The organism is Marinobacter zhanjiangensis, assembly GCF_014651935.1.
Taxonomy (GTDB): domain Bacteria; phylum Pseudomonadota; class Gammaproteobacteria; order Pseudomonadales; family Oleiphilaceae; genus Marinobacter; species Marinobacter zhanjiangensis.
Genome location: NZ_BMXV01000001.1, coordinates 688,602 through 745,435, shown reverse-complemented (window position 1 = coordinate 745,435; position 56,834 = coordinate 688,602). Strand labels below are relative to the sequence as shown.

Sequence of the window (56,834 nt, the reverse complement as noted above, 5' to 3'; positions counted from 1 at the left end):
CGTACCGTCAGTGCTTTTCTCGGTTCCCACCTGCCCGGCAGCCTGGCAATCCCGGCCCCCATGATCCCCGCCTTCGCCGGTTGGTATATCGAACCCGGGCAACCGGTGGTGTTGGTGGCCGCTGATCCCGCCCAGGCCCGGGTTGCTTCACAACACCTGATCCGGATTGGCGTGGACAACCTGGAGGGGTTTCTTACCACCGACATGCCCGAATGGTCTGCCGGAGGGCTGCCCTTCCATTCACTTCCGGTCATGCACGTGGACGACATCCGGGAACGCTTCCGGAATCCTCCGGACGACTGGCAGATTCTGGATGTGCGGAGCATAAAGGAATACCGGCAAGAGTCCATTGAAGGCTCTGTTCATGCCTATGTGGGCGAGCTTCCTCAAACGCTGGATCAGCTCGACCGGAATCGGCATTACACGGTGATGTGCGCCAGTGGTGCCCGGGCAACCATTGCTGCCTCGGTACTGGAGAGGGCCGGATTCAGCCGGGTGGACGTCTTCCTTGGTTCCTTCGGGGCCTGGAAGGCCACTGACTGAGCCGTCCATCGGTGCGCTGCGGGCATAAGCCTGACCCGGAAAGCAGGAAAGTGCTAGAGTTCCCGGTAATAGTTTGTTTTTGAAGGGAAGCGTCTGGCCATGGTGACTGATCGTCCGGGTTGGGTATTCTATTGCTCGCTGGTGCTGTTGGGTGCATTCGTTGGCCTCGGCGTCTGGTATCCGGATTACCTGGCATCCGGCGCCGGCCAGGCCCTGACCTTTACCACTGAACACTTTGGCTGGCTGTACCTGTTCGTTACCACCGCCTTCCTGTTGTTCTGCATTGGTGTCGGGCTGTCTGACTACGGGCACATACGTCTGGGCGCCGATGGCGAAAGCCCCGAGTTCCCCTACCCGGCATGGCTGGGGATGATCTTTTCCGCCGGCATGGGCGTGGGCCTGGTGTTCTGGGGCGTTGCCGAACCGATGACCCATTACAACCTGCCTCCCCTGGGCCTGGCCACGCCACAGACACCTGAAGCCGCCAGCCTGGGCATGCGCTATTCGCTGTTTCACTGGGGTTTTCACCAGTGGGCCAACTTCGCCCTGGTGGGTCTGGCCATTGCCTACGTCCGTTTTCGTCAGCAGCGCCCCGGCCTGATCAGCGAGGCATTCCGGTCTACGATGGGGAACCGGGTGGATGGCGGCTTTGGTCACGCCATCAATATTCTGGCGGTGGTTTCCACCGTGTTTGGCGTTGCCACCACCCTCGGCCTGGGGATCATCCAGATCAACAGCGGCCTGGGCTCGGTAGCTGGAGTCGGGTTTGGCACCACCCAGCAGCTGACCATCCTGGGTGGCATCTCGGTCATCTTCCTGCTGTGCGCGCTGATGCCCCTGGAGAGCGGTGTACGCTATGTCAGTGACGCCAACATGCTGCTGGCGGCTGCCCTGCTCGGCTTTGTTTTCTTCGCCGGACCCACCGATTTTATTACCGCCTCCATGACCAATGCCATTGGCGAGTATTTCGGCAATGTCATTGGCATGAGCCTGGTCATGACACCCTATACCGGCGAGGACTGGGTGGAACGGTGGACCATCTTCTACTGGGCCTGGGGGCTTTCCTGGGCCCCGTTCGTGGGCAGCTTTATTGCCCGTATCTCCCGCGGCCGCACCATCCGCGAGTTCATCCTTGGCGTTATCGGCATGCCGGTTCTGCTGAGCATTGTGTGGTTTGCTACCTTTGGCGGCTCGGCGTTGTATTTCGAGCTGTTCGAACAAGGGGGCATTGCCGCTTCGGTCAGCCAGGAAATCAGTTCCGGCCTGTTCCATATGCTCGAGTTCCTGCCGTTCAACGGTATTGTCGGCCCTCTGGTGCTATTGCTGATCATCCTGTTCGTCATTACCTCCGCCAACTCCGCAACCTTTGTGCTGGGCATGTTCACCAGCCAGGGAACCCTGAGCCCGAAACGCTGGATGCGGGTGTTATGGGGCGTGATCCAGGTACTGGTGGCGGGGGTGCTGCTGATGAGCGGCGGGCTGGCGGCCTTGCAGACCATATCCATCGTGGCCGCATTTCCGTTCATGGTACTGATGGTTTTCATGGCGGCGGCCCTGCTCAAGTCCCTGCGTAACGAGCAACGCCAGGAAGAGCTCCACCAGGCACTGTTGCGTGAGCGGATCCAGCGCATGCTGGAAGAACACGAACACCGAAGGGGCCTGCAAGACGATGTGGACGACACCCGGTACTGAGACGCCGGGATCCCTCAGACGCTGGCCTTGGCCTGATCATCCACCGCGGGAAGTGGTTCCGCCCAGGCCTCCATCAGACGGCAGGCCACCAGATCGCCGGTAACGTTGATGGACGTCCGGCACATGTCCAGAATGCGGTCCACGCCCATGATCAGTGCGATGCCGCTGGCCGGAATACCCACCGTATCCAGCACCATGGCCAGGATCACAATACCGACCCCCGGCGTCGCCGGCGAACCGATGGATGCTCCCACCGCCATCGCCACCACCAGGGCCATGCTGGCAAGGCTCAGGTCAATGCCATAGACCTGGGCCAGAAACACCGTGGCAACCGCCTGATACAACGCCGTGCCATTCATGTTGATGGTCGCCCCCAGGGGGATAACGAACTGGGAAATGGAAGGGCGCACATGGAGCTTGGTTTCCGCGGTACGGATCGACAGGGGCATGACGGCGGCGGAACTGGAGGTGGAAAAGGCCAGCAGCAGGACATCGCGGGAATCGCGGAGAAATTCCCGGGGCCGAACCCCGCCAAAGGTGCGCAGCAACACCAGATAGACCACCAGCATCAGCAACAGGCCAATGATCACCGTAATCACATAGGAAGCCATGCCCAGCAAGGCGCCGAAGCCGATGGTGGTGGTCAGTTTGGCCATCAGCCCGAACACCGCATAGGGCGCCAGGCGCATGGCCCAGCGCACCACGGTCATACAGATCTGCTGCAGTGAATCCAGCAAATCCAGCATCGGCCGCGCCTGCGCCGGCGCCATGGTTACCAGGGCAATGCCGATAATCACCGAGAAGATGACGACCTGGAGCATCTGGCCCTGCACCATGGCCCCGAGCGGATTACCCGGCAGCAGGCCGATCAGCGTTTGCGGCCAGTCACCGACCGCCGGCAGTGCGGCAGCGCCCTGAGGCGCACCTGCCTCCGCCACCAGCATGCCTTCCATCAGCCGTCCGGGGTTGATCACGCCACCAATCCACAGCCCGATAGCGGCGGCCAGCGCCGTGGTCACCACAAAGAACAGCGTTACCCGCACGCCCAGTTTGCGCAGTTGCTCCAGGTTTTCACTGGCCGCCAGGCCCCGTACCACCGAGGCGACCACCAGCGGGATAACGATCATCTGAATGGTGGCAATAAACAATTGCCCCGGGAATGCCAGCCAGCTGCCGATGGTGGCGCCGGTTTCCGGCTCAACCAGACCGACCGAGGGCCCCAGAATGACCCCGGTGATCAGGCCAAGAAACATGCCGATCAGCACCTTGAGCCAGAGTCGCTCCTGTACCAGACCGTTGAGATAGCCACTCAGGTAGCGCAGCGGACGTGGGCTGAAGAGGCTGTCGGAATCGGGGTTCTGCTCAGGCATAACGGTTCCATTCCGTAGAGTATGTCTCATCCCTGATGTGCCGTTCTCGCCCGGCACTAACGGGAACACTGCTTTTCAGTATACAAAATACCGGGGTTGGTGCACGACTGGCGGAAAACCGGCCGGGAATCAGCTATCAAGAGGCAAGAGCAGGGACAGGCGGGAACAGAGAGGAATATCATGGGGGGCCGCTACCGGCGCCAGGTCCGGTAGCGGCAAGACAGATCAGTAAAGCTCGCCCAGGGATGCCTTGGCGAACGGCTTGAACTCACCGGTGCGGCCTTCCTTCACCTTGGTCAGCCATTCCGGGTCCTGTAGCAGGGCGCGGCCAACAGCGATCAGGTCAAACTCATCGTTGTTCATCCGCTCAACCAGCTCGTCGATGCCCGACTGGGAGACGGCTTCCTGCTTGCTGGCAAAGGTGCCGCTGATAAAGTCCTCGGTCAGACCGACACTACCCACGGACATGGTGGGTACACCGGTGAGTTTCTTGACCCAGCCCGCCAGGTTCAGGCTGGACCCCTCGAATTCCGGCTCCCAGAAACGGCGGGTGGAGGCATGGAAGATATCCACGCCGGCGTCGACCAGAGGCTTGAGGAAGGCATCCAGTTCTTCCGGGGTCTGGCACAACCTGGCGTCGAAATCCTGCATCTTCCACTGGGAGAAGCGCAGCATGACGGGAAAGTCCGGGCCGACACGTTCGCGGATGGCCTTGATGATCTCAATGGCAAAGCGCTCGCGGTTGGCCATGCTGCCGCCGTACTCGTCATCACGCTGGTTGGTGCCTTCCCAGAAGAACTGGTCGATCAGGTAACCATGGGCGCCATGCACTTCCACGCCGTCGCAGCCAATGGCCTTGGCGTCGGCAGCCGCATCGGCGAAAGCCTTGATGACGTCCTGGATGTCCTCCTTGGTCATCACGTGGCAGACCACCCTGCCCGGCTTGTTCATGCCGGAAGGCGCGTAGCCCGGCACGCTCGGGTCCGGCTCCATGCCTTCCTTGCGAACCGCGCCCACGTGCCACAGCTGTGGGAAGATCTTGCCGCCAGCTTCATGAACCGCATCCACCACTTTCTTCCAGCCCGCCAGGGCTTCTTCGCCGTGGAAGAAGGGTACGTTCTCGTAGCCGTTGGCGGCCGGATGGTTAACGGTCGTGCCCTCGGTAATCAACAGGCCAACGCCACCCTCGGCACGACGCTTGTAGTAGGCCACCACATCGTCGTTGGGTACATTGCCCGGAGAGAAGTTACGGGTCATGGGAGCCATGGCCACACGGTTGGCGAGTTTGAGGGACTTCATTGCAAACGGCTCGAAAATGGGGCCGAGATTCACGGACATCGGGGATTCTCCTGCTGGATTCGTATTAACGTCGGGCGGGCATGACGGCAGCGATAAATCACTGTCCTTTTTATCGGGGGTAACCTTGTTTTATCGGGGTAACCTTGTTGCCTGCCTTAATCTGGTTTCGTTATGCAACTCTATTGGATCCACTTTCCCGTTGCAAGAGATAACAGAGCAGACGCTCGCTCTTCCATGGACCCGCAAATTCTCTGCCCATGACGCCCTGATAACATTCCGCGTTTCCTAAAGTGGCCCCCGTTGGGTACACTTTGATCATGGCAAGAAAACGTTTTGATGATTCAAGTTGTTCCGTTGCCCGTGCCCTGAACGAAGTTGGTGACTGGTGGTCGCTGCTGATTGTGCTCCAGGCCATGTATGGCACCCGTCGCTTTGTCGACTTCCAGCAGGAGCTGGGTATTGCCCGTAATATCCTGGGTGATCGCCTCAATCGCCTGGTGGACAATGACGTATTACGCAAGGTGGACGTGGGCGAACATGGCCCCCGCTTCGAATACCGCCTGACCGACAAGGGCCGCGACCTGTTCCCGGTGGTGATAGCCCTGCGCCAGTGGGGCGACCGCTACAACCCCTGCCCGGATCAGCCTTCCCTGGATCTCCGCGACCGCCGCACCGGCCAGCCCATCCGCCAACTGGAAGTGCTGGATGCCGATGGCAACCCCGTTTCCGTCCGCGATGTGATGGTGCCCGAGGATTCGGAAAAGCAGGAGCCCGGAGCCACCCGCCGGGCCTGAATCCTGCTGGCCGGCCGGCTCATTCCAATTGGTCAGATTGGTACCTATTGAGTTGAATCAATCTTTCCTCAGCAACGCCGATTGCGGCGAAACACCCTTGTCATAGATCAATTCTCTGCGGCACCACCGGTGTAGCCTTGTCCCGTCAACAACTTATGGTCAAGGAGTCATTTCTATGTCCCGTAAACTCTCTCTGGGCATCCTGGCAGCCAGCATCCTCGCAGCAGGCTCCGCACAGGCCTATCAGGCCGGTGATATTATCGTCAGAGCAGGCGCTGTGACTGTCGATCCGAACGAATCCAGCAGCAATGTCAGCCTGAATATCGACCCGACGCTCGTTCAAGAAGAGTGGAAGGTTGGTGTGGACTCCGACACTCAGTTGGGCTTGTCCGGCACCTGGATGATGACCGATTCCTTAGGCCTCAGCCTGCTGGCGGCCACTCCGTTCGAGCATGACCTTTATGGGTCCGGAAGCCTGCCAAAATCAGCCGACCTGGGTAGCACCAAGCACCTGCCCCCCACACTGACCCTTCAGTACTACCCTCTGCACAGCAGCTCCATGATTCAGCCCTACGTGGGTGTGGGCGTGAACTATACGGTTTTCTTTGAGGAAAAGACGACAGAAACGCTCAATGGGGCACTTAACAATCACCTCAACACTACCGCGGTCCAATCCACTGACATGGATCTGGACGACAGCGTCGGACTTGCTGCCGAAGTCGGTGTGGACATCCGCCTGGATGAGCGCTTTGGCATCAACGCCGGTATCTGGTACGCCGACATCGACACCACGGCCGATATCGATGCTTTCGATGCCAACGGCGCCAAACTCGGCACCGCGAAAGTCGACGTGGAAATCGACCCCATGGTCTACATGGTCGGCTTTACCTACAACTTCTGAGACGACCGCATCCCGGCATCCCCGGACGGGTGGGTGCCAGACGCTTCCTCCCTTGCGGGGCCTTCGGGCCCCGTTTTTTGTCCCGCCCAGAACGAGAAAAGCCGCTTCCAATGAATCCGGAAGCGGCTTTTTCAGTTTTGCCGGGGCTGGCAGATCAGATCAGGCCGACTGGCGCTGACCTGAACGTCCCTGCCCGCGCCCACGTCCACGGCCACCCGCACCGGGGCTGGCCTGGCTGCGACCATCAGAGCGGCCCCCGCCGTTGCGGGCATTGCCGCCACCGCCGCCATTGCCAGCGTTACGACCACGGGCGCGGCTCGGGTCGGCCTTGGCTTTCGGCTTCAGGGGCAGGTTGTTGGACGGCTCGAAACCTTCCACCTCTTTGCGGGGCAGCTGCTTCTTGATCAGCTTCTCGATATCCGCCAGCATTTTGCCCTCATCGGCGCTGACCAGCGACATGGCATGGCCACTTTCGCCGGCACGACCGGTGCGGCCGATACGGTGAACATAGTCCTCTGCCACCTGCGGCAGTTCAAAGTTGACCACCTGGGGCAACTGCTTGATATCCAGCCCACGGGCGGCGATATCGGTGGCCACCAGCACACGGATGTCACCCTGCTTGAACTCCGCCAGGGCCCGGGTCCTGGCGCCCTGTGACTTGTTGCCGTGGATGGCGGCGGCGGTGATGCCGTCGCCTTCCAGCTTCTTGGTCAGGCGGTTGGCGCCGTGCTTGGTGCGGGTAAACACCAGCACCTGCTCCCAGTCATTGTCACGCACCAGCTTGCTGAGCAGGGCCGTTTTCTGGCTCTGGTCCACCGGGTAGACCGTCTGATCCACCCCTTCCGCCGTTTTATTGCGGGTCGCCACTTCCACCAGCACCGGGTTGTCCAGCAACCCCTGGGTCAGCTTGCGGATCTCGTTGGAGAAGGTCGCGGAAAACAGCAGGTTCTGACGCTTCGCCGGCAGCAATGCCAGAATCTTGCGGATGTCGCGGATAAAGCCCATGTCCAGCATGCGGTCGGCTTCATCCAGTACCAGAATCTCGATCTCGTTGAACTTCACCGCGCCCTGTTGATACAGATCCAGCAGCCGGCCCGGTGTTGCCACCAGCACGTCCAGACCTTTGCGGAGCTTCATCATCTGCGGGTTGATCTTGACGCCCCCGAAGACAACTGCTGCCTTGGTGGGGACATACTTGCTGTAAAGGTTCACGCTATCGTGCACCTGGGCCGCCAGTTCACGGGTCGGCGTCAGGATCAGCGCGCGTGGGCCCTTGCCCTCGCGGGGGTTTTCACCAAGGCGCTGCAGCAGCGGCAGGGTGAAGCCGGCGGTCTTGCCGGTGCCGGTCTGGGCGGCGGCCATGACGTCTCTGCCGGAGAGCACGGCCGGAATAGCCTGTGCCTGGATCGGGGACGGGGTGTCATAGCCCTGGTCGTTGGTTGCACGAACCAGTGCCTCGGAAAGGCCGAGTGAAGAAAAACTCATATTGGATAAACTCTTGATTGTGCTGCCTCCACGAAAGCCGGGGTTACCGGTAGTCAACGCGGGCAGATGCCATGACAGTGCATGGAAATAAGACGACTACAGTCGCTCACCGGTAACGGGAGGACGTCCTCTGGCGGGTCGTATGAAGTAGTTGCAAGACGGCTTCTGGGCCGGTAACTGCAGATCCTTAGAGGCAGGATGCGGCGAAGGTAACAGAGCCCCCGGCAAATAGCCATAAGTGTTTGGCACACACAATGCTATATTACCGGTTTGACAGGGTTACCTTAAATGGGGAGCCTACAAAGGCGCTTCAACGCCACCGGGATTCGTACATGACACCTAAACTGTCGATCAAGAACGTATTCAAGATTTTCGGGGACCACCCGGAAGATGCCTTCCGGCTTTTGGAAAAAGGCTTCGAAAAAGACACCATTTTCGAGAAAACCGGCCAGACCATCGGTGTTCACGACGCCTCTTTTGACATTCAGGAGGGCGAGATTTTCGTGATCATGGGGCTGTCCGGCTCGGGCAAGTCCACTATGGTGCGCCTGCTGAATCGACTGATCGAACCCACCTCTGGCCAGATTCTGTTTAATGGCAAGGACATTGCCAAGATGTCCCCTGAAGCCTTGCGAGAGGTGCGACGCAAACAGATCAGTATGGTGTTCCAGTCCTTTGCCCTGATGCCTCACATAACCGTACTGCAGAACGCGGCCTTCGGCCTGGAGCTGGCCGGCATGAACGTGGACGAGCGTGAAAAAAGGGCCAGAACCGCACTGGCCCAGGTGGGTCTGGAGCCGGTGGCCAACAGCTATCCGGACGAGCTCTCCGGCGGCATGCAGCAACGCGTTGGCTTGGCCCGGGCCTTGGCCAATGACCCGGAAGTGATGCTGATGGACGAAGCGTTCTCTGCCCTTGATCCGCTGATCCGTACCGAGATGCAGGACGAGCTGCTCAAGCTGCAGGAGGAGGCCAGGCGTACCGTGGTATTTATCTCCCACGATCTGGATGAAGCCATGCGCATCGGTGATCGAATAGCGATCATGGAGGGGGGCAAGGTGGTCCAGGTTGGTGCACCGGACGAGATCCTGAAGAACCCGGCCAATGACTATGTGCGCTCGTTCTTCCGCAACGTGGATATCACCGCCATCTATACCGCCGGCGACATCGCCCACAAGAAGACCGTCACCGTATTCGAGCGGGAAGGCGCTGGCGTCGCTTCAGCCCTGGAGCGCCTGCGAGGCAACGATCAGGACTACGGTTATGTGGTCACCTCCGACCAGCACTTCCGGGGCGTGGTGTCCATCGAGTCACTGTTGGCTGCCGAAAAACAGGGCGGCGGCATCGGCGATGCCTTTATCGAGGCAACGCCACTGAACGACAGCACACCGCTCAGCGAGCTGATCGGCCAGGTGGCCGCGTCCGGCTTCAGCCTGCCGGTAATCAATGACGATGGCCGTTACATGGGCGTGATCTCCCGCGCCATCCTTCTCAAGGCACTGGACAGGGACAAAGAGGCCGCATGACTGATTCATCCAATCCCTGGGCGAGCGATAATGCCCAGGAGAGCGAAGCAGAGAACGGCAACACCTTCGACCCACAGGGCAGCTCAGACAGTTCCGGGGCGCAGGGTGATGCCGGCAGCAGCCCCTGGGGTGACCGCTCACCGTCACCCGATGGCGCAGAAAACGGCAGCAGCTGGCTGCAGAGCAGTGAGCCGATTCCCGAGAAAAGCTTTGATATCCTGGAGCCTTTCGCTGATGCCTGGATACCACTGGGTAGCTGGGTCGAGACCGGGCTGAACTGGCTGGTAAGCAACTTCCGGCCCGCGTTCCAGGCTGTACGCGTACCGGTGGATGCCGTGCTCTCCAGCGTTGAGTCAACCCTGCTGGCGATACCGTCGCTGCTGGTCATCCTGATCTTCGGGCTGGTTGCCTGGCAGGTAGCCAGCCGCACGCTGGCCATCGGCACCATCATTTCGCTGTTCGTGGTAGGCGCCATAGGCGCCTGGGAAGAGGCCATGGTGACCCTGGCCCTGGTGCTCACCGCCGTCCTCTTCTGCATGCTTATTGGCCTGCCCACCGGGGTCTGGCTGGCGCGCAATGATCGCGTGGCCACTACCATGCGCCCGGTGCTGGACGCCATGCAGACCACCCCCGCCTTCGTCTACCTGGTGCCGATCGTCATGCTGTTCGGTATCGGTAACGTGCCTGGCGTGGTGGTTACCATTATCTTCGCGCTGCCGCCGCTGATCCGCCTGACCAACCTGGGCATCCGGCAGGTACCGTCCGACCTGGTGGAAGCCTCCCGCTCATTCGGGGCCAGCCCACGCCAGCTGCTGTTCAAGGTGCAACTGCCGCTGGCCATGCCCACCATCATGGCAGGCGTAAACCAGACCCTGATGCTGGCCCTGTCCATGGTGGTGATCGCGTCCATGATTGCCGTGGGCGGCCTCGGTCAGATGGTGCTTCGTGGTATCGGCCGCCTCGACATGGGGCTGGCCACTATCGGCGGGCTGGGTATTGTCCTGCTCGCCATCATTCTCGACCGCCTCACCCAGTCTCTGGGGCAGGATTCACGCAGTCGCGGGACCCGTCGCTGGTACGATCACGGGCCCGCAGCCCTCATAAGAAAACTCATCCCAAGGAGAACATCCCGATGAAAACCTCCCTTACCAAACGACTGGCAGTCGCCGTCGCCGCTACCTCCCTGACTGCGAGCTTTGCGCTCAACGCCCAGGAAAAGCCCGGCGAAGGCATTGATGTGCAACCCCTGAAAAGCTCCATTGCCGAGGAAACCTTCCAGACCCTGCTGGTGTCCCGGGCCCTGGAAGAGCTGGGCTATGACGTCAGCGAGATCAAGGAAATCGAGTACGCCTCCGCTCACGTGGCCATTGCCAACGGCGACGGCACCTTTATGGCGGACCACTGGGACCCGTTGCACACCAACTTTTACAACCGTGCCGGCGGCGACGAGGAAATCTACCGTGAAGGCGTCTATTCATCCGGTGCCCTGCAGGGTTACCTGATCGACAAGGAAACCGCCGAGGAATACAACATCACCAATATCGAACAGTTCCAGGATCCCGAGATCGCGGCGCTTTTCGACACCAATGACGACGGCAAGGCGGATCTGACCGGCTGCACACCGGGCTGGGGCTGCGAGGAAGTCATCGAGCATCACATGGATGCCTACGACCTGCGTGATACCGTCGTCCACAATCAGGGTTCCTATTCGGCCATTATCGCCGATACCATTGCCCGTTTCGAACAGGGCGAGCCGGTGTTCTACTACACCTGGACCCCTTACTGGGTCAGTGGCGTCATGGTGCCCAACGAAGACGTGGTATGGCTGGAAGTGCCCTTCTCATCCCTGCCGGGTGACCGGGAAGGCGTGGATACCGCGCTGGAAGATGGCACCAACTACGGCTTCCAGGCCAACGATCAGCGCATCATCGCCAACCAGGACTTTGCCGACAACAACCCGGCAGCCGCCAAACTGTTTGCCATCATGAAACTGTCCGCCAATGACATCAGCGCCCAGAACCTGGCCATGCGTGATGGCGAAGACAGCATGGAAGACATCCAGCGCCACACTGACCTGTGGATCAAAGCCAACCGCGACACCTTCGACAGCTGGCTCGAAGAAGCCCGCGCCGCTGCCGAATAAACCGCACGGTTTCCCACCCCGGCGCCCGCCGGGGTGGGAGTTCCTCTCACTCCGGGACTGATCCCTTCAGCCGGCCAGAGACCAGGTCAGCACCGCCGCCAGAATTCCCCCCGCCAGCAGACTGATCACCGAGTGGACAAGGTTCCAGCGATAGGAGGCCACCTTGGCGGAATAGCCGGTCACCCGCTCCATCAGCAACGAATTGGCGGAATAGGGCGTGCCCCCGGTGGTAATACCCCAGCCAGATACCATACCGATGCCCAGCCCCAGTACCGCCTCCAAGGGCCAGATCGGCCCCAGCACGCCCCCTGTCAGGGTACCGATCACGATCGGGTTGAGCCCCACCATGCCACCGGCAAAGAAAATCCATGGCACCAGGGCGGCCACCACCGGGTAACCCCAGCCCGGCAGACTGAAACCGGCGCCCAGCCATTTCAGGGCGAAGGCGCTGATCAATGCCCCCAGAAATGCCGAACCGCCCACAATGACCAGCTCGTTGCTCACCGACGCCATGGAAGGCAGGGCAGCACGCTCGCCGGCCGGTGAGTTGATCAGCCCGTGCATCCACAAGAAGCCCACCGCACCCAGGCAGCTGAGGGTCACCGCCTTGGAATAGCTCAGCTGCCCTGGCCCACTGAGCAGGAAGGCACCCAGGCAAATGACGCCGATAATAGCCATGAACCTGAGCCACGGCAGATACTTCTGCAGGCCGGTGGCCGTGACGTTGTCCCTGGCCGGCGCGTGGGATTCCCGCTCGGTGAAGATCAGCCCGCTGAGCAGGTACACCGTGGCCAGGGGCAGACTGAACGCAATCAGCTGCCAGCTGTGCAGCCCAGGCAGGAAGGTGACGGTCATGACCACCGAGATGGAAAGCGGCGAACAGGTGGGCGAGGCTCCAAACCCCCGCAGGGTGCCCCGGGAGGCATTTCGCGCCATGGCCGATTCACCCTGGCGGCGTACCTGCCCGGCAATCATCGAAGACACCACCCCCACCGAACCGAAGTTCAGGGGCACCGCCAGCACCAGGGTGCCAAAGGTCACGCTGAGGTACCGCACGGTGGGGCGACCGGCGAACAGGCTTGCGGAGATCCGCTCCAGATCGTTGGAGCGACCCAGCAGGGTCGACAGCAGCATGACCGTGAGAATCAGTGCGGTCAGCCGGGTCATGTTCACCGCCCCGTCCATCAGGGCGCCGGGCTCGTCCACCAGTGCCAGCAGTGACATGGCGACCAGCAGGCCGAAGATGATTCTGGCCACCAGGCGCAGGTCTCGCCAGCCCAGCAGGATGGCGAGCACAATGGCGGAGGCGCCCACCACTGCCATGCCGGGGATGAGCGAGAGTACACCGCAAAACAATGCCAGGTAGGCCAGCGCGGACCGCGTCAGGTCCAGCGGTCCGGCGGGAGATGTCTGTGTCATTGAAGGCTCTTTGGTGACCGGGGTGCTACTGACTATCTGCAGCAGACTCCGCCCGGGTCACGACATCGGTACGGATCAGGATTCCGGGGGCAGCAACGGTGCTCCGGTGACCGCCTGCACCTGTTCAAGGGTATTATCGCCAACCAGCTCCACCACTCGCAGGCCCGAGTCAGTCACATCGAGCACCGCCAGATCGGTATAGATCCGGTTCACCACACCCTTGCCGGTGAGTGGGTACTCACACTCGGGCAGGATCTTGGGTTCGCCATCACGGGTGCAGTGCTTCATCAGCACGCAGAGGCGCCGGGCGCCCACCGCCAGGTCCATGGCGCCGCCAACCGCGGGCGGCTCGCTGAGATCGTTGGTGGCCCAGCTGGCCAGGTCGCCACTGGCCGATACCTGAAACGCCCCCAGCACCGCGATGTCCAGGTGGCCGCCCCGCATCATGGCGAAGGAATCCGCGTTGTCGAAATAGCAGCCTCCGGGCAGCAGGGTCACAAACTGCTTGCCGGCATTGATCAGATCCGGGTTTTCCTCACCGGGTGCCGGCGCTGGCCCCACGCCGAGAATGCCATTCTCGCTATGGTATATAACATGCCGGTCGTCGGATACATAGTTTGCTACCTGCGTTGGCATGCCGATGCCCAGATTCACATAGGCGCCATCGGGAATATCCCGTGCAACCCGGCGGGCCATATCTTCTTTACTAAGCGCTTGCATCGAGCAACCCCTCCTGCAGAACCACGGTATCCACGAAAATCCCTGGCGTCACCACCGCCTCCGGGTCCAGATCGCCCACCTCGACGATCTGTTTTACTTCGGCAATGGTGGTCCTGGCAGCCGTGGCCATGGACGGATTGAAGTTACGACCGGCGGTGTTGTACGTCAGGTTGCCCCAGGCATCGCCCTTCTCGCCACGGATCAGCGCCACGTCGGCGTGCAGAGCCGTTTCCAGTACATAGCCTCTGCCGTTGAACTCGCGGGTTTCCTTGCCCTCGGCCAGCAGAGTGCCGTAGGCGGTGGGGGTATAGAAGGCGGCCAGACCGGCACCGGCGGCGCGGATCCGCTCCCCCAGTGTGCCCTGGGGTACCAGCTCAAACTCAATGGAGCCTTCCTTGTAACGCTTCTGCAGCCACACCGACCCCTTGGACCGGGGAAACGAACACATCATCTTGCGTACCAGTCCATCCCTCAGCAGGGAGGCAATGCCCTCTTCCGCCACGCCGGCGTTGTTGGAAATAATGGTCAGATCCTTCGGGGCATGACGGCGCAGGGCCTCGATCAGTTCCAGCGGTATGCCGGAACTGCCAAAGCCGCCGATCATGACGACATCGCCATCCTTGACCACGGAGACAGCCTCCGCCATGGAACTACCGATTTTGTTGATCACGATGACTCACCCCGTGCGTTGCGTCGGTTTTACCGGAATGCGGCCAACGGTTACCGCAGGAAAGTTCAGCAGCCGGCTGCTCAGGTAAATGGCGGCGACAAGACCAAAGCCGACCAGATCTGTCATCAGCTCCGGATAGATCAGCATGCCGCCGGCCACCAGCACCAGAATCCGGGCTGGCCATCCCAGGGCACCGATCTTGTAGAGGTAGCCTTCCATCGCCGCGGACAGCAGCCAGATAGCGGTAATGGCGGTAAAGGTGGACGTCAGGATTTTGCTCAACTCCCCCTGGAGGATCAGTGACGGATTGATCACGAACAGGAACGGCAGAATGAACAGAATGCCACCCAGGCGCATGGCGTAGAGACCGGTGCGACCCGCATTGGAACCGGCCACGCCGGCCGCCGTGATGGCCGCCAGGGAGACCGGTGGCGTGATATAGGACAGCATGCCCCAGTAAAGAATGAACAGGTGACTGGCCAGCGGGTTCAGGCCCGCATTCACCAGCGCGGGAGCCAGCAGGATCGACAGGAAGATATAACAGGCGCTGACCGTCATCCCCATGCCCAGCACGAAGCTGGTAATGGCGCCGGCAATCAGCATCAGTGGAACGCTGCCGTCGGCGTAAAGCAGCAGCTCACGGGAAAAAGCCCCCGCCACCCCGGTGTAGGAAAGGCCCCCGACCACCAGGCCGATGCCAGCCAGAATGGCCACCAGATTGGCGACACTGGTCGTCAGGTCCTGCAGGAACGCCAGCGCCCGTTTCAGGTTCAGCCGGTGATTGCGCTTGAACATGGAAATACCCAGCAGGACCACCGTGGCGTAGTAAGGCGCGTAGGCCTCCAGGCGCATCACGATCAGCATGTAGATAAGCATGCCCAGCGCCAGCAGATAGGGCCAGCCGTCCTTGAGGGTTTCCTTCAGGCTCGGGATTTCCTCCGGCGGCAACCCCTTCAGTCCCCGGCGGGCGGCGTAGATGTCCACCTGGAACAGCAGCGCCAGATAGAACAGCAATGCCGGCAGGAACGCCGCAATGACAATCTCGGCGTAGGGCACACCCAGAAACGACGCCATGATAAACGCCACCGCCCCCATCACCGGCGGCATCAGGGTACCCCCGGTCGAGGCACAGGCTTCCACGGCACCCGCGTAGTGGGGCGGGTAGCCGGTCTTTTTCATGGTGGGAATGGTGATAGGCCCGGTGGTCAGGATATTGGAAATCACACTGCCGGACAGGCTGCCCATGATGCCGCTGGACAGTACCGACACCTTGGCCGGACCACCCCGGCTTTTCCCCATCAGGGCCGTGGCGAAGTTCATGAAAAACTCACCGCCACCCGTGGCGGTCAGGGCCGCGCCAAAGACCACGAAACCGATGACCAGCTGGGCCACCACCTGCATGGGAATGCCGATGATGCTCTCCGCGCCGATGACGTGGGCCCGGATTATTTCCGGCAGGGTGTACTGGTTACCCCACAGGAAGCCGGGCATGGAATCGGCGTACAGCGGATAGGTCCCGAAAAACAGCGCCACGAACAGCAGTGGCCAGCCTCCGCAGCGGCGAACCCCTTCCAGGATCAATACCAGCAGTATGCCGGACAGCACGGTGGCTTCGGGGGGCGCTTCAAACTCCCAGCCAAAGTTGATCATTGTCAGGCCGTGGTAGCCGAGGTAACCGGCGCATACCATCGCCATGGCGGCCAGCGGCCAGTCATACCAGGGCACCCTGTTGGCGGCCCCTTTCCAGGCGGGAAACGCGATGAAAGCGGCCGCCAGGAAAATGCCAATCAGGTAATAGAGGTAGGCATTGCCCAGGGGTTTGAACCCGAGAATTTCCAGGTTGAAGGTCTGGTTGATCGCCATCAGCAAACCCAGGGTTCCCAGGACGATAACGGTCCAGTAACCAATGCCCTGCAGACGGCCTTCCCTCTGCTCAGGCCCGGTCGGTGCGGCACTCTCCGCAGCGGTGGAAACGCTCATGGGTGTGATACTCCAGGGCACATGGCGGTGTTATTCCGAAAATGAACAAGGGGCCCTGGCGGGCCCCGATCATAAGGTACTGTCGAGTCTCAGTTGACGGATTCCAGCGCCTGGGTGCGGTGCTTTTCCCAGATCTCTGCGAATTCCTCGTCACTCTTGCCTTCGGCGGCGTCCAGAGCTTCCGGCCAGGCGTCCAGCAACGCGTTCAGGCGGGCGGTACGCTGGTCGTTCCAGTCCTGATGCTCCTCGGTCCAGATGCCTTTTTCCTCCAGATAGCGGATGGCGCCGGCGTGGAAAGGCACATCAATGGCCGGCGTACCCGCCTCGTTCAGGTCCCAGCGGTGCATGACAGCGGTAGCATCCTTGTACATGTCATAGGTCTCGTCCAGAGCCTTGATGTAGTTGTAAACCGCTTCCTCATCCATATCGGCACGAACAGTCAGAACCGGATAGCGGTATGCCAGGATGTCCACCGGATTCTCTTCACTGATGCCGGCACCCACGGTTTCCGTGTAGGGCTGGAAGAAAGGCGCCACTTCCCGCAGGCGTTTCCAGCCTTCTTCATCGTCTTTCGGCACTTCCAGCCAGCGAATGCCCCGGGGCGATTCGGCCAGTTCGTAGACATGGCTCGGAGTTGTGGTGGTACAGGAGGCATCGGCCTCGCCACGGGCCAGTGAACTCATGGTGTTGGCATAGGTGGGAAACATGATGGCTTCCACGTCATCCCGGCTCAGCCCGGCAAAGGCCAGAAAAGCATCACATTTCACGTTGATGGACGGGTTGCCGGCGACATAGGCGAAACGGGTGCCCTTCAGGTCTTCCAGGGTTTCAATGTTGGCGTCCGCCGCCGTGAAGATACCGAACGATGACGGGCGGCCAGCCACGGCCCGGAGATCCTGCGGGCCCCAGCGACGGGTGGAAAAGTCATGAATGCCTTCAGCGGCAAAGAAAGTTTCCGTGGCCAGGAAGGCAAAGTCCGCACGTCCGCTGAGCAATGGCTGCAGCCGGCCAATGGCGGAACCCGAAGGCTGGATGCGGATCCGGGTGCCATATTCACGGCCAAAGGCATCGGCAATGGCGGAGGCTTCCGCGTATCCGGCAGAGCCGACGTCGTAGGACGACCAGGTCATGGTGTCAGGCAGCTCCTGGGCGGCGGCGGAGCCGGCAAAGAGGAGCGACGCACCAAGGGCGGTGGCGAACAGGGTTTTTGTCAGAAAGGTGTTGGCGTAGGGCATGAGATTCTCCGATAGCTTTTTATTGTTTGGTTCGTTTTTAAACATAGTTCACATTTCAGACCCGCAGAACAAATTAGCTCCTGCTCCATCCTCCGTCAAATTTTTCCCACCATGCTGAATATTATTCTCACATAGTGATAAAACTCCAGAGATCTCCTCATGGTCACGCCCTTTGTAGCGTCCAGTGCCGCACTTCCTCACGGACGATTTCAAGCACTTCCTGGCGCCGCTCCTGATTCATCCGGGAAGCCACCGAGGCCACGCTGATGGCGGCATGCTCGCCAGAGGCCGGCACCCGGAAGGCAAGACCGACGGCGGAAACCTCCGGCACGATACGACCTTCGTTCACCGAATAACCATGTTCCCGGGCCTGGTCCAGCCACTGCTCCACCTCATCACGGGTAATGCCCGAGTAGCGTGGATAACGGGGTGCATTGAGCTCCAGAATCCGCCGAGCCTCCTGCTCCGGCAAGGCTGCCAGCAGGGCCATGGCGGCGGCACCAATGCCCAGCGGCCGGCGGGCCCCGGCCTCCAGGGTGTTGGCGGTTACCGGGTAGGTCCCCTCCGCCACGTCGATGCAGACCGCGTCGCGGTTCGCACGGATACTCAGGTAGGTGTAATCTTCAGTACGAATGGCGATGCGGCCCAGTACCGGCTGCAGGGCGTGCCGCAACTTGAGATCCGGCGCCACCTCCTGGGCCGACTCCGCCATGCGCAGCAGGTCAAACCCCACATGATAGGTCTTGGCATAGGGATCGAAGGTGAGCAACCCCTCGCCGGCCAGTCCCGTCAGCAGGCGATGGGCGGTCGCGGTGTTCATCCCCACCTCGCGGGCAATGTGGGACAGACTGCCACCAGTGGGAAAAACGGTGGCCACCGCACGCAGCAGGGTGCAGGCCTTGGTGAGCGTGGTACTGCCGCCGGAGGACTTGCGGGATGGCACCGGAGTGCCTCCTGGGGTGGACATGGACTATTCCTCAGATTTCTTGACATGTATAAAAATTTTATCGTATTTCAATAACAATAACGATGAGACCATTCATGAAACCCCGTTTCAGCCTGGTAGGAAGATACTCGCTGCTCTCGCTGACTCTGATTGTCGGCGCTGTCGCGGTACTCAGCAGCCTGTATGCCACAGTGGCAGACTCGGTCACCGAGCGTCTTGCCGGCGAGCGGCTGGACGCCCAGGTGGCCGGTACCGCCAACCGGCTCACCAATTTTATCGAGAACCGCATCTACCAGCTGGAAACCCTGTCCACCCACCCTTCCATGCCCCTCTATCTCAACTACACCGACGCCGTGCCGGAGGGGATCCGGGAACTGGTGCGGGTGGAGGCGGACTCCCCGGACCTGTACGGCATCCTGTTCTTCAATGAACAGAATGAACTGACCGAAGTGATACCCGGGCAGGCCGCCTCCGGTAAACCCTACTGGGGCCGCCAGGGCTGGAGCACCAACGGCCTGCCCCTGGTGATGGTGGCCAACAGCGAGATTATCGGCCCACGGGTTGGCAGCGGTGCGGAACCTGGCTGGCTGCTGATCCGCCAGCCCCTGCGGGATACCGGGGAACAGGCCATATCCGGTTCAATCGCGCTGCACGTGCGGCTGGCGTCGCTGACCGAGCTGATGCGCACCGAGAACCTTGCCGGCGTCCTGCGCCCCTACCTCAGAACCCCGGCCGGCACGTTACTGGAGCCCACCGGCAACCGGCTGGATACGGCACCGGCGGACCTGCGCAACGGCCCGGAGGTGCTGCCCGGCTGGCGCATCGACTACCAGGTGGCCGCCGGCGATATCCTCAGCCCCCTGCGCAGCGCCCAGCTCGGGCTCTACGCCCTGGCCGGAGTGATGGCGCTGGGCACGGTGGTGCTGTTCTGGGCCCTGGCCCGCAGCCTGCGCCGCCGGGTCACGCGGCTGGTTCAGGGCGCGGAGACCCTGGCCAGTGGTGACCTCAACTTCCGCCTGCAGGCACCCAAAAACGACAAGGACGAGATCGACGTTCTGGCCCATGCCTTCAACGCCATGGCCGACCGCCTGCAGGAACTGATTGGCCGCACCGTACAGGCGGAAAAGATGGCCGTGCTGGGGGAATTTGCCACTGGCGTGGCCCACGAGGTACGCAACCCCCTGGCCACCATCAAACTCACCGTGCAGGCACTGGAAAAAGGCGAGCCCGACCACCAGCGCCGCGACCTGCTGGTGTCGGTGGAAACGGAAATCGATCGCCTGAACCGGGTAGTAGGCGACCTGCTCGACTATGGCCGGCCGGTGCCCGGCGAGCCCCAGCGGGTGGAGATCCGTCGGGTATTCCGCCACGCCACGGTGCTCACCTCCGGGCTGGCGGACCAGCGCCAGGTGACCGTGTCCGCCACTGGCGATTCCCGCCTGGCCGTCTACGCCAGCCCGGACCAGACCATACAATGCCTGGTCAACCTGCTGGCCAACGCCATCGAGGCCTGCGCACCCGGCGGGGCGGTTCATCTGCGGGCCTTCCGCAACGGCGACCGGATTCATGTGGATATAACCGACAACGGCTGTGGCATGGATTCCGATACCCTGCAGCAGGTCACCGACCCCTTCTTTACCACCCGCCAGGAGGGCACAGGCCTGGGCCTGAGCATTTCCCGCCAGCTGATCGAGCTCAACGGTGGCGACCTGCATATTCACAGCATCAGCGGCGAGGGCACCACGGTATCGGTCACCCTTCCGGCGGCAAACAGTGATAACCTTGGTGAAAACGCAATATCACAAGAACAAACACCAGAACCTCACCACCATGCGCTCACAGATCCTGATCGTTGATGACGAGAAAAGCTTTGTCCGCTCCATGGGCTTTGCCCTGAGCGAGGCCGGTTTCCGCACCCTCAACGCCCATACCGGCGAGGAGGCCCTGACCCTGCTCACGGAGCACACCCCGGACCTGATGCTGCTGGACCTGCGCCTGCCCGGTATGAGCGGCATGGACGTACTGGCGGAAACCGCTTGCCTGTATCCCGAACTGCCGGTGGTGATGATTTCCGCTCATGGCGACACCCGTGCCGCGGTGCAGGCGGTCAAGGCCGGTGCCACCGACTACCTCACCAAGCCCTTTGCCCTGGACGAGCTGCTGCACCTGATCGGCGCGGTCACCGAGCGCCGGCAGATGCGGGATGAACTCAGCTACCACCGCAGCCGCAGCGCCAATGCCTCTGGCCTGGTCGGCTCCAGCGAGGCCATGAACAGCCTGTGGGAAACCGTACAGCGGGTAGCCGCCAGCAGCACCGGCCGCATCCTGCTGATGGGCGAGTCCGGTACCGGCAAGGCGGTGGTGGCCAGGGCCATTCACCAGCATAGCCCGCGCACCGGCAATGCCTTTGTGGAAATCAACTGCGCCGCCCTGCCGGAGCAGCTGATCGAGGCCGAGCTCTTCGGTGCCGAGAAAGGCGCCTACACCGGTGCCCACCAGAAACGAGCCGGACTGGTGAGCCTGGCCCATGGTGGCACCCTGTTCCTGGACGAGATCGGCGAGCTGCCCCTGTCACTGCAGGCCAAGTTCCTGCATTTCCTGGAAAACGGCGACTACCGGCCAGTGGGTGGCACTGCCAGCCATACCGCCGACGTGCGGGTGGTGGCCGCCACCAACCGATCGCTGGAAGAAGAGGTGCGCGCGGGCCGGTTCCGGGAAGACCTGTTCTTCCGCCTCAACGTGATTGAGCTGGTCATCCCGCCGCTGCGGGAACGGGGTGAGGATCTGCGGGAGCTGCTGGACGTGTTCATCGAATCCCGGGCCCGGGAGGAAGGCTGCCGGCCCATCAGCGTTCCGCCGGAAACCCTCGACCGCCTGGTGGCCTACCACTGGCCGGGCAACGTGCGCGAACTGCGCAACCTGGTGGAACGGCTGACCATTCTCCACCCCGGCCAGCGCATCCGCCCCGCACAACTGCCCGCCGAGTTCCAGCCCGCCACCCCCGGCGGTCAGCCCTCCAGACACGCCTCCCTTGAGGAACAGCTGGAGGAAACCGAGCGGGAGATGATTCAGCAGGCCCTGGACCAGACCGGGGGTCACAAGGGGCGGGCGGCAGAGCAACTGGGGATGTCCCGACACGCGTTCAAGCGTCGCCTGCACCGACTCGGCCTGACCCGATCCCATTGAGCGGTTACCGCCCGCAATCGATCACCTTTTGAGCGGTATCCGCTCATGAAGTGGCTTCTCGTCATTCCGGACCGTCACCATGCACGCCCGTAGCAGCAGTGTTCCGGGCACAGGGGGTTGGTTGGCCCCCGGCTTGCTACAGATTACAGCAAAGACATAACAACAAATCATCACAGGATACCGGCTCTTGCCGGATCGGGAGGCAGACGTGCGGGGACCCCGGAACCGTCATCGCCAGCCACAAGCCATGCCTGTAACAGCGAGCACTGCGACCCGCCGCTGGATGCGGCGTCTGTCCATCCTGCTGCTCTATGTCTGTGTTGTTCCCCTGCTGCATGCCCTGCCCGATGCACCGCCGGTTGGCCGTGTTGAACTGGGCGCGCCGGCGCAACAGGCCGATGCCACGGTTGCCTGTATGTACCCCATGACCGGGCGTTCCGCCAGCTATGGCCGCGACAGCATCGTCGGCATTCGCCTGGCGCTCGAGGAGCTGGCGCAAGACCCGGACGCCCCCAGGCTGCGGGTCATCGTTGACGACTCCCGCTCGAAGGCCTCGTTCGCGGTGCGCATGGCCGAAGACTTCATCAGCCAGGACGACGCCAATATCCTGTGCGGCATGGTCAGCTCTGGCGTCGGCATGGCGGTCAGCCGGCTGGCGCGGCAACAACAGGTAATCATGGTGGGTACCGACCATGCCTCTTCCCGGGCCACCCTGGAGGAGGGTCACGACTACTACTTCCGCGTGTCCAGCGATACCTGGACTTCCCATGCCGCCGGCGCCCGCTATCTCAAGGACCTGCAGGCCCGCACCGGCTGGCGCAAACTGGCATTCCTGGGGCCTGACTACGAATACGGCCGGGTGGCCTGGCGCGACCTGAAACAGGCACTGGCACAACATGACGTGCAGTTCGAGCAGACCGGCACCTACTGGCCGCGCCTGTACGAACCGGACTATTCACTCTACATCCAGTCGCTACTGGAAAGCCCGCCGGACGTGCTGGTGGTGGCCCTGTGGGGCGGTGACTTCACCGCTTTCCTGGAACAGGCCCGGACCACCCGGCTGTTCGAACAGATGCGGGTGGCCAATTTCGATACCGGGGGCGATTACGAAACCCTGGTCGCCCTGGGCGACAACCCGCCCCCGGGGCTGATCCTGTCTGCCCGGCACCATGTGAACTGGCCGGATACCGAACTGAACCGGTCCTTCGTGGCGCGTTTCCACGCCATGTCCGGGCGTTATCCCAGCTATTCCGCCCAGGGGGCCTATGCCGGTGTACTGGCCATTGCCCGTGCCATTCGCCAGGCCGGTGATGTCACCGATACCCGGGCCATGATTTCCGCACTGGAGGGTCTGGAAATCCGTCTGCCCAAGGATCCCGACGGCTTTACGTCCTATATTGATCCGGACACCCACCAGATCGTCCAGGCCCAGGCCATCGGCACACCGGTGCCCAACGACCGTTTTCCGCCTGCCAGCGTCCTGCTGGGTAACTGGCGGGTCTACGATGCCGAATCCCTGAAACCATCCGTCGCCCTGATCCGGGAGCGACGGGGTAGCCCCGGTGGCTAAGCGCCACCGTTTTCACTCAGTGCAGCATCCGAACCGAGCACAACAACAACCAAGGAGCACGCAATGACAACCCAACAACCCCGGTTACTGAAAAGAACGCTGCTGTCGGTCGCCCTCGCGTCCGTCGGCGTGATGGGCCTGGCCGGAGCCGCCAATGCCCAGGATGACACCTTCAAGGTGGGCTTCGTCACCTTCCTGTCCGGGGGCGCCTCCGGGCCCTTCGGCGTACCCGCAGCCCAGGGTGCGGAAATCGTGATCGACGCCATTAACGAGGGCACTCTGCCCGCCCCCTACGACAGCAAGGGCGTCAACGGCCTGATGCTGGAGTCCGTGGTGGTGGACGAGGCCGGCGGCCCCACCAAGCAGGTGGAGGAATACCGCAACCTGGTTCAGCGGCAGAACGTGGATGCCGTGATCGGTTACATTTCCTCCGGCGACTGCCTGGCCATCGGCCCGGTGGCGGAAGAAATGGAGATGTTCACCATCGCCTTTGACTGCGGCACCTCCCGCCTGTTTGCCGAGCTTGACGACCCGCAATACATGTTCCGCACCGGCCTGGATGCTGTCGCCGACAACGTCGGCGCGGCCCGTTACCTTGCGGAAACCCGTCCGGACGCCGAGCGCATTGCCGGCATCCAGCAGAACTACGCCTGGGGTCAGGATTCCTGGCAGGACTTCACGCTGGCCATGGAACAGCTGATGCCCGAGGCGGAGATCATCGCCAACCAGACCCCTCAGATCTTCCAGGGCAGCTACGGTACCGAGATCTCGGCGCTGCAAACCGAGCGCCCGGAGATCATCCACTCGTCCATGTGGGGCGGTGACATGGAGTCCTTCGTGCTCCAGGCCAACGCCCGCGGTCTGCTGGCCCAGGCCGACGCACTGCTGACCACCGGCGAGTCCGGCCTGCACCGGTTTGACGGACAGGCCCCCAACGGCACCATCCTGGGTGGACGCGGGCCCTTCGGTGCGTTCATGCCGGACAACGAGCTGAGTGAGTGGTTCCGCGAAGCCTATGAGGCCGAGCATGGCACACCACCAAGCTACCCCGCCTCCAAGGCCGCCCAGGCCATCCTCGCGCTGAAGTACGCTGCCGATAATTCCGGTGCCGAAGGCGTGCCAAGTTCTGAACAACTGGCCGCCACCCTCAAGGGCGCCGAGTTCCCGTCCGTTTCCGGTACGGTCCGAATGGATCTGGCGAATGGTCACCAGGCGGTTCAGCCGATGTACTACGGCGAGTACCACTACGAGGATGGCGAGGCGGAACTGCGTAACGTCCGCTCCTATCCGGGCGAGTGCGTATCTGCCCCGGACGGCTACAACGCCCAGCAATGGATCAAGGAAGGTTTCCCCGGCGTCGACTGCGACTGATCCATTCACCTGCCTGACCGCCGGTGAGCCCCTGGGAGTCTGCGTGGTAATGCCGCGCAGGCTCCCAGGCCACCGGCGCGTTCCATCATGGGAGAAGTAACCGATGTTAACGGTCTGGGCGATCCTGATTGACGGGTTCATCTACGCCTCGTGGCTGTTCCTGGTAGCGGCGGGGCTTACCGTCATCTACGGCGTGATGAGAATTCTGAACATGGCCCACGGCAGCCTCTATGCCCTGGGTGCCTATGCGGCCGCTTCGGCCCTTGGCTGGTACTACGCCCAGGGCGGTGACCAGCTATGGATAGCGTTCGCCATTATTGCGGTCTCGGCGATACTGATCGGCGCCATCAGCGGCCTGATCATCGAGCGCGGCCTGCTGCGGCTGATGTACGGCCGCGACGAGATTCTGATGCTGATTATCACCTTTGCGGTGCTGCTGATCCTTGAGGATGTGATGAAACTGGTCTGGGGCACCACGCCCTACTTTGCCTGGCAGCCCTACGCTGCCATGGGCCGGTTCAATATCGATGTATTGACGGTGTCCCAATACGACCTGCTGGTCATGGCATTGTCGGTGGTCATTGGCCTGGGCCTGTGGTTCTGGCTGGAGCGCACCAATATGGGCAAGATCCTGCGTTCCATCATCCATGACCGGGAAGTATCCGAGGCCATGGGCGTGAACGTGCGCCGCATGTTCACCATCACCTTCATGATCGGGGCCACTCTCGGGGCCATTGCCGGTGGCGTCACTGCACCGATCATATCCGTGGTGCCGGGTATCGGCGTTGAAGTCATCGTGCTGGCCTTTGCGGTGGTGGTCACCGGTGGCCTGGGCAGCATCACCGGTGCCGCTGTGGGGGCCGTGATTGTGGGACTGGCCCGGGCCACATCGATTCATACCATGCCCGAGCTGGAGTTGTTCATCATCTACGCGGTCATGGCCACAGTGCTGGTGTTCCGTCCCCATGGCCTGTTTGGCCTGGCCGCTGCGAGGAAAATCTGATGAAGCTGGAAAGAACCGAACTGTCTCTGATCGGCGTTGCCATCGCCATCGCGATTCTTGCCCAGTTCAGTCCCAACTGGCTGGTATTCACCCTGACCCTGGCCATTTCCACCGCACTGGTGGTAATGGGTGTGGTCATGCTGATGCGGGCCGGGCTGGTATCCTTCGGCCAGGGCCTGTTCTACTGCCTGGGCGGCTATGCCGTCGGCCTGGGCGGGCGTTTTCTGGGCATCACCGATGCGCTGGTACTGGTAGGCCTCGGGGTGGTGGTCACCACGGTAGTCGCCATGATCCTGGGACTGCTGATGACCCGCTACCGGGAAATCTTCTTCGCCATGCTGTCGCTGGCCTTTTCCATGATTTTGTACGGCATTCTGGTCAAGAGTCATGGCCTGGGCAGTACCGACGGCTTTGGCGTCGTCGACTGGACCCTGCTGGGGTTCACGCCGGGAGACGGCCAGGCCACCACCACGGCCCTGATGCTGGCGCTCGTGCTGGCCCTGGCCATTGCCCTGTTCCTCAACCGCTACTTCAAATCCAGCATCGGCCTGGCCTGTGAGGCTATCCGTGAAAACGAGGTGCGGGTGGAATACATGGGCATATCCCATCGCAAGGTGCTGTACATCAACTATGTACTGGCCGCCGCCGTGGGCTCCGTAGGTGGATCCATGACCGCCCTCGCCGCCGGTCACGTGGACCCGACCATGGCCTACTGGACCATATCCGGGGAGTTCGTGTTCATCGCCATCCTCGGTGGTACCGGCCATGTGGCGGCGCCGTTCATTGCCGCACTGATCTTCACCCTGGTGCGTACCTACGCTGTGGAACTGGCCCCCAATGCCTGGCAGATGATCCTCGGTATCGTCCTGCTACTGATCATCCTGTTCCTGCCTAAAGGCATCTGGAGTCTGTTCACCCGCAAGAAAGGGGCCGCCTCATGACCGAGATACTCAGAACCGAGGGGCTGTCCCGCTACTTTGGCGCGGTGACAGCGGCAGAAGACATCAACGTGACCATCTCCGAAGGGGAGATCGTCGGCGTTATCGGCGCCAACGGCGCCGGCAAGACCACCTTTATCAACATGGTGACCGGCTACCTGCCCCCCTCCCAGGGCACCATTGCCTTCGATGGGTCACCGATCAAGGGAATGGGACCCCGCAAGCTGATGCGCAAGGGTCTGGCCCGGTCGTTCCAGATTCCCCAACTGTTTCTGGAGCTGCCGGTGATCGACAACCTGGCCATCGCCCTCTCTGCCGCCGAGCATCGGCAGTTCCAGATGATCCGCCCGGTGCGAACGCCGGAACGCATCAAGGCTGCCGACGAGATTCTGGAACAGATGAACATCAACCACTACCGGGACGAGATGGTCACCGCCATGCCCCAGGGCGCCCGCAAGCTGCTGGACATCGCCATTGCCATGCTGGGCAACCCACGCATGCTGCTACTGGACGAGCCTACCAGCGGTGTCAGCATGGAGGAAAAGTACACCCTCATGGACACGGTAATGGAGGCGGTGCGCCAGCGTGGCCTGACCGTACTCTTCGTGGAACACGATATGGAGATCGTCCAGCGTTACGTAAGCCGGATTCTGGCGTTCGCCAGTGGCGAGGTGATCAAGGATGGTCCGGTGGACGAGGTGCTGGCCGATGCCAAAGTGCAGGAGCTGGTCACCGGCAAGCACCACAGGACACCAGAGAAAGAGGGAGATGCCTGACATGAGCCTGGAAATTACCAACCTGGATGTCTCGATTGAAGGCATCAGCATCCTCAGGGATGTGAACCTGACCATTGCCACCGGCGAAATGTCCGGCCTGATCGGCCACAACGGCGCCGGCAAAACCACCCTGATCCGGGCCATCATGGGTCTGCTGCCGGCAGATCGTGGCACCATCAGTTTCAAGGGCCGGGACATCACCCACAAGCCAGCCTGGAGCCGGGCCGGGATGCGCATCAGCTACATGCCGGAGGACCGGCGCCTGATTCCGGAGCTGACAGTGACCGAAAACATGCTGATGCCCGCCTGGGCCAACAACATCCGTGATGGCGAACAACGCCTGAAGTGGGTGTATGAACTCATGCCGGAAATTGCCGACTTCGGCAAACGCAAGGCGCTGCAATTGTCCGGAGGCCAGCAGAAGCTGGTGGCGTTGGGCCGGGCGCTGATTCCCGGTCGTGAGATGATCCTGCTGGACGAGCCCTTCGAAGGTGTGGCACCGGTGCTGGCCAAGCGCCTGTCGTCGGTCATTGCCGATCTGCGCGGCGAAGGCCTGACAGTGCTGATTGGAGAATCCGATGACAGCCACTCCGCCGACCTGGTGGATGCCACCTGGCGCATCGAGCGGGGAGAAGTTTCACAGGGGCGCCGGGATCGTTCAGAATCGTCGGGTCTGACCGATTATTGAGATTGAGCACCCCGAACAAGGAGAGCAACCATGAAAGTCCGAGCTGCCGTATTACAGGCCATCGGGGCAGAGCGCCCCTTCGACGAAACCAGACCACTGGTGATCGAGGAACTGGAGCTGGACCCGCCAGGGGATAACGAAGTATTGGTGGAAATCAGGGCCGCCGGCCTGTGCCACTCTGACCTGTCAGTGATCGACGGCAATCGCCCGCGCCCGGTACCCATGGCGCTGGGTCACGAAGCCGCCGGTATCGTGAAGGAGGTGGGCAATGGCGTCCGCGACCTGCAGCCCGGTGACCACGTAGTAGCGGTATTCGTACCCAGCTGCGGCCACTGCGAGCCCTGCGCCGAGGGCCGCCCGGCCCTGTGCGAACCCGCGGCCAAAGCCAACAACGCCGGCTCCCTGGTCAGCGGTGAACACCGGCTGCACCGGGCCGACGGCACGGCCATCAACCACCACCTGGGTGTATCCGCCTTTGCCGACCACGCCGTCGTAGCCCGCGACTCCCTGGTGAAGGTGGATCCGGAACTGCCGTTACATCACGCGGCCCTGTTCGGCTGCGCGGTGCTGACCGGCGTTGGTGCCTCCATCAACTCCGCCGACATCAAGGCCGGCCAGACGGTGGCGGTCGTGGGCCTGGGCGGGGTCGGCCTCAACAGTGTGCTGGGCGCCCTGGTGGCCGGCGCCGGTGAGGTTATTGCTATTGACCTGGACGACAGCAAGCTGGCCCTGGCAAAGGAACTGGGTGCCACCCACACCTTCAATTCCGGTGAGGAAGGCTGCGTTGACAGGATCAAGGCACTGACCAATGGCGGGGTCAACTGCGCCATTGAAATGGCCGGCTCCGAAAAGGCTCTGGAATTTGCCTACCAGATCACCCGCCGCGGCGGCACCACGGTCACCGGCGGTCTGGCGCACCCGGAGAAAAAGGTGGCCATCCAGCAGGTCAGCCTGGTGGCGGAGGAGCGCACCCTCAAGGGCAGCTATGTGGGCAGTTGTGTACCGGTCAGGGACGTGGCCCGGTATGTCAGCCTGTTCCGCCAGGGCAAGCTGCCCGTGGACAAGTTACTGACAGACACCCTGACCCTGGACCAGATCAACGAAGGCTTCGAGAAACTGGCGGCTGGCAAGGCCGTGCGTCAGGTGATTCTGTTTGACTGAAAATCCGTAGATACCAACTACACTCAGATCAGATTTCTTCTCCCTTGCAACACCCCACCGGCATCGCCGGTGGGCCATCACAACAACAATCAAGGCAACAAGGAGAAACACCATGCCCTTCAAACCTTCCATCCTGGCCCTGTGCACAGGCAGCCTGATCGCGGGTCTGTCCACCGTCGCAGTGGCCCAGCAGACCCCCATGGACAAGCTGCAGAACGATGCTCCCACCAACTGGGGCAAATGGGGTGACGACGATCAGGTCGGCGCCCTCAACTACCTTGGGCAAACGCAGGTAAAAGAGGGTGCCGCAGCCATCCAGAGTGGCAAGACCTTCACCCTGCAGATCCCCATGACCTCCGGCTCCGGCCCGGTATTCCCGGGGCGGGTGCCAACCCAGCACTTCATGGCCACCGATGCCGGTGTCTACATGGCCGGCAAGGCCGAACCCGCACCAGGCGGCATGAAGTACTCCGATGACGTGGCCTTCATGTACCTGCAGGGCACCACCCACGTGGACGGTCTGGCCCACGCCTGGTACGGCGACCAGATCTATGGCGGCAAGAGCGAGGCAACCTCGGTACACGGCCATAGCCATGCGGATGTGGGCGAGATCGGCGAGAAGGGCATTGTTGGACGTGCGGTGCTGCTGGACGTGGGCCGGCATATGGGCAGCGACGACCTGCACCGGCTGCCCACCAATACCTGCATCAACCTGGAGGATCTGGAGGCAACCGCCGAAGCTCAGGGCACCACCATCAACAAGCGCGACATCCTGGTGATCCGCACCGGCTCCATTGCCCGGTTCTGGGAGGAGGAGCCCGACGAGCAGTGGAATGCCATGAACGAGCCCGGCCTGTGCCACAGCCAGGAGCTGCTGAGCTGGCTGGACCGCATGGAAACGCCGATGATTGCCACCGACAACATCGCCGTGGAAAAGGTGGTGCAGGAAATCGACGGCCAGCAGTACATCATACCGCTGCACGGCGCCCTGATGCGGGACATGGGTGTGGTGCTGTCGGAAATCTGGTGGCTGGATGATCTGGCGGCAGACAGCGCCGAAGACGGTCAGTACAGCTTCATGCTGGTGGCGGCGCCGCTGAAGATGGAACAGGGAACCGGTTCACCAGTGAACCCGGTCGCCATCAAGTAGCATAACGGCTACCTCGCCCTGGCCTCCGGGCCGGGGCAATCCGGATCAGACGGAAGTCAGTCATTCTGCCCCTGACTTCCGCGTTCCTTTCCCTCCCCATTCTGGTCGTCCTCATCCTTCCAGCGTTCATCACCGTGAGGATCCTTCTTTCCCTGGCTGTGCTGATCCCTCATCTGCTCTCCCTGTTTTTTCATGTCTTCGTTACCGTACTGGCCGTCCTGGTGACGTTCCCTCATTTGGTCAGCCTGCTCGGTTGGCGACGGATCCGGCATGTTGCCGCCCATGGGCCGGACGGCCTGACCCTGTGGCGTGGCCCAGGCTGAAGACGTGATCAGCAGCATGGTGGTTATTGCGGCGGACAGTGACTTGTTCATGGCTCCTCCTTACTGAGTTCAGAGTGAGCCCGGGCTCTGGCAAAACAGATCACCAGCACCCGGGCCGTATCCACTAGTGTATATGGCACCGGACAGGCGGTTTATAAAGCCCGTAGAATTACCGATCAGACAAGCAGTCCGCCGGCGGCCTGTTCGCTCTCACTACCGAAGCACCGGGTCAGAACACCGGGGAGCCTGAGGATTGGCCGCGATTTAACATCATTTTTCCAGAAGATTTATCATAAATCCATTATATCTGCCTATACTGGAGCACCAGATCTCCTACACCAGGGGAATCCGGTGCCACCCCCGGATTGTAGTGGAAACAGGCTGTATTACTCATGTCCGCCAAGCAGATTTCCCACCACCTCCAGCCCCATTGGGTTGTCCATATGAACCGCCGTATCCGGAGCCAGTCCTTCGCGGTGGCTTTCCTGATCCTGGCAACCCATGTATTTTTCACGGAGCTCTCGCCCTGGCTCTATCCGGCGCTGGCCTTCAGCTTCCTGCTGTGGCCCCAGCTTGCCTATCTGCGGGCGCGCAAGTCGGTCAATTCGATGTATTCAGAATTCAACAATCTGATCATCGACTCCGTGATATTCGGAATGTGGATCTCGGGGCTCGGCTACCCGGTATGGATTGCCTTCATACTCAGCATCAGTATCGCCGTCAATCTGATGGTCTTTCGGGGCCCACAGGGATTAATGCAGGCTTTGGCCGGGCTCGCAGCGGGGATAGTGACCGGCAGCCTGTTCGCCGGTTTGCGATTCATGCCCGACACTCACTGGATTACCACCACGCTGGCCATTTCAGGCATTTCCTTTCACCTGCTGCTGGTGAGTTATATTGCCTTCACCCGGAATGAGGTCCTTCATCAGTCACGCAAGCAACAGCAGTTGATCGAGAAGGAACTCAAACAGCAAATCGAGGAAAACCGCCTGCTGCAGGAGCAGCTGCAGGAACAGGCCAACCGCGACCCACTGACCGGCCTCTACAACCGCCGGTACCTGGATGACAGCCTGCACCGGGAGATGGCCCGTTGCCTGCGACAGGGGGAGCCCCTCAGCCTGGTGCTTATCGACCTGGACCACTTCAAGAAGGTGAACGATGAATACGGTCACAGCGCTGGCGACTATGTAATCAACCAGCTGGCCGCGATCCTGACCTCCCTGTCCCGGGCCAGCGACATCGTGTGCCGTTTCGGCGGCGAGGAATTCCTGGTGGTATTGCCGGGCACCGGTCTGGAAGCCGCAGTAGCTCGCGCCGAGGAATACCGGCGCATGTTCGAGGAAACAACGATGACAATAGAGGGGATTAACCTCACAGTCACCCTGTCGGCCGGGGTCGCATGCAGCTCTCGTGAGGTACTGCCACACGACCTGATCCGTCAGGCCGATCAGGCGCTTTACCGAGCCAAGGAGTCAGGTCGCAATCGGGTCTGCAGCCAGGCGCCCTCGACGGATCAGGCGCAGAAGGCCTGACCGAAAGCGGTTAGTCCGCCTTTGACTCCCCCACGGCCCACCCCCTGGGAAAGCGGCGAATTCTCAGGGTCAGGTAGGCACCGGCAAGCAGCACTACAAAAGTAAAACCGAAAGCCACCCGGAAACCGCCGCCCATCTCGATCAGCCAGCCCGCCACCGCCGGCCCGATCAACTGACCTGTCGCGAAGAATACGGTCACGAAACTGAAGGCGATAGGGATATACCGGGGCGCCACCTGATCCGTGGCGCTGGCCTGGATCAGGGCGAACATGCCGTTCACCGACAGGCCCATGATCAGGAAATGCAGGAAAAACAGCAGCAACGACTGATCCAGCAGGGGCAGCCCCATAGCCAGGGTGACCAGGCCCATGGCACTGGCCAGTGAATTGCCCCGCCCCCAGTGATCCGACAACCAGCCCCAGAGGGGACCCGCCGCTATGGAGAGCAGGCCCATCATGGCCATGAAGGCCCCGGCGGTGGTCTCGCTGTGGCCTTCTTCCACCATGAAGCTGACCATGAAGATGGCCTGCACGATGTAGGTTACCCCGATGATGGCGTACACCGTGGCTACGGTTACCACCCGTCCGTTCCGGTAGATCAGCCATTTGTCATCGGACGGCGGCGACTCGTGCGCGCCGGTGGCCAGCCGGGGCGGGTCCTTGGCAAAGACAGTGATCAGTACCGCCACCACCACCGCCACGACACAGAAGATGCCCCAGCTGACCCGCCAACCATCATCACCGAACAGGCTGGTCATCCACGGCACCAGTGCGCCCACCAGCAGCACCCCCAGCCCCACACCGCTGGTCATCAGACCAATGACCAGGCCCCGCTTTTCCGGGTACCATGTGGCCAGCAACGAGACCATGGGCGCAAAGCTGAAGGCGGTACCGAAGCCCAGCAGCGCCATCAGCGCCAACAACAGCCAATAGTGGGAGGCCATGGTCAGACCGGCAAACCCGAGGGCCACCGACACCAGCCCGAACACGATGGTTATGCGGGCCCCGAAACGCGCGGCGGCGATGCCCCCGGCCAGCACGAAACCAAGGTAGCCGAGGGCGGTAATGGTGCCGAGAACCCCCGCCTGCTGGTAGCTCAGCCCCAGGTCGGCGCGCATGGGGGGCAGAATCAGGCCATAGGCCATGCGGGCAAAGGCAATAACCACCAGGCTGGTGAGCAGGCCACAGGTCACCATAATCAGCAGGTTGGGCCGTTCTTGAGTTGAAGACATCATTACTTCCAATACAAATGGTCATCGTCAGCCCCACCAGCACCTGCGGTGGGGTCCGAGCATTATCGCTAACTGCGGGACACTAATGGCTGGCGGCAGAGCCGTCGTGGCCGCCATGCACCGGGCCGGCACGGCGGTCAACTTCCTGCTGCAAAGACTTGCAGAGCCCGAACCCGAAGGCTGCCTCTGCCACCACAAACAATGGGCCAATCAACAACCCGACAATATCGTCCACGAAGGCGGGTTTGCGGCCCTCGTAGTAATGGCCGATGAACTGTGCCACCCAGCCCACCACGAAAAGACCGATACCCCAGGCCAGCCAGGCGGTCGTGGAGAGTGCGGCCACCTCCATGCCGACCCAGACAGCCAGCGCCATGAGCACAGCCATGACCAGGCCAAAGCGCAGGTCGAGCACCAGGTAGTAGATAACACTGGCCAGAGCGATAAACCATATGGGGGCCATGGTGATTCCCGCCACCTGGAAGCCCGGGCGGGACAGCAGGATGGCAATGGCCACCACGATCATCGGGATGCCGATGAAGTGAGTAATGATATTGCGACGGTCACGATGGTAGCTGGCGTAGTTGGCCAGCTGGTCGGTTATTGTTTTCATGAGGTTACTCCTGATCAGCAGGCCCGCCAGACAGGTTCCGACGGGCACGACCATCTGTGAAGATAGCTGCCTACAGGAATAAATGCCAGAGGTTTGCCAGTGCCCCGCCCGGGTAATTTGCTGGCCTGCTACTTACGCACCCAGCGATCATTCACCTGGATGTACTGGCCCGGGGGCGTCTTCTCCATGGCCTTCTTGCCAGCAACGGCTTCCACCTGGGTGACAGGAATGTCGTGTTTATCGGCGATGCGGGCGTATTCATCACGCCGGGCCTGGTTGATCGCATCGACGATGGCCTTCGCGTTGCCACCGGCCGATACCACGCCCAGATAGCCAGTGGGCATTTCCCCCACCTGGCCCTCACTCTTGGCGGTGTCCAGCTGGCTCTTGGCCTCGTCCAGGGACAGGGCCATGGCCGGTAATGCCAGCGCCATGGCCATCAGCAATGCAGTCGCGTATTTAAGCAGTGTCATCATGCAGCTCCTTGAAACCGTGCGTATCAGGCTCAGAACAGGCCCTGGTCGGTGAAGAGTTCTTCCACTTCCCGGTCCACCTTGACGTAAATCTCATGCTGGATCTTCACGTTCAGGTTGACGGTGATGGGCTCCTTTGGAGCCGCCATCTGTACGGTTGGGGTACAGGCAGCCACCAGACTACCCAGCAATATCGCGACTATCGCTATCCCCGCGCGGGTTCTGACCATTGTGACCTCTCCTTGCGTGTATTGGCCCGGCAAGCCAGGCATTGGACCGGCGCCTTGCGTCCATCCGGACATTACTGGGTTTCGACCCTGTTCTGCTGAAACCGTTCCCGGACCCGTTCGGTGACGGCATCGTTCACTCGCCCGCTCAGCTGCAGGCTGGTAAGCAGTGCCGGTATGTCTTCCTGCAGGTTGATATTGAGCACCACCGGGCGGTCGCTGTCCACCCCCGGGCTTGAGCCCCTCAGTTTCAGGTCCAGCAGCAGCGTACCGTCCTCGGCATAGTTGATGCCACTCTCCAGCAACCGGTAATGAAAATTCTCCATGGCCCTGGCTACCAGGGCCATGGCCTGATTGGACTGGGCCATGCCACCGAGCTTGTCCGCCGGCAACTGCAGGCGTCCGCCTGGCGGCAGGGCGGAAATCCGGCCATCCTCGATCCGCACGCCGCCTGGCCCGACAATCACTGGCAGCTGGCCCTCCAGCGTACCCTCGCCGGCAAGCCCTTCCGTGGGGTAGAGGTTCATCAATGCCGACAGTTTGACGCCGCGGGCATCCACCGGAATCCGCCAGGATTCTTCGCTCAGATCCCAGCTGGTGCCGTCCGCGACACTCAGGGTGCCTTCAGCAAAGCCCGCCGAGGCGTTCTCCAGATGCACTGTACCCCGGGCCGGTGCATCCGTTTCTGCCCGATAGCTGGCACTGACGCGGATCGGCCCGATGGGGATGCCGGGGTTGAGCTGCGCCAGCTCCAGGGCATCGGTGGACGCTACCAGCTCCCCGTCACGCCACTGCCCCTGCACTGTGCCTGTCAGGGTCTGCCAGGCCATGGTCTGGTAGAGCCCCGAGGCTTCATCGAACGTCACGTCGGCGAATATCTCCGGCTGTCCACCCTGTGGCAATCGAAGCGTCGCTTCAGCCTCAACCTGCCCGCTTTCCAGAGCCAGGGTTTCAGGCCAGGCGTCCACCGTCGCTGCCAGATGGTTGGCTTCGTTGTCTGGCGTCAGTTGCATGGAGAGCCTCGCATCCAGACTGCCCGCCGGGTGGACATCAACCCGGAAGGGCAGGCTCGCACCAGCGGCATTGGTCAGCTCTCCCTCGGCTGTCAGGGCCTGCTGCCACTGCACATCCGCCTCGGCTTGCCAGGCCTGGGTCACCAGACCAGGGTAGCGAACCTCTCCGGCGGACAGGGCCACAGGGCCGTTTACCTGGAACTGGCCATCGCGATACAGCACGGTCGTGCCCCCCGGTGACAGCGCGACCTGGTCCAGCCACATCAGCTGTTCCGGCCCGAACGCATCCATATGACGCACCGAGACTGCGGCCCCCTGAGAGAACGTCAGCCGGGACTCATTCGCTGTTACCGTTCCCCTTATTGGCAGATCAGCCTGAAGTGTGTTGAACAGCCATCCCGCCTGCTGCCACCGTTCCAGCGTTGCCGTAATCTGCCCCTGGGTGATGTCCAGGCGCCAGGGGTCACCGGTATGCAGAATCACCCTTCCTTTGAACGCCGGCTGTGCCCCGCCCTCAGTGGTCAGCTCTACCCTGATCGGCCACTGGCCGGGAGCCGGCTCTCCACCGGGGGAGAACCGCACCGTGGCCCCGGCGGGCATCGACCGCCGGAGATCCGCAGCCAGTGCCTGCGGCAGCCAGGGCCGGATGCCACTGATCTGCAGTTCACCATCGGTGACACTCTGGGGGTCGGCCCCCGAGCCGAGACGGACATTGCCCCGAATGGCCAGTGTTTTCTGCTCTCGGGTCAGCGTGGCATCCACCCTGGCGGTGGCAGACTCCGCCTGCCGGTCGAATCGGACATGGCCCTGGAAGCGGCATTGCATCCCCTGGCAAGGGAATGACGCCTGCAGAGACTCGATCTCAAGATGGCGGGGCAGCCAGAAGGGCATGGACTCCGGCAAGGTCAGCTCAAGGGCGTTGCCACCGCCGGGGGAAGGTGGAGGCGACGATAACTGAGCTGCATCAACGGTGCTGGCGTGAGTAATTCGCGTCTGACCTGCCACCAGCTGGTCCAGCTGCCAGTCAAGCCAGTCCAGGGTGAGGCGGGGGTTATCTGTCTCTACGGAGAGGGAACGGCCATCGCCCGTCCACGTCAGGCTCACCGAGCGGAAGCCAAGACGGCTCCAGCCAAGATCCGGGCCGGAAAACCGTACCTGCTCGATACCAAGCTCCGCCAGCCGGGCATGGACCAGTGACCAGCCACCCCAGAGGGCGCCAGCCAGAAGCAGCAGGACGATCAGTAACACGCGCAGACTACGACGGATGGCCAATCAGTCTCCCTTCAGGATGGTTTCCGGATACTAGTGTCCCGTCTGGCTAGTTCCTTAACCTACTGAGCTTCTGAAAAGCCGAAGAGCTAGGCGTGCTGTTGAAGGTTTGGTGGTTCCAAATCGAGACAGCACAACAACGCTATTCGGCTTTTCAGAAGCTCCCGAAGGGCTTGCCTCTGAGGACTCTGAGCCTGTGTTGCCAGTCTTTGATGTGGAACCACCACACCTGCAGACTGGCGCCTTGGTCAGAGTCCTCAGAGTCAAGCAGTAGATTAAGGAACTAGCCAGACGGGACACTAGCATAGCGATAGCGGTATTGCCTTGAAAATGGTTTATGGTGAAAGTGGTGTAAAGACACACTCACGGGTCAAAGGAGTACGAATGGAGATTCAACAAACCAGCAATACCCACAGCGTGGTGATTGGCTACCTGCTGTGGATTTTCGGGTTTCTGGGCTCGCACCGCTTCTATTACGGCAAGCCGGTCACCGGCACCATCTGGTTCTTCACGCTGGGGCTGTTCTTTATCGGCTGGATCATCGATCTGTTCCTGATCCCGGGGATGGACCGCGAAGCGGATATCCGCTACCAGCCGGGCCCCGTCGACTACAACATCACCTGGATACTGCTGACCTTCCTGGGCGCCTTCGGCATCCACCGGATGTACCTGGGCAAGTGGATCACCGGCATTATCTACCTGTTCACCCTGGGGGTGTTCGGTCTGGGGGTTATCTACGATTTCTGGACCCTGAACGAGCAGATCACGCTGAAGAACAACGAGGGCATCTGAAGCCCCTGCCCCGGGCCAGACAGGGCCCGGGATAATCCGCACCTACTGGGTGGCCACACTGGCGAGATTTTCCAGCGCCTTGCTGATGTTCTCAAGCGGCTTGTCACAGCCTTCGATGCCGTGGCGCTCTTTCAGGTATTCGGGGTCGTTGTAACCCACCCAGCCCCGCTGTCTGACGGCACCGGGGCTTTTTTCAGGAATAGCCTGACAGCTTCCCAGGGACTGCTTACTGCTTTTCCGGAGATAGCCGGAAACCATACCGCGGAAAGTGCACGTGCAACTCTCCGGCACGGTCATCCTCCCGACGGACGACGATCTCCTCCGCGTCCTGATAGACGAGAGTTCCTGTAACCGGATCCACGCCGTAATCCACCGCCGAAACCGATACGGTCTGGCCGACCTCGATGCCGTTGTGATCCCGGAACCCACTTTCCGGCAATGACTCCGGTGTGCTCTTGCGGGCAATCTCGATGGCTTGTGCAGAATCCAGATCGGTCGGTTCACCATGGCCGCAGGCCGCCACTGCATCCAGCCAGGCCTGAACCTGCGGATAGGGGTCCAGCATGCTGCTGACCGCCTTGTTGCTGCGGACAAACCACAGGGGATGATAGTAGGCAAAATCGACGATACAGGGTTCCTCACCCAGCAGGAAGGTGCCGCTGTCTTCCAGCTGCTGCTCCAGACGGCCCAGCAGGGTCGGCCACTGGGACAGAGCCTGGGCCGGATGCAATGGTGAGGCACTGCCGCCTTCAAACAGCTTCTTGCGGTCCGCCAGGAAAGCTTTCATGACATTTTCCGGGGCTTTTCCGAAACGTTCTGCCACCGCATGGGGCTGGAAATTCAGGGCCACGCCGTGCTGGAACATGACCTGATCGGCAAACTGCGCGGCGCTGGCGGCCACCGCCTCCCGGCCTTCCGGATACAGGGACGGCAACGGCTGGATGCGATCCAGCTGGCGGGCGATCGTGGCGGTGTCACAGTAGATATCAGCTCCCACCTGCATGACCGGCGTCTTGCGGTAACCACCGGTCAGGGCGGTCAGGTCCGGCTTGGGCATGATCGGCGGAATGTCCACCGACTGCCAGGCCAGCCCCTTGAAACCCAGCATCATGCGGGCCTTTTCAGCAAAGGGTGAACCGGCGTAGTGGTGAAGGATAATCTCGCTCATGGGGGCTCCTGATCAGGTTATATGGTTGCATCACGCAACCACTCTAACTGGACCGGGACCTGACAGCCAGCGCAGGCGCCATTCCGGGCCGGTTCAGAAGACGCGTCGCTATCAGGACCACTTGCGCTCCGGGGGCTGATAACGCATCAGGGCCTGCAGCAATGATTCCGGCTGGTCTTCCACCACCAGCATCTGGCGATGGTGTGGCTTCATGAAACCGGAATCGACCATGGTGTTCAGGAAGTACAGCAGCTGGTCGTAGTAACCAAAAGCGTTATAGATGGCACAGGGCTTGTCGTGGTAACCAAGCTGCGCCCAGGTCCAGGCCTCGAACAGTTCGTCCATGGTACCGGGCCCGCCCGGCATGGCAACGAAAGCATCCGCCTGTGCCGCCATCATGGCCTTGCGTTCGTGCATACCGGTGACCACCGTCAACTCTGTCAGCCCCTGATGAGCCAGTTCCCGGTCCCGCAGCGATTCCGGGATAACACCGTAAACCCGGCCGCCACCCGCCAGCACGGCGTCGGCCACCTCGCCCATCAGGCCGACCTTGCCACCGCCATAGACCAGATCAACACCCTGGCTGGCAAAGTAGCGGCCAAGTTCACGGGCGCTTTGGGCAAACCGGTCATGGTTGCCCTGGCTGGATCCACAGAACACAGCGATTTTCATGGTGAAGACTCCGGACCGGTTAACAGCGACAAGTCATCATGTTGCCATGGCGTCAGTGCCTTCACAAACGCTCGTACCCGCCCGGACAGCGGCTCCATACGCCTACACCCATTTTGATAGTGCCCGGGGTCTGTTCAATAGATTGGGTTGAAGTTTGTCCGCTCGCGGCGGTGAACTGCGGTGCGAGCTGAGGGGTAGCCGGGTGGCAATCGCGGGGCAGGCGGCATTTTATATGGAAGGCGAAGTATTACTGCCCTGATGTCCCTCAGGACAAAAGGGCAATCCTCAGGACAAAACCACCAGGTGATTGGGCAACTGGTTGCGTTCGTGGGTGGCCGGGATCTGTTCCTTCAGGTGCGTGCCACAGGCTTCGATACAGTCGAGGAAGCCCTGGCAGGTATTGCCCTGGCGGACCTGGTTGGTGAAGTTCTCCACGATCTCTTCCCACACCTTGTTGTCCACCCGGGAGGAAACGCCCTGGTCCACCAGGATTTCCACATAGCGTTCCGCTTCCGAGACAAAGATCAGTACACCGGTGCCATCCTTCGTATGGTGCAGGTTCTGCTCCAGAAAATGGCGGCGGGCGAGGTTGGCGGCACGCCAGTATCGCACCTGGCGAGGGATCAGCATGGTGTTGATCTGCGGAATGCGGAACAGTGCACCCAGTACCAGGAAGACACCCCACTGCACCAGCAGCAGTGTATGGGCACCAAACCACTCGGTGAAGTAGTTGATCAGCCCCGGCACCAGCAGCGCCAGGATCCCGGCCCATACCAGGGGAATATAGGCGTAATTGTCGGCCTGGCGGGCCAGCACCGTGACCAGTTCGGCATCGGTCTCCCGCTCGACTGCGTTGATGGCAGCGGCTACCTGGTCCTGTTCAGTCGTGGTTAATAGCGTCATAGATCGCTCTTGCTCTCAGGATAATGTGTCAGCATGGGGTTACCATCCACCGGAAGCACCGCCGCCGCCGAAGCCGCCGCCACCGCCGCCAAAACCACCACCGCCAAGGCCGCCACCGCGACCGCCCATGCTGGCACCCAGCAAGGCGCCGGCAATCAGCGCACCTCTGCCGCGACCGCCACGGCCGCCGCCACCGACCAGGGAAATGAACGAGACAATGATGACGAAGAAGAAAACCACCGCCAGCAGGTTCGGCTTTTCGGCAGGACCCTGCCCTGTCTGGCCCTCCGGCACGGCCAGTGGCTCGCCACCCAGCACCTGGATCATGGCCTCGGCGCCGGCGACAATGCCCTGGGAAAACTCGCCCTGTCGAAAGGCCGGGGTAATGATCCGGTTGATAATGGTGGACGAGGCGGCATCCGTCAGTTGACCTTCAAGGCCGTATCCCACCTCGATGCGGATCGCGCGCTCTTCCTCGGCGACAATCAGCAGTGCGCCGTTGTCCTCGCCCTCCTGGCCAATACCCCAATGGCGACCGAGCTGGTACCCGAAATCTTCAATGGGATAGCCCTGCAGATCCGGCAGTGTGACCACCACCACCTGATTGGTGGTGGCTTCCTCATGGGCCGCCAGCATGTTGCTCAGCCTGGATTCGGCGTCCGTGGACAGCATCCCGGCCTGATCCACCACTCGCCCGGTCAGTTCCGGAAAGTCGGGCATGGACTGCCCCCAGGCCGGGGCCTGGAGCAACAGTAATGCGACGAACGCAATGCAGGGGCGCAGAAAAACCTTCATCAGAACTCCACCTCTGGCGCGTCTTCGGCGTTTTCGGTGGTTGCCTCAAAATTTGCACGCAGCTCCATGTCGTCGTAAAGCAGGCTGTGCCAGATTCGTCCCGGGAAGGTGCGGATCTCGGTATTGTACCGCTCCACCGCCTGAATAAAGTCACGCCGCGCAACGGCAATCCGGTTCTCGGTACCCTCGAGCTGGGATTGCAGCGCCAGGAAGTTCTGGTTGGATTTCAGGTCGGGATAGCGTTCGGAAACCGCCATCAGCCGGCTCAGGGCGCTGCTCAGCTCCCCCTGGGCCTGCTGGAACTGCTGAAGCTTCTCAGGGTTGTTGAGGATGCTCTCGTCCACCTGGATGGAGGTGGCCTTCGACCGCGCCTCGATCACCGCCGTGAGCGTATCCTGCTCCTGGTCAGCGAAGCCTTTCACGGTTTCCACCAGGTTGGGCACCAGGTCAGCACGACGTTGGTACTGGTTCTCGACCTGGGACCACGCGGATTTCACCTGCTCGTCGTAACTGGGAATATTATTAATGCCGCAACCGGTCAGCAGCGACGCCAAGGCCACCAGTGCGACCAGTTGCCAGAGGGCCCGGGGTCCGGACCACCTTATCGGATCTGTCATGGTTCTGTGCATCCTTTGCAGGAGGTAAGGCCGGAGACACTGTAAGCCAGCCGGCTTTAACGTGGAGATGGCCTCACCATAACACCTAGGCCCACCTTGGGTCGCGAATTCCCTGCTACGACTGCTTCTGTCGAAAATCCGGATCCGTCCAGCACTGGGGCAGGGGTTCGCCGGAGGGAAAGGCCAGTTCGGTCTTGGCAATGGGCTCCGGGTCCTGAGCCTCTTCGCCGTAGTGGACGCTACCCGTCACTGCCGACTCATTGGGATCGTAAAGGGCCTTGATATCACTGATTTCCACCAAATGACCGGTGGACTTTTCTGCCAGCAGCATAGTTGCCTCCTCGGGGCCTTATCCATGGACACTGATTATTAATGTGGTCATCAGACATGGGTTCTGCAACCCCACCCGTCGAATGGAGCTATGCTGGAAGCAGACCAGCCATCCGGTATCGGGAAGGTTTACCACCGCGCCCGGTTTAAACCCGGGGGGCTCCGTCACAATATCCGTCACATGAGTAACCCTGACCATACGCCGGTCGCTGACCGGCTCACCAGGAGGTTCTGACATGAGCACATCACTGAAGGGCAAGAAAATCGCGTTCCTCGCCACCGACGGTGTCGAGCAGGTGGAACTGACCGATCCCCGCGAGGCTCTGGAAAAGGCCGGCGCCGACATCGAGCTGTTGTCGATCAGGGAAGGCCGTATCGACGGTTACCATCATCTGGACAAAGGCGGTTCGTTCCAGGTGGACAAACTGGTGGGCGATGCTGAGTCCAGCGACTATGACGCGCTGGTACTGCCCGGTGGCGTGGCCAATCCAGATGCCCTGCGACAGGATCACGCGGCCGTCGCCTTTGTTCGCGACTTCGTGGAAGCTGGCAAACCCGTGGCGGCTATCTGCCACGCCGCCTGGCTGCTGGTGGAAGCCAATGTGGTGCGGGGTCGCAACCTGACCTCCTTCCCCAGTGTCAAAACCGATATCGTCAACGCTGGCGGCCACTGGGTGGATGAGCAGGTCTGCCACGATGCACCGCTGATCACCAGCCGCAATCCGGGTGACCTGGAAGCCTTTTCAGGCAAGATTATCGAGGTGGTCGGTCGCTAGTATCAACCGGGCCGGTTTCGTCCACCGGTACGCCCGGGTAGCGCTGTCTGGCCCGGGCCATGCGAATGATGGTGATCACATTGGTCACGAAGATCATGCCTTCGGCCAGGGTGCCGCCGATTGACCCGATGGCGAGATTGTTCAGCATCCAGGCCAGGGCCGCCAGGCCCAGCATGATGCGCATGGCAATGCCCCGTAACAGGAACATGGCAATGGTGCCCAGGGTGGCTGCCGTCAATGGCAGCACATCCACCCAGTCACGCCAGGTCAGCGCCGCGGCCACCAGGTTGGCCACCAGTACCATCCACATCACCCACTGACTGCCCACATAGCGCCGGGCCAGCACAATACGGGCGATCACCAGAACCGTCAGTGCCGCAGCCGTCCAGCTGCTGAAAAAGGCAAACTGCAGCGCAAAGGCGACATTGGCGGAAATCAGCAACACCAGCAGCCGGTCATCGTTCTTGCTGGCGAAAGCCACCAGGCAGATGGCAAGCGCCACCAGACCAAAGAACTGGCCGGCCAGGGCCGTATGGGACAGACTTTCCAGTTCGGGCATGGCGTTTTCCATTACGACGTTAGCAGGACAGGCTGTACTGTCCCGGTCTGAGTAGCCTGACGGACACCGACACAGCAACGGGTGAAGTTAACATTATTCCGGTTACCGGCATCATCCCCCCATCAGATGATGCCCTTTCATTGCACATCTGTCATGGTTTGGCAGGACGCTATCAAGTCGATTACTGCTACGCTTTTCACCAACCCGGCAACGTATGGAATGATTCACCCCGGACGTTGCGAACATCAATGGACACCTATTACACAAGGAGACCGCGCATGCGTTCCCGTGTTATTTCCCTTCTGCTTTTCGGTGTTTTGGTCACCGGTTGCGCCACTGACCCGGGCCCCAAGCCCGAAGAGGAACGTGAGGCCGCGTACAGTGCCGTTCGATCCGCTGACGACGCCGGGGCGATGGACGTTGAGCCTTCCATCATGAACACCGCCCGTGAAAAACTCGAGGCAGCGCAGGTACTGATCGAGGAGCAGCGTTACGCGGAAGCCCGGCAGTTGCTGGAGGAAGCCACCCTGGACGCCAGACTGGCGGCGTCCCGTACCAGTACCCAGCAGGTGCGCAACGAACTGGGCGACATTCAGGCCAGTATCGATTCGCTGCGCAACAACCTCGAGAACCAGCAGTAACCTCACCGGATTCTGACCCACAGGGAGACGACATGAACAAGCAATGGTTTACCTCAGGCTCGGTGATCACCCTGGCAGCACTGTTATCCGCCTGTGCCAGCGCCCCCGAACAACATCAGGGAATGCTGGACACCCGCGCCGCCTATGATACCGCCGTCGACAACCCGGAGGTCGCCCGCAATGGCCTGTCGCACCTCAGGGACGCCGACCAGGCCCTGGACCGCGCAGAAGCACTGTTTGAGGAAGGCGCCGCCACCGACCTCATCGATCACCACGTCTACAGGGCCAACCGTCATATCGAGATCGCCCGGGAAAATGCCCTGCGGGCCGGACTGGAGGAAGAGCTGGCCGCCGCCGAGCGACAGCGGGATGATCTGCGCATCCGCATCGGCGAACGACGGGCCCAGGTTGCCGAAATGGAAGCCCGCATGCTGAGGGAGCAGATGGACCGGCTTCAGGCCGAGCAGACCGAGCGGGGTATGGTCATGACCCTGGGCGATGTGCTGTTCGATATCAACGAGGCACAACTCAAGCCCGCCGGCGAGCGGACCGTGAACCGGCTTGCCGAGTTCATGAAGGAGTTCGAGAACTATCGTGTCCGCGTGGAAGGCTACACCGACAGCATAGGCGAGGCAGACTACAACCAGATGTTGTCCCTGGAACGGGCGGAATCGGTCAGGGCTGAATTGCTGGCGGCCGGGATCGCCCCGAACCGGATCCTGGTACAGGGGTTTGGTGAACAGTACCCCAAGGCCAGTAACAATACCGCGGCCGGGCGTCAGGAGAATCGCCGGGTGGAGATCGTGATTTCCGACAGGGACGGCAATATCGGTTCCCGCTGATCCCGTACCATGAGCCCAGCACAAAAAAACCCCGCAGCCTTGGCGGGGTTTTTTCTCATCAGAAGCCGTCGGATCAGGCCGCGGCTTCTTCCTCTTCGCTTTCCGGTACCTCGTGACGGATGAGGAAATCAAAGGCGCTCAATGCCGCCTTGGAACCATCACCCATTGAGATCACGATCTGCTTGTAGGGCACCGTGGTGGCATCGCCGGCGGCAAATATGCCGGGGATCGAGGTTTCACCACGCTCGTCGATCACAATCTCACCGTGCTGGCTCAGCTCGATGTCACCCTTGAGCCACTCGGTGTTCGGCACCAGGCCGATCTGCACGAAGACACCTTCCAGGGCCACATGGTGCTCTTCACCACTGCTGCGGTCCTTATAGGTCAGGCCGTTCACCTTGCCACCCTCACCGGTGATCTCGGTGGTCTGAGCGGATGTCAGGATTTCCACGTTCTTCAGGCTGCGCAGTTTCTTCTGCAGCACATCGTCCGCTTTCATGTCATCCGCGAATTCCAGCAGGGTGACGTGGCCGACGATACCCGCCAGATCGATGGCAGCCTCGACACCGGAGTTACCACCGCCAATCACCGCCACACGCTTGCCCTTGAACAGCGGGCCATCACAGTGCGGGCAGTAGGCAACGCCCTTGTTGCGGTACTCTTCCTCACCCGGCACCCCGATGTGGCGCCAGCGAGCCCCGGTGGAAAGAACCAGGCTGCGGGCCTTGAGGGAAGCGCCGTTTTCCAGGCGGATCTCATGGTAGCCGCCGGTCTGTGATGCTGGAATCAGCTTCTCGGCACGCTGCATGTTCATGATGTCCACGTCATATTCCTTGACGTGCTGCTCCATGGCGGCCACCAATTTCGGGCCTTCGGTGTAGGGTACGGAGATCAGGTTCTCGATGCCCATGGTGTCTGCCACCTGACCACCGAAACGCTCGGCGGCAATACCGGTGCGGATGCCCTTGCGCGCCGAATAGATAGCGGCAGATGCACCGGCCGGGCCGCCACCGATCACCAGCACCTCGTAGGCTTCTTTCTGGTTGATCTTCTCGGCTTCCTTCGCGCTGGCATTGGAGTCCAGCCTGGACACGATCTCTTCCAGGGTCATACGGCCCTGACCCCACGGCTCACCGTTCAGCCATACCGCCGGAACGGCCATGATTTCCTTCTGCTCGACCTCATCCTGGAACAGCGCACCGTCAATGGACGTGTGACGGATCTTCGGGTTGATGATACTCAGCAAGTTAAGCGCCTGCACCACGTCCGGACAGTTCTGGCAGGACAGGGAGAAGAAGGTCTCGAATTCCAGCTCTTCGTCCAGGGACTGGATCTGCTCAATCACTTCCTGGGACGCCTTGGACGGATGACCACCCACCTGCAACAGGGCCAGCACCAGTGAGGTGAACTCATGGCCCATGGGAATGCCGGCGAAGCGCACGCCAATGTCGGAGTTGACCCGGTTAATGGCGAACGACGGACGACGAACGCTTTGATCGTCCTCGGTGCGCAGGGCTATCTTGTCGGACAGCGGCTCGATTTCTTCCAGAAGCTCTTTCAGCTCCCCGGATTTTTTGCTGTCGTTATAGGCGGCTACCAGCTCGATAGGCTCCCTGACGTTTTCCAGGTAAGCCTTGAGCTGATCCCTGAGATTGGCATCCAACATATTCTGTTTCCTCTCTGGACAAGATGTATGGACTGAAACCGAAACCGGTCAGTCAATCTGATTATCAGGATATGGATTACGATAAGGCCTCAAGCCAAAAAGCTCAAATTAATTGACCTTAAACGATTAATAGGCGTTTGCTATGAATACACCCGGTCAGCCATCCTGGCACCTGCCAGATACGACAAACCCCGGCGAGGCCGGGGTCTGAAGAAAGCATGAGGCCTGCCGGGGCAGGCTCTCAATCGTCCTGGGTACTGGTTCAGATCTTGCCAACCAGGTCCAGGGACGGAGACAGGGTCTCTTCGCCTTCTTTCCACTTCGCCGGGCATACTTCACCCGGGTGCTTGCGAACGTACTGCGCAGCTTTGACCTTGCGCATCAGGTCGTCAGCATCACGGCCGATGCCTTCGGCAGTGATTTCCATGGCCTGAATAACGCCATCCGGGTCCACCAGGAAGGTGGCACGGTCTGCCAGGCCCTGGCCTTCACGCATCACACCGAAGTTGTTGGTGATGGTGCCGGTCTGGTCGCCTACCATGTAGTACTGGATCTTGCCGATGGTCTCGGAACTGTCGTGCCACGCCTTATGGGTGAAGTGGGTGTCGGTGGACACTGAGAATACTTCAACGCCCAGCTTCTGCAGCTCGTCGTACTTGTCGGCAACGTCGCCCAGCTCGGTCGGGCAGACGAAGGTGAAGTCGGCCGGATAGAAGAAGAAAACGGCCCACTTGCCTTTTACGTCTGCGTCGGAAACTTCAACGAATTCGCCTTGTTTGAAAGCGGTTGCGTTGAACGGTTTGATCTCGGTGTTGACCAGAGTCGTCATTGATTTAATCTCCTTCAAGTTGATTGAGGTGACCAAGATAAACTCTCTATCTTTATTCCTCAAATTGATTAACTTTAATTGGCTCATAGGTACCGCCTATAAACCACAGCCACCGGGTGTCATGTCCATGGCTCCCGGTACGAGATAAGCGTTTACTGCCCGTCCAAAATGGGGTGAGCCCCCGCTGATTTCAATGCGACGGGATTACCAGGCTGTCAGGTATCCTCGCCTGCCATCTGTTCCCGGTTTCACTGTCGTCTCCATATTCGCTAACCTGTATGACCGTTCTGAGTCACCCCCGGGAGCTGTCTGACCATGTATGAATTCCCCATCAACTACGTCGAACCTGTGTTTCGCCCGCCCAGCGAGGCCAACTCACTGATTTTGCCGGTGACCAACGGCTGTTCCTGGAACAAGTGCACCTTCTGCGAGATGTACACCGACCCCCAGAAGAAATTCCGCGCCCGGGATGAAGACGAGGTGCTGGAGGAAATCCGCAAGTGCGGAGAGCGCCTGATCGTCCAGCGGGTCTTCCTTGCCGATGGTGATGCAATGATCCTGCCTACCAAGCGTCTGCTGCGGATTCTGGAGGCCATCCGCGAACATCTGCCGGATGTTCATCGGGTTACCTCCTACTGCCTGCCCCGCAACCTGAAGCGTAAATCGGTGGCGGAACTGAAGGAATTGCACGATGCCGGGCTGCACATGCTCTATATTGGTGCCGAATCCGGTGACGATGAGGTGCTGCGGCGGGTCAACAAGGGCGAAACCTACGAGTCCACCAGGGACGCCCTGCTCAAAATCGGCGAGGCCGGTATCAAGCGCTCGGTAATGGTTCTCAACGGCCTGGGCGGCAAAAGCCTGAGTGAACAGCACGCCGTCAACTCGGCGAAGCTGATGAACGACACTCAGCCGGAATTCCTCTCCACCCTGGTGGTCAGCTTTCCCCAGGGCATGGAACGCTACAAGGAGCAGTTCCCGGACTTCGAACCCCTGGACCAGCATGAGCTGTTCCTGGAGGCGCAAAAGCTGCTGGAGAACCTGGAGCTGGACCACACCATCTTCCGCAGCGACCATGCCTCCAACTACCTGGTTCTCAAGGGCACCCTGGGGCGGGACAAGGAACGCATGCTGGAGCAGGTGCGTACCGCTATCAGCACGCCGGAACGCGCCCGCCTGCGGCCGGAATGGGTGCGGGGGTTGTGAAGCCGGCCCCGCCATTGGCCGTGGCTGAAACCCACGGCTGAGCCCTTCCTGCAGCCTTTCCCCGCCCTCACCTGCTCACTTGTTGCCCACAAACCTTGCAAGACCGTCGTGCGTTCGGTAGCCTTTATTTTAATTGAACGTTCAATTAATAAAGGTTGCCGAGGAAAGCAATGCCGATTGTTGGGGTGAAAGACACAAGAAAACAGCAACTTATCGAGGCGACCATGGCGTCCATCGCCGAGCTTGGCATGCAGAACACCACGATTGTCAGCATCAGCAAACGGGCAGGCATGTCCTCGGGCATTATCAGCCACTACTTCGGCGGCAAGCAGGGGCTGATCGAGGCGGCACTACGCTATCTGCTGGAACAGCTGGGCCGGGAACTGCGGGAACGCATGGCCCATACCGATGGCTCACCTGAGCAACGGCTGGCCTGCATTGTCGAGGCCAACTTCTCCGATTTCCAGCGCTCGGCACTGGCCGCCAAGACCTGGCTCAGCTTCTGGGCCCGCTCCATGCACGAGCCCGGTCTCAAGCGCCTGCAGCAGATCAACAACGCCCGGTTGTACAGCAACCTGCGCTATTCCTTTGTTCAGGTACTGCCGCCAGAACAGGCGACCGAGGCTGCGCGGCAGACGGCGGCGATGATTGATGGCTTCTGGCTGCGAAGCGCCCTGAGCCTCGACCCAACTGAAAGCTTCGAGGCCGGCGAGCGGCTGATCAAACAGTTTATCGAACAGACCCTGGCCGACGCCGGGGCTACGAATTCAACGAATTAGGGATACCGATCACCATGCCCAGCGCCATTCCTGTTTACCAGAACTATGTTCATGGCCGTTTCCTGGCCAATGCCAGTGGCGAGACCTTCCCGGTGGTCAACCCTGCCACCGGCAAGGTGATCTACGAGGTAGAGGTAGCGGACGAATCCATCCAGCGGGCGGCCATCGAAAGCGCCCGCGCCGGCTTTGCGGACTGGTCCGCCATGCCGGCGGTGGAGCGCAGCCGCATTCTGCTGCGGGCCGTGGCTCTGCTGCGGGAGCGTAACAACGACCTGGCCCGCACCGAAGTACTGGACACCGGCAAGCCCTGGCAGGAAGCGGAAGCGGTGGACGTGGTCACCGGCGCCGACACCCTCGAGTTCTTTGCCGGCCTGGTGCCTTCCATGGAGGGTAACCAGCAGGATCTGGGCGGCGACTTCTACTACACCCGCCGGGAACCCCTGGGGATCTGCGCCGGCATTGGTGCCTGGAACTACCCGATCCAGATCGCCTGCTGGAAGTCCGCGCCCGCCCTGGCCACCGGCAATGCCATGATCTTCAAGCCGTCGGAAGAAACGCCCATGGGCGCCATGCGCCTGGCTGAGATCTACACCGAGGCCGGCGTGCCGGCCGGCGTCTTTAACGTGGTCCATGGTGCTGCCGAGGTAGGCAGCTGGCTGACCCATCATCCGGACATCGCCAAGGTCTCCTTCACCGGCGAAGTGGGTACCGGCCGGAAGGTCATGGCGGCCGCAGCCACTACTCTCAAGGACGTCACCATGGAGCTGGGTGGCAAGTCACCGCTGATTATCTTCAACGACGCCGACCTGGAAAACGCCGTGTCCGCCGCCATGATGGGTAATTTCTACACCCAGGGAGAGATCTGCACCAATGGTACCCGGGTGTTTGTGCATGAGGACATCTACCCCCGCTTCATGGAGCGGCTGCTGGCGCGCACCCGTAACAACATCCTGCCCGGCGACCCCATGAACCCGGACACCAACTACGGCGCGCTGATCTCCGCCGGCCACCGGGACCTGGTGCTGGATTACATCGCCAGAGGCCAGGCGGAAGGCGCCACCCTGAGCCACGGCGGCAGGGCCTTCGAACCGGAAGACTCCAAAGGTGGCTACTTCGTGGAGCCCACCATCTTCACCGACTGCACCGACGATATGACCATTGTGAAGGAAGAGATCTTCGGACCGGTGATGTCAGTGCTGACCTTCTCCGACGAAGACGAAGTCATCACCCGCGCCAACAATGTCGATACCGGCCTGGCCGCCGGCGTGTTCACCAATGATATCCGCCGGGCCCACCGGGTGACCCACCGTATACAGGCCGGCATCTGCTGGATTAACAGCTACGGCGCCTCTCCGGCGGAAATGCCGGTCGGTGGCTACAAGCTCTCCGGCGTGGGCCGCGAGAACGGCCGCGAAACCCTGGCCCACTACACCCAGCTGAAGGCGGTGTACGTGGGAATGGAAGATCTCGACGCTCCCTTCTGAAGCCTGATTTCCAGCCCGCAGGCACGGACGCCAACCACACCGGTTTACATCGGTGCTGGTTGAGATACGCCTGCGGGACGCCGCTCAACAGCGAGTGAGGATTTGTATGAAAGAAAACCAATACGACTACATCATTGTGGGCGCGGGTTCCGCCGGCTGCGTGCTGGCCAACCGCCTCACCGAGGACAGCGATAAAAAGGTATTGCTGCTGGAAACCGGCGGCAGCGACAAGAGCATCTTCATCCAGATGCCCACCGCCCTGTCCATTCCCATGAACACCAAAAAATACGCCTGGCAGTTTGAGACCGAGCCCGAGCCCTGGCTGGATAACCGCCGCATGCACTGCCCCCGGGGCAAGGTGCTTGGCGGGTCCTCCTCCATCAATGGCATGGTCTATGTGCGGGGCCACGCCCGGGACTTCGACGAGTGGCACGCTGGCGGCGCGGACGGCTGGCACTATCGCAATGTGCTGCCGTACTTCAGGAAGTCCGAAACCTGGGCCTTCGGCGGTGACGATTACCGAGGCGACCAGGGCCCACTGGGCGTAAACAACGGCAACAATATGCAGAACCCGTTGTACTCGGCATTTGTTCGCTCCGGCGTCGACGCCGGCTACTTCGAGACTGATGACTATAACGGCGCCCGCCAGGAAGGCTTCGGGGCCATGCACATGACCGTGAAGAACGGTCGTCGCTGGTCCACCGCCAACGCCTACCTGCGCCCGGCCATGGCCCGCCCCAACCTGACCGTGGTCACCCACGCCCTGGTGCACAGGGTGCTGCTCGACGGCAAGACCGCCACCGGCGTTCGCTACGAGCAGGGCGGCAAGGTCCACGATGTGACAGCAACCGGGGAAGTCATCCTCTGCGCTGGTTCCATCGGCTCCCCGCACCTGCTGCAACTGTCCGGCATTGGCAATCGGGAAGTGCTGGAACAGGCGGGTATCGGGGTGAACCATGAACTGCCTGGCGTGGGAGAGAACCTGCAGGACCACCTGGAGTTCTATTTCCAGTTCCGCTGCAAGCAGCCGGTGTCCCTCAACCGCAGGCTGGACTGGTGGAACAAGCTCAAGATCGGCGTGCGCTGGATCCTCAAGAAGGACGGTCTGGGTGCCACCAACCACTTCGAATCCTGCGGCTTTATCCGCTCGAAAGCGGGCATCGAATGGCCGGACCTGCAGTACCACTTCCTGCCAGCGGCCATGCGCTATGATGGCAAGGAGGCCTTCGAGGGTGACGGCTTCCAGCTGCATGTCGGCCACAACAAGCCGAAAAGCCGCGGTTTTGTGCACGTGCAATCCGCCGACCCGAAACAGCCGCCAAGCATCCGCTTCAACTACCTGCAGCAAGAGGCAGACCGGGAAGGCTTCCGCGACTGTGTGCGCCTGACCCGGGAAATCATCAGTCAGCCCGCCATGGACGAGTACCGGGGTGCGGAAATCCAGCCCGGGGAACAGGTACAGAGCGACGAGGAAATCGACGCCTTTGTCCGCCAGGCGGTGGAAAGCGCCTACCATCCGTCCTGCTCCTGCAAGATGGGCACCGACGAGCTGGCGGTGGTGGACCCGGAAACACGGGTTCACGGTATCAGCAACCTCAGGGTGGTGGACTCATCCATCTTCCCGACCATTCCCAACGGCAACCTGAACGCCCCCACCATCATGGTGGCGGAACGGGCCGCCGACCTGATCCGGGGCAGGGAGCCCCTGCAATCTGCGGACGTGCCGGTCGTCATGGACGAGCAGTGGCAGGCACGCCAACGTCCCGGAAACGCCAGGCGGGCGGTCACTTAACGCCCGCAGCCCCGGTCCGGGCGAGCAACTCGCCCGGTTTATAGCAAGCCCTCAGGATTTCCCTATCAGCGCGACGGCATCCCGCCGTTTTCGGGCGCCGGATAGGAAAGTCCCGGGTTTGTGTCCGATTCGAACGAAGCATCGCTTACCAAGTAGAGGAGGAACACCCATGCTGTTCATGATAATGATGACCCACAACCGGAGGTGCAGCGCATGACACTCTGGTTATCCACAGGCCTGATTTTTACCTTCGCCGCCATTGCGTTGATCCTGTACAAATGGTGGGACATCCGGTGCATCGGCGTCACGCCGGTACACACCCTGACGTTCATTGCCATCCTGTTCACCTCGGGACTCGACGTAGGGCTTATCATGTTCCCGCTGACGGAATTCGCAGGTTACGGGGATACGGCGGCTAACCCCGAGTACGGCTTCGCCAACCCGCTGGCCATCGAATTTGGCTTCTGGGCCTTCCTGATATGGGGGTTCTACTTTCTCACCTGCTTCTATTTCGCCATTATCGAGCCCAGGGTAGGGTTCTTCGAGATTCCTGTGGTGAAGGTGATCAACAACGTGGTCATCATCGGCACCTGCGCCTTCACGGCATTTCTGCTGCTCTCGAATCTGCCCTGGTACCTGCCACAATTGGGTGATGGTGAAACCGTTGTGCCGGCATTTTATGCCATTGTGCTCGCCTCCATTGCCCTGGCGGTGTATTCCAGCTCCAAAATCAAGTACGTACGGATACTGAGCGTGGGTTCCAGCGTACTGTTTATCGCCCTGATCGTGGGCATGTGGTTCCGGGCCTTCGTGCTTGGCCAGGGCTCACCGTCAGACTTTTTCGGCACCGCCAGTATGCTGGGCGGTTACTTCACCAACCTCCAGCATTTCGTCCTGCCCATCAATGACTACCACGAGTTCTATCTTTTCTGGTGGTTCTCCTGGAGCATCATGATCGGCCAGTTCACCGCACGGTTTGTCAGCGGCATCCGGACCTGGCAGCTGCTGATTGCCATGCTGGCGATACCATCTATTGCCATTGGCGTCTGGTTCAGTGTGCTCTACTACTACCATGCTGAAGGTCTGCAGGTGGCGGCATTTACCAACATCGCGATGATATCGGTGGGTGTGCTGATGGTAGTGAACTCGCTGGATTCACTGATTCGACTGTACACGGACAACCTGAACCTGACCGCTCAGCGGCTTGGCCGGATCAACTATGTGATTTTCAACCTTGTTGCTCTGGTGGGCCTGACCATGCTCTTCCAGCTCGACTTCCTGCGCATCCAGTGGGTAGGAGCCCTGGTCATCGCCCTGTACTTCGGCTGCTTTGCCTACATTCTGCTGAGAAGGCGCAGTGAGGTCGCCGCCATCGACAGCTCTCCTGAGGGAAATGTCCTGGATTTCCACAAGGTCGAAATGGCGGACTGATTCCCGGCCCCCGCTACCGCGGGGTGCCCGACGAGACAAACCCGGGGCCCGCCCCGGGTTTTTTCTGTCTGCGGATCCAGTGCTTTCCCCAGTCAGTTTTCCTGAAAGGAATCACTAATAAAAAATCAGCCGCACCAGGATCGCCACTACCATGGCCAGGGTCAGCCACTTGATCCATTGGGCGCCCCTGGCACTCAGGTTGACCCGCACCGCCATCATGGCACCGGCCATGTTGCCCAGAGCTAGTATCACGCCCGTGGCCCACAACACCTGCCCCTTGAGGGCGAAAATGGCCAGCGCCGGCAGAGTGTAGACCAGGATGATGAACACCTTGATCACGTTCACCTGGGGCAGATCGATTTTCAGCATACGGTAGAGCACCACGATGAACAGGGCGCCTACCCCCACCTGGATAAACCCACCGTACAACCCGATCAGGAACAACGCGCAGTATTCCACGACGCCCAGCCGGTCCGGTGTCAGTGGCCGCGTGTCCAGCCCCGGCTGGGGCAAAAGCATGAATACCGAGGAGCCGATCATGGCGGCGATCAGCACTCCCTCGAAGATGGCCTGGGGAATCCAGGTGGCGGTCCAGGCACCCAGCAGGGAACCGGCCACGGCGGGAATGGCCAGACGAATACTCACCGCCAGGTTGCTGTGCCCGGCGCGGAAAAAACTGCCCACGGCGGTCACGCTCTGCAGGGTGATGGCCACCCGGTTGGTGCCGTTGGCCACCTGTGCCGGCAGGCCCAGGAACATCAGCATGGGCAGCGTCAGCATGGAGCCGCCTGCGGAAAGCACGTTGATGAAACCGGCCAGGCCGCCAATGGCCACCAGGGCCGCCATTTCCAACATCGTCATAGTCGCTGCTCCCCTCCTCCATGCAGGTAGGTACCACGAGCTCGGGTACCTCCGGTGCTATCAGAAGCCGTGCCCGAGCCGACAAAGAAGCGCGTGATCGCCCTTCATGGGATATAAAGACTATCATGTGATATCCCGACACCAACGAAACGCAACCAGGAAACCTTCATGTGGAGTAGCCTCAAGGACCAGCTTTCAGGCAACTTGCGCGATACCGCCAATGCGCTTGGTATCACCGAAATGGACTGGCAGCATGCGCTGGTGTGGGTGTCAGGCCAGCTATTGGTCACACTGATACTGGTCGCTATTGCCTCACTGATCTACGTACTGCTCAGCCTGGTCCTGAAAGCCACGCTGGGTCGGCAGCAACGGTTGAACAACCTCTACCTGTCAGTAAGAACGTCGCTTCAGTACCTTGTCGCGCTTGCCATAATGGTCGCCGTTGTCGCCCAGTATGGCGGTGATGCCGTCCTCCTGAAGAGCATCGCCCGGGGCGGCCTCATGGCATTGGGCTTCTACGTGGGCTGGGTATTGGTGGCCCGGACCATTGTGGGGGCCCTTGACCGGCATCGTATTGACCCATCCCTGGAACAGCTGCTCAAGAACTCCGTCTCGGTGTTATTTCTGGTACTGGGCGCCGTCACTGTGATGGCACAGTTCGGCTTCGATGTATGGTCCATCATTGCCGGCCTTGGCATTGTCGGCATCGCCGTAGGCTTTGCCGCCCAGTCCACGCTGTCGAACTTTATCGCTGGCGTGACCCTGCTGATCGAGCGGCCCTTCCGCATCGGCGACTGGGTGCGCATCAACGACCAGGAAGGCAAGGTGCAGAAGATCGCCTTCCGCACCACCTGGCTGCGGACCCGGGACAACATCTTCACCATGATCCCCAACGACAACGGAGCGGCCGCCAACGAGACCTGATTTCCTGCGCCCTACGCCGGCGCAGCCACGCCTGGGCCGGATGTGCGGCGCGCGCTCCACACCAGCAAGGCGACAAAGATTACCAGCCCCGCCAGATCAATCAGGATCATGCCGTGGGGCCATAACATCAAGGCGCCGACAGGGAACATCAGCACACGAAGCCACCACTTCAGCGGGTGTTCCAGATAGCCTTCCAGGCCCGCAATAATGGCGTAGAGGCCGAACAGGGCAAAGGTGAACACCTTGAGCATCTCCAGCGGTGTGCCCGAAATCAGCGGGGAATAGGCAAACAGCAGCGGCACGATGTACAGACCCTTGGCGATTTTCCACGCCGTCAGCCCGGTGCGCATGGCCGGGGTGCCGGCAATGGCGGCCGCGGCAAAGGCGGTCAGGCAGACCGGCGGAGTCACGTTAGAGTCCTGGGACAGCCAGAAGATGATCATGTGGGCGGCCACCAGCGCCATGGTAATGGCGTGGGGCGACAACGCCTGCTCCAGCAGCTGCCCGCTGAAGTTCGCCG

54 protein-coding genes and 1 pseudogene (2 of these 55 cut by a window edge) are annotated in these 56,834 nt (G+C 61.2%); 29 read left to right on the top strand and 26 right to left on the bottom strand.

All coding sequences use genetic code 11. The annotated features are described in order from the left end of the window. Nucleotides 1-543 carry the end of an MBL fold metallo-hydrolase gene (locus tag IE079_RS03420; protein ID WP_189572771.1) on the top strand. The gene continues 813 nt to the left of window position 1, outside the view, so 543 of the gene's 1,356 nt are visible here — the last part of the coding sequence; the start codon falls outside the window, past its left edge; the stop codon is at nt 541-543. A gap of 99 nt (nt 544-642) precedes the next feature. Then, nucleotides 643-2,235, top strand: a complete 1,593-nt coding sequence (locus IE079_RS03415) for a BCCT family transporter (RefSeq protein WP_189572769.1) — start codon at nt 643-645, stop codon at nt 2,233-2,235. Between the two features lie 14 nt (nt 2,236-2,249). Here the strand turns inward: IE079_RS03415 and IE079_RS03410 are convergent, their stop codons facing one another. Together IE079_RS03410 and IE079_RS03405 are read right to left on the bottom strand one after the other, a co-directional pair. Continuing rightward, nucleotides 2,250-3,605: a dicarboxylate/amino acid:cation symporter gene (locus IE079_RS03410; RefSeq protein WP_189572767.1), complete on the bottom strand. Its 1,356-nt coding sequence runs from the start codon at nt 3,603-3,605 to the stop codon at nt 2,250-2,252. 225 nt (nt 3,606-3,830) lie between these two features. Further along, nucleotides 3,831-4,943 (bottom strand): NADH:flavin oxidoreductase, encoded by a 1,113-nt coding sequence (locus tag IE079_RS03405; RefSeq protein ID WP_189572765.1) that lies wholly within the window; start codon nt 4,941-4,943, stop codon nt 3,831-3,833. A gap of 278 nt (nt 4,944-5,221) precedes the next feature. On the opposite strand from IE079_RS03405, the gene IE079_RS03400 reads away from it, so the two are divergent. Further along, entirely contained in the window at nt 5,222-5,698 is a 477-nt protein-coding gene (locus IE079_RS03400) for a winged helix-turn-helix transcriptional regulator (RefSeq protein WP_189572763.1), read from the top strand. Between the two features lie 175 nt (nt 5,699-5,873). Next, nucleotides 5,874-6,599, top strand: coding sequence for an OmpW/AlkL family protein (locus IE079_RS03395; protein ID WP_189572761.1), 726 nt, complete (start codon nt 5,874-5,876; stop codon nt 6,597-6,599). A 159-nt stretch (nt 6,600-6,758) separates the two neighbouring features. Here the strand turns inward: IE079_RS03395 and IE079_RS03390 are convergent, their stop codons facing one another. Continuing rightward, on the bottom strand, nt 6,759-8,084 hold the full coding sequence (locus tag IE079_RS03390) for a DEAD/DEAH box helicase (protein WP_189572759.1): 1,326 nt from the start codon (nt 8,082-8,084) through the stop codon (nt 6,759-6,761). 332 nt (nt 8,085-8,416) lie between these two features. Between IE079_RS03390 and proV the strand changes: the two genes are divergently transcribed. From proV to proX, 3 genes are read left to right on the top strand one after another with little or no spacing between them, the layout of a single operon-like run. Then, complete coding sequence (proV, locus tag IE079_RS03385; protein ID WP_189572757.1) at nt 8,417-9,610, top strand: glycine betaine/L-proline ABC transporter ATP-binding protein ProV; 1,194 nt, start codon at nt 8,417-8,419, stop codon at nt 9,608-9,610. Further along, entirely contained in the window at nt 9,607-10,746 is a 1,140-nt protein-coding gene (gene proW, locus IE079_RS03380) for a glycine betaine/L-proline ABC transporter permease ProW (protein WP_189572754.1), read from the top strand. The genes proV and proW overlap by 4 nt, the downstream gene beginning before the upstream one ends. After that, nucleotides 10,743-11,753 (top strand): glycine betaine/L-proline ABC transporter substrate-binding protein ProX, encoded by a 1,011-nt coding sequence (gene proX, locus IE079_RS03375; protein WP_189572751.1) that lies wholly within the window; start codon nt 10,743-10,745, stop codon nt 11,751-11,753. The genes proW and proX overlap by 4 nt, the downstream gene beginning before the upstream one ends. Before the next feature lie 66 nt (nt 11,754-11,819). On the opposite strand, the gene IE079_RS03370 is transcribed toward proX, so the two are convergent. The 6 genes from IE079_RS03370 to IE079_RS03345 form a co-directional block, all read right to left on the bottom strand. Then, nucleotides 11,820-13,172, bottom strand: a complete 1,353-nt coding sequence (locus IE079_RS03370) for a hypothetical protein (protein WP_189572748.1) — start codon at nt 13,170-13,172, stop codon at nt 11,820-11,822. A gap of 75 nt (nt 13,173-13,247) precedes the next feature. Beyond that, on the bottom strand, nt 13,248-13,892 hold the full coding sequence (locus tag IE079_RS03365) for a 3-oxoacid CoA-transferase subunit B (protein ID WP_189572745.1): 645 nt from the start codon (nt 13,890-13,892) through the stop codon (nt 13,248-13,250). Beyond that, nucleotides 13,879-14,562, bottom strand: coding sequence for a 3-oxoacid CoA-transferase subunit A (locus IE079_RS03360; protein ID WP_189572742.1), 684 nt, complete (start codon nt 14,560-14,562; stop codon nt 13,879-13,881). Before IE079_RS03360 ends, IE079_RS03365 begins: the two co-directional genes overlap by 14 nt. Before the next feature lie 6 nt (nt 14,563-14,568). Next, nucleotides 14,569-16,542: a TRAP transporter permease gene (locus tag IE079_RS03355; RefSeq protein ID WP_189572739.1), complete on the bottom strand. Its 1,974-nt coding sequence runs from the start codon at nt 16,540-16,542 to the stop codon at nt 14,569-14,571. Nucleotides 16,543-16,631: 89 nt separating this feature from the next. Further along, nucleotides 16,632-17,777 (bottom strand): TAXI family TRAP transporter solute-binding subunit, encoded by a 1,146-nt coding sequence (locus IE079_RS03350; RefSeq protein ID WP_189572737.1) that lies wholly within the window; start codon nt 17,775-17,777, stop codon nt 16,632-16,634. Nucleotides 17,778-17,940: 163 nt separating this feature from the next. Continuing rightward, the gene (locus tag IE079_RS03345) at nt 17,941-18,744 is read right to left on the bottom strand and encodes an IclR family transcriptional regulator (RefSeq protein ID WP_189572734.1); all 804 of its coding nucleotides are present in this window, start codon (nt 18,742-18,744) and stop codon (nt 17,941-17,943) included. Nucleotides 18,745-18,818: 74 nt separating this feature from the next. On the opposite strand from IE079_RS03345, the gene IE079_RS03340 reads away from it, so the two are divergent. The 10 genes from IE079_RS03340 (at nt 18,819) to IE079_RS03295 (ending at nt 30,566) form a co-directional block, all read left to right on the top strand. Beyond that, complete coding sequence (locus IE079_RS03340) at nt 18,819-20,579, top strand: sensor histidine kinase (protein ID WP_189572731.1); 1,761 nt, start codon at nt 18,819-18,821, stop codon at nt 20,577-20,579. Continuing rightward, entirely contained in the window at nt 20,554-21,909 is a 1,356-nt protein-coding gene (locus IE079_RS03335; RefSeq protein WP_189572728.1) for a sigma-54-dependent transcriptional regulator, read from the top strand. Before IE079_RS03340 ends, IE079_RS03335 begins: the two co-directional genes overlap by 26 nt. 187 nt (nt 21,910-22,096) lie before the next feature. Next, a complete protein-coding gene (locus IE079_RS03330; RefSeq protein ID WP_227712277.1) occupies nt 22,097-23,479 on the top strand; it encodes an ABC transporter substrate-binding protein in 1,383 nt (460 codons plus the stop codon). Nucleotides 23,480-23,542: 63 nt separating this feature from the next. Next, entirely contained in the window at nt 23,543-24,850 is a 1,308-nt protein-coding gene (locus IE079_RS03325) for an ABC transporter substrate-binding protein (protein ID WP_189572725.1), read from the top strand. A gap of 103 nt (nt 24,851-24,953) precedes the next feature. After that, nucleotides 24,954-25,853, top strand: coding sequence for a branched-chain amino acid ABC transporter permease (locus tag IE079_RS03320; RefSeq protein WP_189572722.1), 900 nt, complete (start codon nt 24,954-24,956; stop codon nt 25,851-25,853). Further along, nucleotides 25,853-26,794 carry a branched-chain amino acid ABC transporter permease gene (locus IE079_RS03315; protein ID WP_189572719.1) on the top strand — a complete coding sequence of 314 codons (942 nt, stop codon included), beginning with the start codon at nt 25,853-25,855 and terminating at the stop codon, nt 26,792-26,794. Before IE079_RS03320 ends, IE079_RS03315 begins: the two co-directional genes overlap by 1 nt. After that, nucleotides 26,791-27,567 carry an ABC transporter ATP-binding protein gene (locus IE079_RS03310; RefSeq protein WP_189572716.1) on the top strand — a complete coding sequence of 259 codons (777 nt, stop codon included), beginning with the start codon at nt 26,791-26,793 and terminating at the stop codon, nt 27,565-27,567. Before IE079_RS03315 ends, IE079_RS03310 begins: the two co-directional genes overlap by 4 nt. Nucleotide 27,568: 1 nt before the next feature. Further along, complete coding sequence (locus IE079_RS03305; protein WP_189572713.1) at nt 27,569-28,255, top strand: ATP-binding cassette domain-containing protein; 687 nt, start codon at nt 27,569-27,571, stop codon at nt 28,253-28,255. Between the two features lie 30 nt (nt 28,256-28,285). Next, nucleotides 28,286-29,416, top strand: coding sequence for a zinc-dependent alcohol dehydrogenase family protein (locus tag IE079_RS03300; protein ID WP_189572710.1), 1,131 nt, complete (start codon nt 28,286-28,288; stop codon nt 29,414-29,416). A 112-nt stretch (nt 29,417-29,528) separates the two neighbouring features. Further along, nucleotides 29,529-30,566: a cyclase family protein gene (locus IE079_RS03295; RefSeq protein ID WP_189572707.1), complete on the top strand. Its 1,038-nt coding sequence runs from the start codon at nt 29,529-29,531 to the stop codon at nt 30,564-30,566. Between the two features lie 56 nt (nt 30,567-30,622). Here the strand turns inward: IE079_RS03295 and IE079_RS03290 are convergent, their stop codons facing one another. Then, nucleotides 30,623-30,940 carry a hypothetical protein gene (locus IE079_RS03290; protein ID WP_189572704.1) on the bottom strand — a complete coding sequence of 106 codons (318 nt, stop codon included), beginning with the start codon at nt 30,938-30,940 and terminating at the stop codon, nt 30,623-30,625. A 341-nt stretch (nt 30,941-31,281) separates the two neighbouring features. On the opposite strand from IE079_RS03290, the gene IE079_RS03285 reads away from it, so the two are divergent. Beyond that, nucleotides 31,282-32,421 carry a sensor domain-containing diguanylate cyclase gene (locus IE079_RS03285; protein WP_189572701.1) on the top strand — a complete coding sequence of 380 codons (1,140 nt, stop codon included), beginning with the start codon at nt 31,282-31,284 and terminating at the stop codon, nt 32,419-32,421. A gap of 10 nt (nt 32,422-32,431) precedes the next feature. Here IE079_RS03285 and IE079_RS03280 read toward each other — a convergent pair whose 3' ends face one another. The 5 genes from IE079_RS03280 to IE079_RS03260 all read right to left on the bottom strand — a co-directional run bounded on the left by IE079_RS03280 (nt 32,432) and on the right by IE079_RS03260 (nt 37,250). Then, complete coding sequence (locus tag IE079_RS03280; RefSeq protein WP_189572698.1) at nt 32,432-33,652, bottom strand: MFS transporter; 1,221 nt, start codon at nt 33,650-33,652, stop codon at nt 32,432-32,434. A gap of 82 nt (nt 33,653-33,734) precedes the next feature. After that, complete coding sequence (locus tag IE079_RS03275) at nt 33,735-34,265, bottom strand: Mpo1 family 2-hydroxy fatty acid dioxygenase (RefSeq protein WP_189572695.1); 531 nt, start codon at nt 34,263-34,265, stop codon at nt 33,735-33,737. 128 nt (nt 34,266-34,393) lie between these two features. Further along, the gene (locus tag IE079_RS03270) at nt 34,394-34,741 is read right to left on the bottom strand and encodes a YdbL family probable chaperone protein (RefSeq protein ID WP_189572692.1); all 348 of its coding nucleotides are present in this window, start codon (nt 34,739-34,741) and stop codon (nt 34,394-34,396) included. 29 nt (nt 34,742-34,770) lie between these two features. Further along, nucleotides 34,771-34,968, bottom strand: a complete 198-nt coding sequence (locus tag IE079_RS03265) for a YnbE family lipoprotein (RefSeq protein ID WP_189572689.1) — start codon at nt 34,966-34,968, stop codon at nt 34,771-34,773. A gap of 71 nt (nt 34,969-35,039) precedes the next feature. Then, nucleotides 35,040-37,250: an intermembrane phospholipid transport YdbH family protein gene (locus IE079_RS03260; RefSeq protein ID WP_189572686.1), complete on the bottom strand. Its 2,211-nt coding sequence runs from the start codon at nt 37,248-37,250 to the stop codon at nt 35,040-35,042. 381 nt (nt 37,251-37,631) lie between these two features. Here IE079_RS03260 and IE079_RS03255 point away from each other — a divergent pair, with 381 nt between their 5' ends. Continuing rightward, nucleotides 37,632-38,039, top strand: a complete 408-nt coding sequence (locus tag IE079_RS03255) for an NINE protein (RefSeq protein ID WP_189572683.1) — start codon at nt 37,632-37,634, stop codon at nt 38,037-38,039. Between the two features lie 226 nt (nt 38,040-38,265). On the opposite strand, the gene IE079_RS03250 is transcribed toward IE079_RS03255, so the two are convergent. Further along, nucleotides 38,266-39,207 carry a glutathione S-transferase family protein gene (locus IE079_RS03250; RefSeq protein ID WP_189572680.1) on the bottom strand — a complete coding sequence of 314 codons (942 nt, stop codon included), beginning with the start codon at nt 39,205-39,207 and terminating at the stop codon, nt 38,266-38,268. 111 nt (nt 39,208-39,318) lie between these two features. Next, on the bottom strand, nt 39,319-39,879 hold the full coding sequence (locus IE079_RS03245) for an LOG family protein (RefSeq protein ID WP_189572677.1): 561 nt from the start codon (nt 39,877-39,879) through the stop codon (nt 39,319-39,321). A gap of 154 nt (nt 39,880-40,033) precedes the next feature. Here IE079_RS03245 and IE079_RS18935 point away from each other — a divergent pair. After that, nucleotides 40,034-40,138: pseudogene (locus IE079_RS18935) on the top strand (isomerase); the annotation flags it as partial. A 26-nt stretch (nt 40,139-40,164) separates the two neighbouring features. Here IE079_RS18935 and IE079_RS03240 read toward each other — a convergent pair. From IE079_RS03240 to IE079_RS03225, 4 genes are all read right to left on the bottom strand, one after another. Then, nucleotides 40,165-40,782: a TPM domain-containing protein gene (locus tag IE079_RS03240; RefSeq protein WP_189572674.1), complete on the bottom strand. Its 618-nt coding sequence runs from the start codon at nt 40,780-40,782 to the stop codon at nt 40,165-40,167. A gap of 39 nt (nt 40,783-40,821) precedes the next feature. Beyond that, nucleotides 40,822-41,577 (bottom strand): TPM domain-containing protein, encoded by a 756-nt coding sequence (locus IE079_RS03235; protein WP_189572671.1) that lies wholly within the window; start codon nt 41,575-41,577, stop codon nt 40,822-40,824. Continuing rightward, nucleotides 41,577-42,194, bottom strand: a complete 618-nt coding sequence (locus IE079_RS03230) for a LemA family protein (RefSeq protein WP_189572668.1) — start codon at nt 42,192-42,194, stop codon at nt 41,577-41,579. Before IE079_RS03230 ends, IE079_RS03235 begins: the two co-directional genes overlap by 1 nt. Before the next feature lie 115 nt (nt 42,195-42,309). Beyond that, nucleotides 42,310-42,525 (bottom strand): acetyltransferase, encoded by a 216-nt coding sequence (locus IE079_RS03225; protein ID WP_189572665.1) that lies wholly within the window; start codon nt 42,523-42,525, stop codon nt 42,310-42,312. Nucleotides 42,526-42,760: 235 nt separating this feature from the next. On the opposite strand from IE079_RS03225, the gene IE079_RS03220 reads away from it, so the two are divergent. Continuing rightward, a complete protein-coding gene (locus IE079_RS03220) occupies nt 42,761-43,300 on the top strand; it encodes a type 1 glutamine amidotransferase domain-containing protein (protein ID WP_189572662.1) in 540 nt (179 codons plus the stop codon). Here IE079_RS03220 and IE079_RS03215 read toward each other — a convergent pair. Continuing rightward, nucleotides 43,278-43,859: a YgjV family protein gene (locus IE079_RS03215; protein ID WP_189572659.1), complete on the bottom strand. Its 582-nt coding sequence runs from the start codon at nt 43,857-43,859 to the stop codon at nt 43,278-43,280. The two genes, IE079_RS03220 and IE079_RS03215, sit on opposite strands and share 23 nt — an antisense overlap. Before the next feature lie 278 nt (nt 43,860-44,137). Here IE079_RS03215 and IE079_RS03210 point away from each other — a divergent pair, with 278 nt between their 5' ends. Next, nucleotides 44,138-44,500, top strand: coding sequence for a DUF4398 domain-containing protein (locus IE079_RS03210; RefSeq protein ID WP_189572656.1), 363 nt, complete (start codon nt 44,138-44,140; stop codon nt 44,498-44,500). 32 nt (nt 44,501-44,532) lie between these two features. Then, nucleotides 44,533-45,342: an OmpA family protein gene (locus IE079_RS03205; RefSeq protein ID WP_189572653.1), complete on the top strand. Its 810-nt coding sequence runs from the start codon at nt 44,533-44,535 to the stop codon at nt 45,340-45,342. Nucleotides 45,343-45,415: 73 nt separating this feature from the next. Here the strand turns inward: IE079_RS03205 and ahpF are convergent, their stop codons facing one another. Then, the gene (ahpF, locus tag IE079_RS03200) at nt 45,416-47,008 is read right to left on the bottom strand and encodes an alkyl hydroperoxide reductase subunit F (protein ID WP_189572650.1); all 1,593 of its coding nucleotides are present in this window, start codon (nt 47,006-47,008) and stop codon (nt 45,416-45,418) included. A 262-nt stretch (nt 47,009-47,270) separates the two neighbouring features. Continuing rightward, nucleotides 47,271-47,837 carry an alkyl hydroperoxide reductase subunit C gene (gene ahpC, locus IE079_RS03195; RefSeq protein WP_189572647.1) on the bottom strand — a complete coding sequence of 189 codons (567 nt, stop codon included), beginning with the start codon at nt 47,835-47,837 and terminating at the stop codon, nt 47,271-47,273. A 309-nt stretch (nt 47,838-48,146) separates the two neighbouring features. Between ahpC and IE079_RS03190 the strand changes: the two genes are divergently transcribed. The 5 genes from IE079_RS03190 (at nt 48,147) to IE079_RS03170 (ending at nt 54,529) form a co-directional block, all read left to right on the top strand. Then, nucleotides 48,147-49,043 carry a radical SAM protein gene (locus IE079_RS03190; protein WP_189572993.1) on the top strand — a complete coding sequence of 299 codons (897 nt, stop codon included), beginning with the start codon at nt 48,147-48,149 and terminating at the stop codon, nt 49,041-49,043. A gap of 170 nt (nt 49,044-49,213) precedes the next feature. Next, a complete protein-coding gene (gene betI / locus IE079_RS03185; RefSeq protein WP_189572644.1) occupies nt 49,214-49,822 on the top strand; it encodes a transcriptional regulator BetI in 609 nt (202 codons plus the stop codon). 14 nt (nt 49,823-49,836) lie between these two features. Then, nucleotides 49,837-51,306 (top strand): betaine-aldehyde dehydrogenase, encoded by a 1,470-nt coding sequence (betB, locus tag IE079_RS03180; protein WP_189572641.1) that lies wholly within the window; start codon nt 49,837-49,839, stop codon nt 51,304-51,306. 106 nt (nt 51,307-51,412) lie between these two features. Beyond that, nucleotides 51,413-53,098: a choline dehydrogenase gene (gene betA / locus IE079_RS03175; protein ID WP_189572638.1), complete on the top strand. Its 1,686-nt coding sequence runs from the start codon at nt 51,413-51,415 to the stop codon at nt 53,096-53,098. Nucleotides 53,099-53,311: 213 nt separating this feature from the next. Continuing rightward, nucleotides 53,312-54,529, top strand: coding sequence for a BCCT family transporter (locus tag IE079_RS03170; RefSeq protein ID WP_189572635.1), 1,218 nt, complete (start codon nt 53,312-53,314; stop codon nt 54,527-54,529). 114 nt (nt 54,530-54,643) lie between these two features. Here the strand turns inward: IE079_RS03170 and IE079_RS03165 are convergent, their stop codons facing one another. After that, nucleotides 54,644-55,390 (bottom strand): sulfite exporter TauE/SafE family protein, encoded by a 747-nt coding sequence (locus IE079_RS03165; RefSeq protein ID WP_189572631.1) that lies wholly within the window; start codon nt 55,388-55,390, stop codon nt 54,644-54,646. Between the two features lie 168 nt (nt 55,391-55,558). Between IE079_RS03165 and IE079_RS03160 the strand changes: the two genes are divergently transcribed. Further along, entirely contained in the window at nt 55,559-56,314 is a 756-nt protein-coding gene (locus tag IE079_RS03160) for a mechanosensitive ion channel family protein (protein WP_189572628.1), read from the top strand. Between the two features lie 11 nt (nt 56,315-56,325). On the opposite strand, the gene IE079_RS03155 is transcribed toward IE079_RS03160, so the two are convergent. Next, nucleotides 56,326-56,834, bottom strand: partial view of a TRAP transporter permease gene (locus IE079_RS03155; RefSeq protein WP_227712276.1) — the final stretch only. It continues 1,654 nt past the right edge of the window; the window shows 509 of its 2,163 coding nt (coding positions 1,655-2,163); its start codon lies off the right edge, out of view — the gene reads right to left on this strand; it ends in the stop codon at nt 56,326-56,328.

What these genes read in the sequence shown, in the direction of transcription:
- IE079_RS03415 (WP_189572769.1), top strand. Translation starts at nt 643, where the DNA reads ATGGTGACTGATCGTCCGGGTTGGGTATTCTATTGCTCGCTGGTGCTG.
- IE079_RS03410 (WP_189572767.1), bottom strand. Translation starts at nt 3,605, where the DNA reads ATGCCTGAGCAGAACCCCGATTCCGACAGCCTCTTCAGCCCACGTCCG.
- IE079_RS03405 (WP_189572765.1), bottom strand. Translation starts at nt 4,943, where the DNA reads ATGTCCGTGAATCTCGGCCCCATTTTCGAGCCGTTTGCAATGAAGTCC.
- IE079_RS03400 (WP_189572763.1), top strand. Translation starts at nt 5,222, where the DNA reads ATGGCAAGAAAACGTTTTGATGATTCAAGTTGTTCCGTTGCCCGTGCC.
- IE079_RS03395 (WP_189572761.1), top strand. Translation starts at nt 5,874, where the DNA reads ATGTCCCGTAAACTCTCTCTGGGCATCCTGGCAGCCAGCATCCTCGCA.
- IE079_RS03390 (WP_189572759.1), bottom strand. Translation starts at nt 8,084, where the DNA reads ATGAGTTTTTCTTCACTCGGCCTTTCCGAGGCACTGGTTCGTGCAACC.
- proV (WP_189572757.1), top strand. Translation starts at nt 8,417, where the DNA reads ATGACACCTAAACTGTCGATCAAGAACGTATTCAAGATTTTCGGGGAC.
- proW (WP_189572754.1), top strand. Translation starts at nt 9,607, where the DNA reads ATGACTGATTCATCCAATCCCTGGGCGAGCGATAATGCCCAGGAGAGC.
- proX (WP_189572751.1), top strand. Translation starts at nt 10,743, where the DNA reads ATGAAAACCTCCCTTACCAAACGACTGGCAGTCGCCGTCGCCGCTACC.
- IE079_RS03370 (WP_189572748.1), bottom strand. Translation starts at nt 13,172, where the DNA reads ATGACACAGACATCTCCCGCCGGACCGCTGGACCTGACGCGGTCCGCG.
- IE079_RS03365 (WP_189572745.1), bottom strand. Translation starts at nt 13,892, where the DNA reads ATGCAAGCGCTTAGTAAAGAAGATATGGCCCGCCGGGTTGCACGGGAT.
- IE079_RS03355 (WP_189572739.1), bottom strand. Translation starts at nt 16,542, where the DNA reads ATGAGCGTTTCCACCGCTGCGGAGAGTGCCGCACCGACCGGGCCTGAG.
- IE079_RS03350 (WP_189572737.1), bottom strand. Translation starts at nt 17,777, where the DNA reads ATGCCCTACGCCAACACCTTTCTGACAAAAACCCTGTTCGCCACCGCC.
- IE079_RS03345 (WP_189572734.1), bottom strand. Translation starts at nt 18,744, where the DNA reads ATGTCCACCCCAGGAGGCACTCCGGTGCCATCCCGCAAGTCCTCCGGC.
- IE079_RS03340 (WP_189572731.1), top strand. Translation starts at nt 18,819, where the DNA reads ATGAAACCCCGTTTCAGCCTGGTAGGAAGATACTCGCTGCTCTCGCTG.
- IE079_RS03335 (WP_189572728.1), top strand. Translation starts at nt 20,554, where the DNA reads ATGCGCTCACAGATCCTGATCGTTGATGACGAGAAAAGCTTTGTCCGC.
- IE079_RS03325 (WP_189572725.1), top strand. Translation starts at nt 23,543, where the DNA reads ATGACAACCCAACAACCCCGGTTACTGAAAAGAACGCTGCTGTCGGTC.
- IE079_RS03320 (WP_189572722.1), top strand. Translation starts at nt 24,954, where the DNA reads ATGTTAACGGTCTGGGCGATCCTGATTGACGGGTTCATCTACGCCTCG.
- IE079_RS03315 (WP_189572719.1), top strand. Translation starts at nt 25,853, where the DNA reads ATGAAGCTGGAAAGAACCGAACTGTCTCTGATCGGCGTTGCCATCGCC.
- IE079_RS03310 (WP_189572716.1), top strand. Translation starts at nt 26,791, where the DNA reads ATGACCGAGATACTCAGAACCGAGGGGCTGTCCCGCTACTTTGGCGCG.
- IE079_RS03305 (WP_189572713.1), top strand. Translation starts at nt 27,569, where the DNA reads ATGAGCCTGGAAATTACCAACCTGGATGTCTCGATTGAAGGCATCAGC.
- IE079_RS03300 (WP_189572710.1), top strand. Translation starts at nt 28,286, where the DNA reads ATGAAAGTCCGAGCTGCCGTATTACAGGCCATCGGGGCAGAGCGCCCC.
- IE079_RS03295 (WP_189572707.1), top strand. Translation starts at nt 29,529, where the DNA reads ATGCCCTTCAAACCTTCCATCCTGGCCCTGTGCACAGGCAGCCTGATC.
- IE079_RS03290 (WP_189572704.1), bottom strand. Translation starts at nt 30,940, where the DNA reads ATGAACAAGTCACTGTCCGCCGCAATAACCACCATGCTGCTGATCACG.
- IE079_RS03285 (WP_189572701.1), top strand. Translation starts at nt 31,282, where the DNA reads ATGTCCGCCAAGCAGATTTCCCACCACCTCCAGCCCCATTGGGTTGTC.
- IE079_RS03280 (WP_189572698.1), bottom strand. Translation starts at nt 33,652, where the DNA reads ATGTCTTCAACTCAAGAACGGCCCAACCTGCTGATTATGGTGACCTGT.
- IE079_RS03275 (WP_189572695.1), bottom strand. Translation starts at nt 34,265, where the DNA reads ATGAAAACAATAACCGACCAGCTGGCCAACTACGCCAGCTACCATCGT.
- IE079_RS03270 (WP_189572692.1), bottom strand. Translation starts at nt 34,741, where the DNA reads ATGATGACACTGCTTAAATACGCGACTGCATTGCTGATGGCCATGGCG.
- IE079_RS03265 (WP_189572689.1), bottom strand. Translation starts at nt 34,968, where the DNA reads ATGGTCAGAACCCGCGCGGGGATAGCGATAGTCGCGATATTGCTGGGT.
- IE079_RS03255 (WP_189572683.1), top strand. Translation starts at nt 37,632, where the DNA reads ATGGAGATTCAACAAACCAGCAATACCCACAGCGTGGTGATTGGCTAC.
- IE079_RS03250 (WP_189572680.1), bottom strand. Translation starts at nt 39,207, where the DNA reads ATGAGCGAGATTATCCTTCACCACTACGCCGGTTCACCCTTTGCTGAA.
- IE079_RS03245 (WP_189572677.1), bottom strand. Translation starts at nt 39,879, where the DNA reads ATGAAAATCGCTGTGTTCTGTGGATCCAGCCAGGGCAACCATGACCGG.
- IE079_RS03240 (WP_189572674.1), bottom strand. Translation starts at nt 40,782, where the DNA reads ATGACGCTATTAACCACGACTGAACAGGACCAGGTAGCCGCTGCCATC.
- IE079_RS03235 (WP_189572671.1), bottom strand. Translation starts at nt 41,577, where the DNA reads ATGAAGGTTTTTCTGCGCCCCTGCATTGCGTTCGTCGCATTACTGTTG.
- IE079_RS03230 (WP_189572668.1), bottom strand. Translation starts at nt 42,194, where the DNA reads ATGACAGATCCGATAAGGTGGTCCGGACCCCGGGCCCTCTGGCAACTG.
- IE079_RS03225 (WP_189572665.1), bottom strand. Translation starts at nt 42,525, where the DNA reads ATGCTGCTGGCAGAAAAGTCCACCGGTCATTTGGTGGAAATCAGTGAT.
- IE079_RS03220 (WP_189572662.1), top strand. Translation starts at nt 42,761, where the DNA reads ATGAGCACATCACTGAAGGGCAAGAAAATCGCGTTCCTCGCCACCGAC.
- IE079_RS03215 (WP_189572659.1), bottom strand. Translation starts at nt 43,859, where the DNA reads ATGCCCGAACTGGAAAGTCTGTCCCATACGGCCCTGGCCGGCCAGTTC.
- IE079_RS03210 (WP_189572656.1), top strand. Translation starts at nt 44,138, where the DNA reads ATGCGTTCCCGTGTTATTTCCCTTCTGCTTTTCGGTGTTTTGGTCACC.
- IE079_RS03205 (WP_189572653.1), top strand. Translation starts at nt 44,533, where the DNA reads ATGAACAAGCAATGGTTTACCTCAGGCTCGGTGATCACCCTGGCAGCA.
- ahpF (WP_189572650.1), bottom strand. Translation starts at nt 47,008, where the DNA reads ATGTTGGATGCCAATCTCAGGGATCAGCTCAAGGCTTACCTGGAAAAC.
- ahpC (WP_189572647.1), bottom strand. Translation starts at nt 47,837, where the DNA reads ATGACGACTCTGGTCAACACCGAGATCAAACCGTTCAACGCAACCGCT.
- betI (WP_189572644.1), top strand. Translation starts at nt 49,214, where the DNA reads ATGCCGATTGTTGGGGTGAAAGACACAAGAAAACAGCAACTTATCGAG.
- betB (WP_189572641.1), top strand. Translation starts at nt 49,837, where the DNA reads ATGCCCAGCGCCATTCCTGTTTACCAGAACTATGTTCATGGCCGTTTC.
- betA (WP_189572638.1), top strand. Translation starts at nt 51,413, where the DNA reads ATGAAAGAAAACCAATACGACTACATCATTGTGGGCGCGGGTTCCGCC.
- IE079_RS03170 (WP_189572635.1), top strand. Translation starts at nt 53,312, where the DNA reads ATGACACTCTGGTTATCCACAGGCCTGATTTTTACCTTCGCCGCCATT.
- IE079_RS03165 (WP_189572631.1), bottom strand. Translation starts at nt 55,390, where the DNA reads ATGACGATGTTGGAAATGGCGGCCCTGGTGGCCATTGGCGGCCTGGCC.
- IE079_RS03160 (WP_189572628.1), top strand. Translation starts at nt 55,559, where the DNA reads ATGTGGAGTAGCCTCAAGGACCAGCTTTCAGGCAACTTGCGCGATACC.